Genomic DNA, 56,710 nt, shown 5'->3' with positions numbered 1-56,710 from the left:
ATCGAGTGACTTATACCGGACCGACCGGAACGAACGTCCACGAGGGCGCTTAGCTCAGTCTGGACAGAGTACTTGGCTTCGGACCAAGCTGTCGCGGGTTCAAATCCTGCAGCGCCCATAGTTTTCGAAGGGTTCACGTCTGATAGACGGAACGAGTTGCTCGTAGCGCCGACGGCGGCCGAACGGGTCGTAATAATCCGATAACCAGGTGGTTCCTCGAGTGCCGGTCCAGCCGGAGTGGTGTCGGGTCAGCTATCCGACCTCGAGTCGTACTCCGCGTTCGTGACGTGGTCCAGCCAGGTGACGACCTCCCCGTCCTGTTCTTCCTGGATGGCGATGTGGGTCATCGCGTTGTTCGACGTCGCACCATGCCAGTGTTTCTCGCCGGGTGGGAACCAGACCACATCACCTGCTCGAATCTGCTCGATCTCTCCCCCGTCGCGTTGCACGAGACCACAGCCGCTCGTCACGATCAGTCGTTGCCCGAGCGGGTGAGTGTGCCACGCAGTGCGAGCGCCCGGTTCGAACGTGACGCTTGCCGCCGCTGTGCGGGCCTCGTCCTGTGGATCGAATAGAGGGTCGATCCGGGCGTTTCCTGTGAAGTACTCCTCAGGACCCTCGTTGGCGGGTTGTGAACAGCCGCTAGTAATCTCCATGTGATTGTACCCGCACAACAGTGAGACGTATTTGCCCCTTGAGCTCGGTGCTATTTTGAAAGGGCATTTAAGTATCTCGGTCGTCGAAAGGAATTCGGCCAAGCCGCTGTTCTCGTCTTCCGTTCGTCCCCCAGCGGAAGAGAACGCCCCCGAGAACGGTACCGACACCCAGCGTAACGAGTGGAACAGCGTACCCTCCAGTCACGCGGTAAAGCATGCCGATGGCAAGCGGTACGACGAAGGCGAACCCGCCCATCGTGATATTGAGCAAACCGACGGTCGCCGTCGCGTTCTCGTGTCCGAAGCGAGTGAGGATGATTGGCGACCAGAGCGAGGCGAGTGGACCGAGAGCGACGCCGAAGCCGGCGAGGACGACGACGACGACGAGCAGGGATGACCGGGCAAACGGCAGTACGATGGCACAAACACTGGCGAGGCCCACACTCGTCAAGAACGTCTCACGCTGGCCGAGGCGATCGCCGACGAATCCACCGCCGATCCGGCTCACGACACTCACACCGCTGATAACACTGATCCCCACTGCAGCGACCTCCAGACCGATGCTGTTCGTAGTGAGGATATCAACGAGATGTGCAGAAAGGACGTGGAACCAGACAAAAACGAGCGGGAATCCAATCGCCGCACTCTGGAACCGCGGGTCGCCCACCCTCGCGCGGAGCCAGGTTCCGTCGACGGGACGCGCGTTTTTCGAGCGGTCAATCGGTCGACGATAGACGAGGCTCGACACGAGCACGACAAGGGTCGTCACGCCAACGACAACAGCGAAAGCGGTTCTGAAACCCGTTCCATCGAGAAGCCAGAGCCACGCGAACGGGAGAACCAGTGGACCAAAGCCGACCCCAGTCATCGTGATGCTCGTGGCGAGTCCCTGGTGGGTTTCGAACCACTGCGGTGCCAGCGAGACGATGACCGTAAAGGCCGTACCCCCCGCCGTGCCGAGAAGCGTGAACGTGGTGACGACGCCGAGGTATGAGTCGACGACCTGAAGGAGAACGACGGTCATAGCCAGACCGAAACCGATCAGTACGAGGACCGGCCGGAGCGAAAATCGGGCAGCGAATATCCCGAAGATCCCCCCGACGGTAAGGAAGACTGCAGCCGTAATCGAAAAGACAGATGAGACCTGGAGCGCGGTAAGGGCAAAGGCGGCGGCGAGCTGGTCGGCGTACACGGTGAACGTGAAGACGGTTCCCCAGATCATCGTGAGCATACAGACGCCGAGGGCGACGATCAGCCACCCCTGGGCAGAGTCGAGGGCCCCTTCGCGCGCCGTAGATTTCTTAGTTTCCGCCACTAAACATGTCCCTCCATCGAACGAAGGGGTGCCGTACAGTACGTTTCGCTGACTGTTCGCCATCGCTGTTCAAACATGCCGAGAAGCCTCCCTAACTGTCGGACCGAGTTATTCATGGTGTAATCCCATGCCGCGGCTCGCGCCCGTGACGAGCCACACCTGTCCGTCGGATCCGGGCCGGGCGGTCGGAACCATTGACCAGAGAATGGGTGCTTGGGGGCATAGAAGCGATCCTATCTGGAGAGGTGATTAAATACCCAGTGTGCTGGGCCGGGGGAGGCGCGACGTTCGCCGGTTTCTCGGGCGAACGGGTGGGTTGACTAGCGGCGAGGCTCCGGTGACGACCGAGCGACTCGTGCGTGGAGAGCAGAAATACGACGCTCCGTACGCAGGTTACTACCGTTTTACGGCTGGACCTGATCGATCGGCCGAACGAGGACTTCGTTGATGTCGACGCGCGGTGGTTGGGTGACGACGAACGTGATGGTCCGAGCGATGTCCTCGGGCGCGAGCGATTCCATCGACCCCACGGGCTCCCGTACGTCCGACTGAAGCTCGTCGTCGGGGATGTGATCGAGGAGTTCGGTGTCGACCGAGCCCGGCTCGATCGTGGCGACGTGGATTCCCTCTTCGGCGACGTCGAGCCGGAGCGAGTCGCCGAACGTCTTGACGCCCGCTTTCGTCGCGTTGTAGTGGGAGCTGTTCGGCTGGAGGAATCGCCCGACTACGGAGGAGACGTTGACGATGTATCCGCTCTCTTGGTCTATCATCGTCGGGACGACCGCGTGTGTGAGTTTGATGAGTCCGCTGAGATTCACGTCGATGGTCGTCTGAAGCGTCTCGCGGTCCCCTTCCGCGATATGTGCGAGCGGCATGAGGCCGGCGTTGTTCACGAGGATATCGATGCGGCCGTACTCGTCGAGTGTGGTCTCGACGACGTTGTCGATATCATCGTCGTTCGTCACGTCCGTCTCGACCACGAGCGCTTCTCCGCCGTCGTCCTCGATACGGGCTTCGAGCTCCTCGAGTTCGTCTTCACGCCGGGACGCGAGGACGACGCGTGCGCCCCGTGATGCGAGTGACGCAGCGGTCGCACTGCCGATTCCGGAGGACGCGCCGGTGACCAGTGCGACCTGTTCGTCGAGTTCCGAACCGAGGTCCATTGACATCGAGTGGAAAACGACCGGCGATACGTTTCGGAGTTGTGCTGTCTAAAAAGGGTTTTTAAATACGCGACCGCGGAACTGAACGAGGTGTCTACCGCAGGTGATCTTCGAAAGACGAGTGCCGGATCCGGTTTCGAACTCCGATCCTGCTACTATCCGCTGAGCCGAGGCCGAGAGGGAATACGGCTGAGATGCTATCTGGTAAGCGCGTCTACCCGTGGTTGTGAACCGAGCGCCGTAGTGAGGAGTTGACGTTCGCCGCGCCGGAGGAGACTCGACATGGACGGTTGCGAGATGTCCATCTCGTCGGCCAGTTCTTCGGTACTGGCTTGACGCGGGCTTTCGTAATAGTCCCGGCTGATCGCCAGTCGGAGCGCCTCGTGTTGCCGATCGGTCAGCCCGTACTGAGAGGACCCGTCGTCCTCGGGAGGGTTCTGAGAGATCGAAACCAAGTCGATCTCGATCCCGTACTCCTCACACCGTGTTCGCATTCCGCTGAACGCGTTGTAGTTCTGAAAGAGCTTCTTCTCGTACCAGCCCTCGGGCGTGACGACCGTCGGCTCCATCTGGGTTGCAGTAAACCGTTCGGGGGCGAAGGCCTCCGAGACGACATCCTCCAGTTCGGTCGTGAGTTGGTAGACGTCTCTGCCGCTTGCGCGTCCGAGCGGGGCCGTTTCTACGACCTCGGCGAGAGCCGAGAGGTCTTCTTCTGACACCTCGTCGGTCGGCTCGAGATAGACGACGAATACCCGCGAGTTCCCCTCGTGATAGAGACCATGTACGCACTCGACTCGCTTCGACGGGAGCGATTCCGCAAGGCGGACGAGCGGATAACGAACTCCGTAGTGAGGGTCATGGGAGGGCCGTAGACTCTACTCGATGTTAATCCTCTGGGTCCTCCGAGGTTATCGGCCACCTCACGCCCTGCAGGGGATCGCTCGCCGCTCGAACGGGAGCCTATGCCATCCGGTGTGGACCGGGTAGTGCTCATAGGCTCGGATGTATCCCGTTGCACCGTCGATCGCGACACGGAAGTCCGATCGGTCGATACCTCTTCCATCGCCCCTCTCAGCCGGAGCCGTCCTCGGCCATGGCTCGAGCCGAGGGAAACTCCGAGAGTTCGTCGTGTTCGACGAGGGTGGTCGCCGCCGAGCGGTACTCGGCGAAGACGGCGTCGGCCCACTCCCGTGCGGCCGGCGAGTCCGTGTCGACGTACGTTCGCAACAGCCCAGTTTCGTCGTCGTAGACCCCGACGCCGACCCGGTCGTCACAGATCGTGAGCCCGAAGGGAAGGTCGTCGTGGGCGAGCAGTACCAGGTTCCCGCTCTCGACGACCGTCCGTGCGCGTTCGGGGTTCGAGACGAGGAGTTCCTCGAGCACGGCGGACGGAAAGACCGCCTCGGTTACCATCCCGTCGGCGATCCGGTCGCAGAGTTCGTCTATGTGGAGGGGGTTGATCGAGGCGGGGTCGAGGCCACGCAGGGTGTCGGTGTCCTCCAGCAGCGACATGAACCGGGCCACCGGACGGTACGGGTTGCCCGGCGCGGCGGTCGTCACGGTCGCGTCGACGAACGTCTCGACGTCGAGGGCGATGTCGTGGTCGCGTGCCGCCCGCAGGATCGGGGCGATCTCCCAGGCGGTCCCGACGGTCCGCTCGAGGCCCGTGACCTCCCGGGCGCACACCTCCCCGAGCGGCGTGAGCGAGAACGCGCCGTCGGTGCGCTCGACTAGCCCGCTGTCCCGGAGCGATCCGGTCGACCGGTGGACGGTCGACCGCGAGACCCCGAGGCGTCGTTCGATCTCGCGGCGATCCATCGTCCCCTCCTCGAGGAGCGCCTCGAGCACCGGCCCCCGTCTGACGAGTTCGATGAGCCGTTCGGTGTCCATTCCCGTGGGGAGTATCGGGCAGGAATACATTAACTATGCCGGCCAATTCGGCGTTTCGTGACGGTCGATCGGAGCTGGAGCCCGACCGGGCGGCGGTCCAGCCGCGGCCCCGACCGTCCGCCGCGAGCGCTGATTCGCGGTCGGTTCCGTTGCTATCGGACCCATAAGTGCGCGACGAGTGCCCTACTGCGTGGGGTCTTCCGATCGTTTTCCCGCGACCGCGGGGCTCGGCTTAACATCCGTATTAACAAGTACCGCGAACCCAACGGCCGCGTATGGATAACGGACCGTCGCGACGGACCATGTTGACGGCGCTCGGGGCGTCGATCCCGCTGGCCGGCTGTACCGAGTCGCTCTCGGGGGACGAGGAAGAAAACGAGTCCGGTGAGGAAAACGACTCCACGGAGACGGCGACCGAGAACGGGACGAACGAGACGGACGAGGAAGAATCGGAGGAAACCGAGACCGAAACCACCGAGACGGAAAACGAGAGCGACGGCAACGAGACCGTCGACAACGAGAGCGACGGGGGCGGAAACGAGACGGAGACCAACGAAACCGACGGGAACGAGACCGATGGAAACGAGACCGATGGAAACGAGACCGATGGAAACGAAACCGACGAGGGAGCGTCCGACGCGGAACTGCCCCGCTGGCCGGCGATCGAGTACGGCGAGGTCGTCTCGGACTTCGAGAGCCTCGGCGACTGGGTGGTCCACACCGGGGTCCCCGAAGCCGCCTCCGAGGAGGCACGGACGGGATCACAGGCGATCGCGGTTGAGAGCGAGGACGACGCGGCCGTGATGGCAATGGGTTTCCCCGACGGGATCGACCTCGAGAACTGGACGCTCTCGATGGCGATCAAAGCCGAGTCGGCCCGGCGGGTCGTCATGGAGGTCATCGCCCCCGAGCGGGGGACCCACCTCACCGCAAACCGGATCGTCCCCGAGGGCCTCGACGACTGGTTCCGGGTGGACTTCGGCTACACGTCGAAACACGGCACCCCGGACCTCACGAACGTCACCGAGTTACGCCTGACCGTCTTCGGGCCCGAGGACGGACCGACCCGCTTTGTCGCCGACGACCTCCGGCGGACCCAGACTCCCGACAACGGGAAGGCGATCCTCGCGTTTTACGGCGGGATCGAGTCCCACCGGGAGGTCGCGATCCCCAACCTCGCCGAGCGCGAGTGGCCCGCGGCCCTGCCGATCGACCCGCGCGCGATCGGCAGCTCGGGCCGGATGGGCGTAGAGGAGCTAACCGAACTCCGCGACCGGGGCTGGGACGTCTGTTCTCACCCCGCAAACGCGGGCGCGCTGCCCGAGCGCCCGCCCGAACAGCAACGCGACATCATCGAGAACGGCCAGGAGTTCCTCGCCGATCAGGGGTTCGAGGACGGCGCACGACACTTCTTCGCGCCCGACGACCGAATGAGCCGGGAGACCGTAGAGATCGTCAGGGACGTCCACGAGTCGGGCTTCCTGTTCGGGTACAACCCGACCGCGGCTCCGCCGACGGGGATCCACACGGTTTCGACGTTCTGGGGGATGGCGCTCCACGACGGCGTCCGCCGCCAGATCAACCTCGCAGACCAGTACAACCAGCTCGTCGTGATCCGGGTCCCCCGGATCGTCGCCGACGACGCCGCCGAGGACGCCTCCGGGGAATTCATGCCCGTCTCGGACTTCGAGGAGCTCGTCAACCACATCGAACAACGGGGGCTCGACGTCGTCACGCCGTCGGCGCTGGTCGACGGGGGGATCGACGCCGGCGACGGCGACTCCGAGTCTTCCGAGACCCCCGAACGCGAGGAGGGGACGCTCTTGGAGGCCGGCCCCTCTCACGAGTTCGAGGGCTCCGGAAGCGGTTCGACGGGCGAGTTCGACCTCCAGGCGGGGATCGCGCTCGCGAGCTTCGAACACGGCGGCTCCGGCGAGTTCGTCGTCGAAGTCCAGGGCGAACTTCCGAACGAACTCGTCGTCTCGACGGCCGGGAGCGGCTCCGGGGAGTCGGCCTTTGCCGTCGGCGGCGGGAGCTACACCCTCGAGGTCGAGGCCGACGGCGACTGGACGATCGAGATCGAACAGCCGGAGGTCCACAGCGACGACTTGGCGGAGCTTCCGACGGAAGCGTCGGGAAGCGGCTCCTCGTACATCGGGCCGCTGTGGACGGAGGGCGGCGTCTCCCTCCAGGCGACCCACGACGGCTCCGGCGAGTTCATCGTCGACGGCTACGACACCGAGGGCAACTGGGAGCAGGTGATCTACGACGAGGGCGAGTTCGACAACAACCGCTCGTACAGCGCCGGCGGCGCGGTCTGGCTCAACGTTGAGGCCGACGGCGACTGGACCATCTCGATCGAGTAGTACGCCTTTTCCCCTCCCGGCTCCGTAGCCCCCGTATGGGCAAGGTGAGCATCGGGATGCTCGGATGGCGCTTCGACGAGGCGGCAATCCTCGACGACGACGGCGAGTTCCTCCCCTTCGAGGAGATGTCCCCCGAGGACCGGAAACGGATCGTCCGGCTGGGATCGATCTACAACGCACCGTGTAACGCCTGCTGGCTGATCCACGGCGACGCCGACCTGGAGGCGTGTAACACCGCCCAGTACGTCTACGGCGAGCCCCTGGACGAGGTGATCCTCTGTGAGGAGCACGAACCCGACTTCGTCTACTGGTTCCGCCGGGAGGGAGGCGACGAGCATCGGGGAACGGACGGGCTCGAGGACGCCTTCTTCGAGTGGTTCGCGGACGGCGGACGGGCCCCCGAGGGCTACGAGGGGATGGAGTACGTCGAGACCGACCCCGAGGACCTCCCCGAGCCGCCGACGGTCAGCCCGGACGACCACCCCGAACTCACCGAGGAGGCGATCGCCGACAGCGGCGTCGACCTCGATCCAGACTATCCCTCGTGAGCGGGGAGCGGCCCGCGAGCCCGCCGGCAGTCGTCGTCGTCGACGCCGACACCCCCGGCAACGTCGGCACGATCGCCCGCGCGATGAAGAACTTCGGCTTCGAGGAGCTGCTGCTGGTCGACCCTCCCGACCTCGACCGGGAGGGCGACGCCTACGGCTTCGCCGGCCAGGCCCGCGAGGACGTCCTCCCGAACGCGCGCGAAGTCACTCTCGAGAAGGTCGTCGAGAGCTACCACACCGTCGGCTTCACGGCAACGACCAACGAGGACGCCCGGAAACACGTCCGGTTCCCGTTCCGGACGCCCGCCGACCTCGCCGACGACCTCGCGGGGGTCGGTGCCGACACGGCGCTCCTGTTCGGGCGCGAGCGGATCGGGCTCACCAACGAGGAACTTGCCTCTCTCGACCAGGTGTGTGCGATCCCCGCGAGCGCGGAGTATCCCGTTCTCAACCTCGGCCAGGCCGCGACGATCGCGCTCTACGAGCTCCGCGGGCTGGCGATGGCCGACTCCCAGCTTCCCGACGTCTCCCACGAACGCGCTGACGAGGGCGAGATCGAACGCTTCTACGACCGGTTCGGGGAGACCCTCGCGTCCGTCGGCTACCCGGCGGAGAAACGCGCGAAGACGATGCGGCTGGTCCGGCGGCTGGTCGGGCGAGCCCATCCCACCGACCGGGAGATCACGACGCTTCACGGCGTGTTGCGGGCAATCGAGCGGGCGACCCGGAAGCGGTGAGCGGGTGCCGGACTCCGGGGGCGGACCCGCCCTGCGATCCGTGCGAGGAGCGGTCGGCGGCGAGACCGGTCCCACCGGAGGATATTCCTCTTCTCCCGTGCAAGTAGGTACCGATGAACGAACCGCCGACGGACGAACCCGTGCTGGTCGCGGTCGCGAACCCGGATCACGTCGAGCAGTTGGTCCGAACCGCGAGCGACCTCGCACGTGCGGCCGGCGTCGGCGTCCGGATCGTCTCGGTCGTCGCCAAACCCCACGGCTCGCCGTTTTCGATCTACTCCGACGAGACGATCGTCGAGCAGTACGCCCACGACACGCAGGCCGTCCTCGAGGCGGCGATCGCCATCGCCCCCGGGGACGTCCCCGTCGAGCGCGAGGTCGTCGTCGATCGCTCGGTCGCCGACGGCGTCCTCTCGGAGGTTCGCCGCGTCGAGCCCCGCGCGCTCGTGATCGGGTGGCACGAGCGAAGCTCGCGGACCGACGCGCTGCTCGGGACGAACCTCGATCGCCTCATCGAACGCGCACCCTGTGACCTCTACGTCGAGCGGATCGGCTACGAGGCCGATGGCGTCGACTCCGTTCTGGTTCCGGTCGCCGGCGGTCCCCACGTCCGGCCGGCGGCGGCCGCGGCGAAGGCGATCGCCGCGCGCAACGACGCGACCGTGTCCGTCCTCTCCGTCGCCGACCCGGGCGGCGAGGACGGAACCAACCACGAGGGCGCGGCCGACGAGGCGATCGAGGAGGCGGTCGAACACGTCGAGACTGCGCCCGGTCCCGACGTTCGGATCGAGACACGTCTCGAGCGCGGCGACGACGTTTCGGCGGTGCTCGTCGAGGCCGCGGCCGACCACGACGTCGTCGTCTTCGGCGTCACCCGCCGGAGCGGGATCCATCGACGGCTCGTCGGATCGATCCCGCAGGTGGTGTTGCCCCGCATCGACGAGACGGTTCTGCTCTCGCGTGCAGGAGACGCCGTGGGACGGCCGCGGCTGAGACGGCTCGCGCGCTTCTGGAGACGGCCGTGACGGCGTCGTTCTGGGCGCTGGTCGCCCTCGCGACGGTGACCGGCCTGTTCATGGCGTGGTCGCTGGGCGCCAACAGCAACTCGCCGCCCTTTGCGCCCGCGATCGGTGCCAACGCCGTCTCGACGATGCGGGCCGCGTTCCTCATCGGGATCCTTGCGGCGGCGGGCGCGCTCACCCAGGGGGGAAGCATCTCCGAGACCGTCGGCGCGGACCTGATCGTCGGCACCGCGTTCACGCCGCTTGCCGCGACGACCGGGCTGCTGGTCGCGGCGACGTTCATGACCTTCGGGGTCTACTCGGGGTATCCGGTGCCGGCGGCGTTCGCGACGACCGGGGCGATGGTCGGCGTCGGCCTCTCGCTGGGTGGCGACCCCGCCGTCGACACCTACCGCCGGATCGGGACGTTCTGGCTTCTGGTCCCGCCGACCTCGGGCGGGATCGCCTACCTCACGGCGAGTCTCCTCCGCCGGGAGGACATCCCCGAGACCGTCGGCGTCCCGGTGCTCGCGGCGGTCGTCGCGGGCGTCCTCGCCCACATCCGCCTCGGGATCATCCCCCACCCCGAGCGCGCACAGGGGTCGGTCGCGGACCTGGTCTCGTCCGCGCTCGGCTCCCCGAACGTCGCCGGCATCGACCCCGTGGCGATCGTCGTCACCGTCGTCTTTGCCGCCGTCGGCTACCGGTTCATCCGTCGGCAGGTGGCGGCATCGGTCGAGCAGGGGATCCGAACCTTCCTGCTCGTCCTCGGCGGGATCGTCGCCTTCAGCAGCGGCGGTAGCCAGGTCGGGCTCGCGACCGGGCCCCTGGAGGCGCTGTACGGGGCCGAGCTCGGGCTTCCCGGGATCGTCCTGCTCGCGATCGGTGCCACGGGCATCCTCGCGGGGGCGTGGATGGGGGCACCCCGACTGTTGCAGGCGACCTCCCGCGAGTACGCCCAGCTGGGAGTGCGCCGGTCGGTCGCGGCGCTCGTCCCGGGCTTTCTCATCGCACAGGCCGCAATCACGCTCGGGATTCCGATCTCGTTCAACAACATCATCATCTCGGGGGTCATCGGCGGCGGACTGGCCGCCGGAACCGCCGGCGTCTCCCGGCGGAAGATCGGCGTCACGATCGGCTTCTGGGTGCTCACGCTCGCGAGTTCGGTCGGGATCGGATTCGGCCTCTACCGGCTGTTCTCGGCGGTCCTGGGGATCCAGTAGTCGGAGTTACCTGACGACAGTCACCGGAACCGGCGCCTCGCCGACAACCGTGGTCGCCACCGTCCCGAGCAGCCTGGGGAGGACGCCGCTCTCGGATCCGCCGTGGCCGCCCATCACTACGTGATCGACGCCGGACGCCTCGACGTAGGCCAGGATCGCCTCGGCCGGGTCGCCGGACTCGACGGTCGTCTCGACCGTCCGGTCGACGGCCGCCGCCCGGTCGCGGGCGCGCTCGATCACCCGCTCGGCGCGGTCCTCCGCGGTCTCGAGCCGTTCCTCGTCGGGTTCCAGTACGCCACCCTCGCTCATCCCCGCGTCCAGGGGCGTCACGACGTTCACCACCGTGATCGGGCACTCGAAGACCTCGAGTGCGAACTCGAGGGCGTCGTCGGCCAGCGGCGAGCCGTCCAGCGCGACGAGGACGTGCGAGGGAGCCACGTCCCTCCTTCGACGCCGGTCGTCTTGTATCTCGCGGCGCCCTCGAGCACTCCGAGAGGAGGCGGCCACGGCCACCGGCCGCATCGTACCGTGTCACGGACCGTCGTCGCGCTGCTGGCGGGTTCGTAGGGCGGGTTCACTCGGTTCGAGTAGATATCTAATGGAAATTCTCTCTAGATATATCCAATAGTTTTAAGAACGTATGTTCGAGACTGGATGTCGTGCCTTCAGATACCACGGACGAAACGGAGAGTCAGGAGAAGCGATCGGTCGACGTCTCGCGGCGCACGATCCTGCAGGGTGCTGCGGGGATCGGGGCGGCGTCGGCGTTCGGCGGCGGTGCCATCGAGGAGGTGCGGGCGGCGGCCGCCGCCCGCTTTGACGACGCCGAGGGAACCCAGCAGGTCTACATCGTCTTCGACCAGTACGACGAGAGCCTGTCCGGCGACCGCGCCGAACGCATCCGTCTGCTCCGCGAGCACGCCGAGGCGAGCCAGGAGCCCGCCCGCACGACCCTCGCCGAGTTCGATACCGTCGACCTCGTCAGGAGCTACTGGATCACCAACGTCATCCGCGCCGAGGTCAATGCCGACGCGGTCACCGCCGACCAGCTCCAATCGGTCGAGGGCGTCCGCGCCGTCTACCTCGTCCCCGAGTATCGCGTCCCCGAACCCGAGTCGGCCGACACGGCTCCAGAGGCCGACGGCACCACGTATGGCCTCGAGCAGATCAACGCCCCCGACGTCTGGGACGATTTCGGCACCCAGGGCGAGGGCGTCAAGGTCGCCGTCCTCGATACGGGTTTCGACGTTTCTCATCCCGACCTCGAACTGTACTCGGACGATTCCGATGACCCGACCTACCCTGGTGGGTGGGTCGAGATCGGTCCCGATGGCGAGCCCATCGAGGGCTCGGAACCGTACGATTCCCACTACCATGGGACTCACGTCGGTGGCACCGTCGGCGCCAGTGCTCCCGACGGCGACACGCCCCAGTACGGCGTCGCCCCGAACGTCGACCTCCAGCACGGCCTCGTCCTTCCGGGCGGCTCGGGGGCGGATTCGGACCCGATCGCCGGCTTCGAGTACGTCCTCGAGGAGATGGGCGCCGACGTCATCAGCATGAGTTTCGGTGCCGGCTGCGGGTTGTTCGGCCCGGTCTACGAGGACGCCTGGATCCCCGTCATCCAGAACGCCCTCGCGATGGACGTCCTCGCCGTCACCTCCTCGGGCAACTCCGGCGAGGGCTGTGTGGGCTCACCTGCTAACATCTATGATTCCTTTGCGATCGGTGCGTCGGACGAGAACGGCGACATCACGGAGTTCTCGAGCGGCGATACGATCGCCGCCGACAACTGGGAGGAACCCGATCCCGACTGGCCCGACGAGTGGATCAAACCCGACGTCTCCGCCCCCGGCAACGAGGTGCTGAGCGCCGAACCCGGCGGCACCTACCAGAATCTCAGCGGGACCTCGATGGCCGCCCCCCACGTCGCGGGCGTCCTCGCCTTGATGCTCTCGGCCAACGAGGACTTGACGGCTGGGGACAGCCGGTCGGTGCTCGAGGGGACCGCCTGGAAACCCGACGACTGGTCGGAGCCGGGCGACGAACAGGACGTCCGGTATGGGTACGGCATCGTCGATGCGTATGCCGCGGTCGACGAGGTCGGCGCCGCCGTCTACGAGGACGATCTCGGCGACGTCAACCAGGACGACTCGGTCAACATCCAGGACGTCCAACTCACTCAACAGTACATCTACGGGATGAACCCCGAGGGGTTCAACGAGGATCTCGGAGACCTGAACCGCGACGGCGAGGTCGATACCACGGATCTGAACCTGTTGCAATACAAGGTCCAGGGCAATCTCGATCTGGGCGCGATCGACGTCTCGAACCTGGAGGGGCCCGACGAGGCCGACCAGGGCACCGAGATCGAACTCTCGGCCGATCTCGAGAACACGGGCGAGGAGGGCGCCGTCCAGGAACTCGCCGTCCACATGGCCGAGACCGAGGACGATCTCGGCTCGGGCGAGCCCGTCACGACCACGTTCGTCGATCTCGCCGCCCCCGGCGTCTCCGATCCCGTCGGTCATCCTGCCGAAACCACGGTTACCCTCGCGGTCGATACGAGCGAGTTCGATCCCGGCGAGTATTATTATGGACTCTACTCCGAGGACGACAGTGAGACGGGAGAACTCACGCTCGTCTCGTCGTACTTCGAGGTCTCGAACCTCGACGCACCCGGCGAAGTCGACCAGGGTGACGAAATCGAGGTGAGTGCCGACATCACCAACACAGGTAACGCCGACGACACTCAGACCGTCGAGTTCCGTTTCGACGACCTCGACGAGGCGTTGCTCACCGAGGAGGTTTCCCTCGAGCCCGGCGAGGGAACCGGCGTCTCATTTACCGTCGACACGAGCGACATCGAGGCGGGGACGTACGACCACGGGGTGTTCACCGACGACGACGGCGAGACCGCGACCATCACGATCCTCGCGGCCTTCTTCGACGTCGAGATCACCGACGCGCCCGGGGAGGTCGCGGTCGGCGACGGCTACGACGTGGACGCGACAGTCGAGAACACCGGCGACGCGCCCGACAGCCAGACCGTGACCTACAACGTGGTGCAAGGAGAGACCGACGTCGCGGTCGTCGACGGCGGCGTCGACGAGGAGGAACACCGCCGCGAGGTCGTTGAACGGGACGTCGAGGCCGAGATCGAGAACGCCGCGGACATCGTCGAAACCCTGCAGGGCGAACTCGACTCTGATCGCTACGGCGTGAGTGCGGTCGACGCCAGCGACCTCCTCTCCGTGGTCGGGGAGTACGACGTCTTCGTCGTCAACGACTTCGACGAGGCCGACGTCGGCGCCTTCCTCGACGAACTCGGCGACGATCAGGGCGTCGTCTACCTCGAGAACTGGGGCGGGAGCTCCGCCTCGATCACCGATCTCTCGGCTGCGACCGGCGATCCCTCGACCGTCGAGGACGGGTACAGCGGCTCGACGCCCATCAACCTCGAACTCACGGCCGATCACGCGCTGTTCACGGGCGTCGGCGAGGCCGGCGACACCGTCGAACTCCACGCCGCGAGCGCCGCCGACCGTGCCTGGTTCGACGGCTACAGCGGCGAGACGGTCGCCGACGTCGCCGCCACCGACGGGGAGCCGGACGGAAGCGCGGTCGGCGTCTCCGATGACGGCCGCGAGGTCCTGCTCGCGACGTTCGGACGCTCGTCGTTCGTCTCCGATGACGACTTCAGCGCCGACGCCGACGCGATCCTCGGGAACGCCGTCGTCTACGTCGACGACACCGGGGTCGTGGCCGGCATAGAGCAGACCAGCGAGGAGGTCTCCTTGGAACCCGGCGAGTCCGCGACCGTCGAGTTCGCGAACACGCTCGGCGACGTCGACCCCGACTTGGAGTGGTTCCACGCCGTCGAGAGCGAGGACGACCAGGACCTCGTGGCGTTTACGGCCGTCCCGGCCGGCGCGACCGTCGAGGGGACGGTGACCGACGCCGAAAGCGGCGACCCCATCGAGGGCGCCACGGTCACCCTCGACGCCGACGGGGGAACCTACACCGCCACGACCGACGCCGACGGCACCTACTCGCTGGCGGGCATCCCCGCGGGCGAACACGAGATCACGGTGACGGCGGAGGACTACGCCGAGGTGTCCGAGACGATCGAGGTGCCCGAGGACGGGGCCGTGACTTACGACGCGGCCTTAGAGCCCGCGCCGGGCTCGATCACGGGGCAGGTGACCGCAAGCGACGACGGCGAGCCGGTCGAGGGCGTCACGATCGTCGGCGAGAACGGCGACGGCGACACGTACGAGGCCACGACGGACGCCGAGGGCCAGTACGCTCTCGACGTTCCCGCGGGGACGTACGTCGTCACGGTCGCGGAAACTCCGCCGGGCTACCAGCCCGAGGAGATCGTCACCGTCACTGCGGGTGAAACCGTCGAGGGCGTCGATTTCCAGATCGACCGCAGCCCGGGCTCGATCGAGGGCCAGGTCACCAACGCCGCGGGCGTCCCCATCGAGGGCGCCGAGGTCGTCGACGCCGACCAGGAAGCGTTTAGCGCGACCACGGACGCCGACGGCAACTACACGATCGAGGGGGTCACGCCGGGAACGAAGGCGCTTCGGGCGCTCCACGAGAACTACCCCGACTCGGACATCACCTTCGTTGACGTGACTCCCGGCGAGACCACCAGCCAGAACCTCACCCTGGGGACCTACTTCGAGGTCTCGAACCTCGAGGCCCCCGGCTCCGCCGAACAGGGCGAGACGATCGAGGTCTCGGCGGACGTCACGAACGCGGGCGACCAGGAGGCCTCCCGCACCGTGTTCTACTTCCCGCCAGGCACGGACTTCGGCGCTGCAGTGCTCGATTACGAACCAGAGCAATCCGAGACGGTGACCCTGGATGGCGGCGAGACCACCACCGTCTCGTTCTCCTACGAGATCCCCGCCGACGAGGAAACCGGCGACCTCCAACACGGCGTGTCTGCCGACGAGGTCGCCACGGCCACCATCACCATCGAAGAGGGCGGCGAGCCCGATCCCGCCTACTTCGAGGTCAGCTCGATCGATGGCCCCGACACCGTCGGCGCGGGCGAGTCGTTCACCGCCGATGCCACCATCACCAACACGGGCGGCGAAGAAGCCACCCAGACGATCTTCCTCTTCTGGGACGGCGAAGTCAACGCTCGAGAGCGCTACTCCGAAGCGGAACTCCGCCGACTCGTCGACACCGACGCCATGCAGGAGATCACCCTCGCCGGCGGCGACTCCACGACCGTCTCACTCACCCACACCCTCGAGGACGACCTCGAACCCGCCACCTACGCCTACTCTATCTCGACGCTCCAGGAAATGGCCAGCGCCGAAATTACCGTCGAAGCCGTCGAGAGCGTTCGTCCGCCCGCTCACGCGGGGGTTCCGGACCACGCGAACGCGCCCGACCACGCCGGCATTCCGAGCTGGCTGCGCAGGTAACGAGACTCGTCTCCGATCGCTCGTTTTCGCTGCTTCGTTCGTTCGGGGTTCGATCCTGGTGTTCTACGGGGTGTTCGACGACGGACGGACCCCGAAAGCGGCCGCACCCGGGACGACGGCCGACCGGGTCAGGATCGCTTCTGGATTTCCTCGCGCAGCGCCGCGCTGACGGCCTCGCCGTCGGCCTGCCCGCCCAGCGCGCCCATCGCCTCGCCCATCAGGCCCGAGAAGGCGCCCATCCCCTCCTCGTGTACTTGCTCCTCGTTTCGCTCGACGACCTCGCGAACGGCCTCCCGAACCTCGTCCTCGGAGGCGCCGCCGAGATCCTCGCGCTCTACGGCCTCCCTGGCGGTAAGCTCCGGCGCGTCGGCCAGCGCCGAAAGCAGGTCGCCGACGTTGCCCGTCGGGAGGTCGTCGTCGCGGGCGAGCGCGAGCGCGCCGGCGAACTGCTCTTCGCTTACGTTCTCGATGGCGACGCCGTCCCGCCGGAGTTCGGTGACGGTCGATTCCAGCGTCGTCGCCGCGAGGGTCGGATCGACGCCCTCGCCCACCGCACGCTCGAAGACGGGCATCCGCCGGCCGTAGGCGACCTGTTCGGCCAGTCCACGATCGAGGTCGTACTCGCGCTCGTACCGTCCGACCTTCTCGGTCAGGAGCTCCGGAGTTTCGACCTCGCTCCGGTCGGGTTTGACCGGCGGGACGTCGGTCTCGGGGTACATCCGGGCTGCGCCGGGCAGCGGGCGGAGGTAGCGGGTGGTGCCGTCCTCGTTCGCTCCGCGGGTCTCCTCGGGGACGCCCGCGACGGCGGCTCGCGCGCGGTCGGCGACCGCTCCGATAGCGGTGCGCGCGGTCTCCCCGCTGTCGGCGACGATGGCGACGGCGTCTTCGGGCTCGGCATCGACGGCCTCCCGGAGGTCGGCGACTTCCCCTTCGGTGACGCCGTAGGCCGGCAGTTCGTCGGTGTGGAAGATCCCGCCGGCGCCGTGGCGTTTGGCGTGATCGGAGAGTTCGGTCCCCAGCCGGCGGTTGGGGGCGATCTCCCGGCCAACGAGGCCGTCGAACCCGCGCAGACGGACGCCCATCACGCTCCCCCCTGAGGAGAGTGCTCCCCCGATCACGCCGCTGTCGGTTCCCGCGAACACCTCGGTGACGTCCTCGGGCTGGTCTACTGCGGCGTTTCGGGCCGCGAGTTCGTCGCGGATCGCCACGAGCTCGAGCTGGCGGCCGACCTCCGTGCGGACGATGTCGTCGATGTCGTCGAGACTCTGGACGCCCTTGATCTCGACGCGGGCGCCCTCGGCGATCGAGACGTTGACGTCCTGGCGGATGGTGCCCAGGCCGCGTTTGACCTTGCCGGTCGAGCGAAGGAGCATCCCGATTCGTTCTGCGGCCTCCCGGGCCTGGGCGGGCGAGCGGATGTCGGGGCTGGTGCCGATCTCGACGAGGGGGATTCCCAGTCGGTCGAGGCTGTAGCGGACGCCTTCCTCGGTCTCCTCGACTCTCTTTGCGCTCTCCTCTTCGAGCAGGAGGTCCTCGATCCTGACCGATCCCTCCTCCGTCTCGATCTCGCCGTCGGTCGCGATCAGCGTCGAGCGCTGGAAGCCGGAGGTGTTCGAGCCGTCGACGACGAGCTTTCGCATGACGTTGGCCTGATCGACCGGCCGGGCGTCCAGAAGCTGGGCGATCTCGAGGGTCGTCTCCATGGCCTCCTCGTCCAGTCGGTGTGGGGGCTCCTCGTCCTCCTCGACGAGGCAGGTGGTGTCGTAGGCGAGATACTCGAACTCCCGGTCGACCCTGCTCTCCTCTAGGGCGGCGTCGTCGAGTTCGCCGAGTTCGCTCCGAGTGGGATGGAGATAGCGGGTGAACCGTCGGGAGGACTCTTCGGGTTCGCGCAGTTCGGTCGGGCAGTCACAGAACAGCTTCGTCGCCGTGTCGAGTTGCTGGTGGATCTCGAGGCCGGCGACGAGTCCGGCGTCCTCGTAGTCGTGGTCGCGCTCGCTCATTGTCGGCCAGTGGGGCGCCGAGGGGTAAAAAGTCCGATTATGCGACTCAGTCCTCGACCGCGGGGACGAACTCGCCGGTCTCCCGGTAGACGCCGGCGAGGAGGGTCGCCGCGGCGATCATCGGGAGGAGCGCACACGCGAGATAGACCGGAGTGAAGCCGACGGCGTCGATCGCCGGCAGGGTGACGACGGGTCCGAGCCCGCCCCCGACGTCCCCGAGGACGTTGTTCGTTCCGACGGCCCGCCCCATCGACTCCTCGGGGGTGAGGTCGGCCAGCAGCGCCATCAGCGGGCCGCTGGTCCCGCCCTGGCCGGCGCCGACGAACAGACAGGCGACAGTCAGCGTCGCGAGCGAGTCCGCCCGCGCGAGGAGGAGAAAGCCGACGAACGCGGTCGAAAGAAAGACCAGCAGCGTTGGGACCCGCGACTGGCGCCGGTCGCTGACGACGCCGCCGAGGAACATGAACACGCCCGCGGCGATCACGGTGATCGCCATGAAGATCCCCGAGGTGCCCTGGGCGTCGAAGCCGAACACCCCGAGGTCGTTCTCGCCGAGAAAGAGCACGAGCGAGGCGAACAGCGCGCCGATATACCCGAACAGTACGGCGAAGTTGACGAAGCCGACGACCAGCGCCGCGGGGCTCGTATCGACGTCCCAGGGCTTGATCGAGTCGCGGCTCCCGCCCTCGACGTGGGTCTCGGGGATCACCCGGTAGGCGATCCCGGTCGCGAGGGCGGCGAAGACGGCCGCGACGACGAACGCGGCCGCGGTGCTCTGGAGTTCGCTGACGACGCCGCCGATGACGACCCCGACGGGGAAGCCGAAGAGAACCCCGCCGCGGATGACTCCCATGTTCGTCCCCCGCGAGTCCCCGTCGCTGACGTCGGCGGCGATGGTGTAGGCCGTCGCGAAGACGAGCGCGCTGCCCAATCCCCACAGTACTCGCGCGAGCAGGAACCAGGCCTCGGGAAACGGTGCGGGGATCGCGACGACGTAGCCGACGGTCGCGACCGCCTGCACGGCCATCCCGACGACGAACGGCGTGCGGGTCCCGATCCGATCGACCAATACCCCTGCAGGGGCGTTGGCGACCAGCCGCGAGAAGCGGTTGGCGCTCAGGATGATCCCGACGAGAACCGGCGAGATCCCCAGGACAACCCCGAGGTTCGGCAGGATCGGAAAGACGACCCCGCCACCGAACCCGATAAAAAAGGTGCTGGCGATCACCGCGGCGACGACGACCCCTCGCCCGTCGCCGCCGAGCCGGTCGGCCACCCGGGCGCGGAGCCGGTCGATGCCCCCGGATCGGGGGTTCACCCTGTCCTCGCGGGTCCCGTCTCCTTGAGCGAACCGTCGTTCGATTCCATTAGCTGACCGGTTGGTCAATTCGGTTCAAAAGCGTTCGGATCCTCGCCGCTCGTAGCCGGCTGTACCTGTATGACGGCTCTCGGCCCCTCGTTCGACCGAGAGCCCCGAACGACGGACAGCCGGTAGTCTCAGGCGCCGGTCGCGTCCCCGGCTCTCCCCTCGCCACGTTCCCCGTCGGCCCCGGCGTCCGCTGGTGGTTCGCCCCCCGCGAGCCGGTGGCGCTTTCGCTCTCGGAGGCGCTCCTGGAGGCGGTCGTTGAGATCCTCGCGAAGTTCCGTGGCACGGCGAGCGTCGATGTCGTAGGCCGTCGCCGCCCGGCCGAAGAAGGCCGCCGAGCTCGCGGTGTCGGCGGTGACGCTGGCGAGCCGGCGCCTGCGCTGGAAGACGTTTCGCGTGTCGACGACCGACTGGATCCGGTAGTGGGGAACGACCTTCGTCGTCCGCTTCCAGAAGCCGGTCCGGGCGAAGAAGTAGCGCTCGCCGACCGCGAACCCGCGATTCGCCCACTTGAGGTGGGCCGCGACCGGGACCGCGAGGGCCAAGACCGCGAGGACGTACCAGTCCCCGAGGGCACCCGTAGCGGCGTCTACCGCGTAGCCCGCGGCCACGACGGCGGCGACGACGGCGCCGTACCGGACGACGTAGCGTTCGCGCGCTCGCTTCGGGGAGGACTCGAGCCCGGGGTCGCCGAAGGGTTCGATCGAGCGCGCCAGCGCCCGGACCCGCTCGCGTTCGGCGATCGGGACCGCCGACTCGGCGCCGCCCGAGCCCGACTGGCCGGGGGCGTAGCCCGCGGTCTCGACGGCCAGCGAGCCGTAGCCGATCCACCGGAACGGGATCGACTCCTCGACGGTCAGCGTCTGGACCTTGTCCAGCGGGATCGTCCCACTGTAGCGCTGTAGCAGCCCCCGCTCGTAGCGGAGTTCCTCGCCCGCACGCATGAGCCGGAAGCCGTAGTAGCGGCTGAACGTGAGCACGGCGCTGACGATCCAGGCGACGAGCACGAAGAGGAGAGCGGCCCAGGCGAGCGCGATCAGCCCGCTTCCCGGAAGGCCCCCCTCGAACGGTGCGAGCGGGACCAGTGCCGTCGGGTCGAACCCGCTGGCGAACGAAAGCGCGATGGTCGCCAGCAGGCTCGCCCCCGGGTCGATCGTGAACACGCTCAGGATCGCCAGCTCGTTGGGCTGGATCGCAAAGAGGAGTTCTTCCTCGTCCGGCTCCCGTCCGGGCTCCGTGCTCTCGACGCCGTCCTGTCCCGCGTCCTCGCGGGCGCCCGTCCGGAGCAGGCGCTGGAGGCGCTCGGCCTCGGCCTCGCCGACGTAGTGGAGGACGACCTCGGTCTCGCCGCCGCCGGCGGTCTCGACGTTGACCGCGGCGAGTCCCAGCGCGCGCTGGAGGACGTTCTGCTGGACGTCGACGTTCTGGACCCGCCGGAGAGGGACTTCCCGGTCGCGCCGAGAGACCACCCCCGAGGCGACGTCGAACGTGTCGCTCGTGAGTTCGTAGCGAAACCGCTGATAGTAGGCGATCTCGTAGGCGATCCCGAGGACGATTCCGACGACGACCATTGCGCCCAGGGTGAGGAGGTCCCCCCCGCCGCCCGGGGAGGTGAACACGCCGACGAAGAAGAACAGCGAGCCGGTCGAGAAACTCCGCGAGAGCGATCGGTAGGGAACGGAGTACGGATGAAGCTTCGTCGAGGGATCACCGCCACCCCCGCTTTCGGCGGCTCCCGGTCCGGAGCCCCCGCTTTCGCCGACCGCCGGACCGCCGGACCCGGAGTCCGACGGCCCCTCCTCGGCCGACTTGTCTACCGAGCCCCTCGCCGGCTCGCTTCCGTCGTCCCCGCCGCGCTCACCGCTCATACCGCGTCCTCGCCCTCGCTCTCGATCGCGAGCCGGCGAAGCTCCTCCCGGAGGTCCTCGGCACGGTCGGGCCGCAGGCCGGGGATCGCCACGTCGGCGCTTCGCGAGCCCGCCGTGTAGACGACGACCGTCGCCAGCCCGACCGCCCGCTCTACGGGACCGCGCTGGGAGTCGACGTGCTGGACTCTGACGAACGGAACGACGGTCTTCACGCGGGTCAGAACGCCGCGTTCGATGTAGAGGGCGTCCTCGCGGAGCTCGAACCGCCAGACCGAGTAGCGAAGCCACGCCAGCGCCAGCCGGACGACGGCGAGGACGACGGCGAGGGCGATGGCACCCTGGACGACGGTCGATTCCGCGAGCCCGACGGCATCGGCGAGATCCGTCGCCCGTGTCAGTCCGACGGCGCCGCCGACGAGAAGTCCCCCCGAGACGGCCGCCTGGACGATCGCCGCGGTGAGCCAGACGGGACGAATCCGGGGAGAGAGCCGTTCCATGCCCGGCGCGAGGGCTGGGCCCCGAATAAAGGATGGGATTCGACCCCCGTCTGGCCGTCTCAGCGGGTCGCCGTCCCGGCGTCGCCCGCGAGGAGGTCCTCGGTCAGCCCCTCGCCCGAACAGTCCTCGTTCGGGCAGGCGTAGTGCCAGCCGTCCTCGGTGGCCTCGGCCTCCCGGAACCGCTCGCCACAGAGCCCACAGAGCAACCGTCCCTCGGCGCACGTGTCCCGGTGGAGCTCGAGGGCGAGCTCGCTCCCGAACGACTGGTTGCAGGTTCGGCAGGTGTGCATAATACATCCGACGACGTTCTCCGTGAAAACTGCTTGGATTCCGTTCGCGGACCTGACTGTGGCGGGGTTCGACGGGTCAGTACCGCGGCTACTCCTCGCGGCCGAGCAGTCCGCGCTCGGTCATCTTCGCGGGGTCGAGAACCTCGTCGGCCTCCTCCTCGCTGATGTAGCCCTTCCCGACGGCGACCTCGCGGACCGTCTTGCCCTCCTTGAGGGCGGCCTTCGCGACCTCGCTCGCCTTGTCGTAGCCGATGTGGACGTTCAACGAGGTGGCGAGCGCCATCGACCCTTCGACCTGCTCGGCGCAGTGCTCGTCGTTGGCCTCGAGGGGTCGGACGAACCGCTCGGCGAACACCGCGCTCGCGTTCGAGATCAGTTCGGCGGACTCGAGGAAGTTGTGCGCCAGCACCGGCTTGTAGAGGTTGAGGTCGATCTGGCCCTCCGCGGCACCCGCCGACACCGCGGCGTCGTTGCCGACGACCTGTTTGTGAACTTGATTCACCGCTTCGGCGACGACCGGGTTCACCTTGCCGGGCATGATCGAGGAGCCGGGCTGGTTCTCGGGCTGTTCGATTTCGCCCAGTCCGTTCCGGGGACCCGACGCGAGCAGCCGGAGGTCGTTTGCGATCTTGTTCAGCGAGCCGGCGACCGTCCGGAGGGCGCCATGTGCCTCGTTCATGGCGTCGTGGGCGGCCTGGGCCTCGAAGTGGTTGTCGGCCTCCCGGAACTGGACGCCCGTCTCCTTGGTAATGTACTCGGCGGCCCGCCCGGGAAACTCCTCGTGGGTGTTCAAGCCGGTGCCGACCGCGGTCCCCCCGAGGGCGAGTTCGGCGAGATGTTCCCGGGCGTTGTCGACCCGGACGAGGCCCTTCTCGACCTGGCTCCGGTAGCCCGAGAACTCCTGGCCGAGCGTCACGGGGGTGGCGTCCTGGAGGTGCGTTCGCCCCGTCTTGACGACGTCGTCGAACTCCTCTTCCTTTGTCTCCAACGCTTCCCGAAGCGTCGAGAGCGCCGGGATCACGTCCTTCTCGGCCGCTTCGAGGCTCGCGACGTGCATCGCCGTGGGGATCACGTCGTTGCTCGACTGGCCGAAGTTGACGTGGTCGTTCGGATGCACAGTACGGGATCCGATCTCCGCGCCCGTGATCTCGGCGGCGCGGTTCGCGATCACCTCGTTGGCGTTCATGTTCGAGGAGGTGCCCGACCCGGTCTGGAAGACGTCGACGGGGAACTGGTCGTCGTGCTCGCCCGCGATGACCTCCTCGGCAGCCTCGACGATCGCGTCGGCGATCTCGTCGTCGAGCAGGTCCAGGTCGCGGTTGGCCTGGGCGGCGGCCTTCTTGACGACGCCCAGCGCGCGGACGAACCGCCGGCCGAAGGTGATCCCGCTGATCGGGAAGTTCTCGACCGCGCGCTGGGTCTGGGCGCCCCAGTAGGCGTCGGCGGGCACTTCCATCTCTCCCAGGCTGTCCTCCTCGATGCGAACGTCGTCGGTCATGGCCGAGAGGTCGCGGCGGGTCAGGTAAAAGCCACCGAAAGCGCACGCTCCTCGCGGGCCCTGGTCCGCCGGGCGTCCTCTAACCGTTCCCGGCAGTCGGCGTGGATCGACCGGGCCGTCGAAAGCGAGAGGTCGTGGATCGTCGGCGTCCCCCGGACGAACGTCCGCGAACTGGCGGTGTCGATCACGAGGCTGGCCAGTCCGAGTCGGCGCTGGAAGACCGACCGGCGGGTCGAAACCGTCTGGAGGCGGTAGTAGGGGACGACGTGGGTCCGCCGGCGCCAGAACCCCTCTCGGACCAGCAGGTGGTCTTCCCGGAGGTCGTAGCCGAGGTTCGTCCACCGGAGGTGGGCGCCGACCGGCGCCCCAAGGACGGCGAGGGCGCTCGCGTACCAGTAGGGAAGGCCCCAGACGATCCCGGCTGCGCCGGCCGCGGCGACGATCGCAGCAGCGATCACCGAGTAGCGGACGAGGTAGCGCCGGCGAGCCACCGTCGGCGGGCGGTCGAAGTCGCCAGATTCGATCCCGGTCGCCCGTGCAACGAACCGCTCGACGCGGCTCCGTTTGGCGAGCGGGATCGCCGACTGGTTCCCGCCGCCGTCGGGGCCGTAGCCCGCGGTCTCGATCCGGAGGCCGGCGTAGCCGATCGCGCGCTGGAGGGGGTTCTCGACGATCGAGAGCGTCTGGATCTTTTCGGTCGGGATCGACCCGCTGTAGCGCTGGAGGAGTCCGCGCTCGTAGACGAGGTCGTCGCCGGCCTCCCCGATCCGGAAACCGTAGTAGCCGACGAACGTGTAGACGACCCCGACGAGGTAGGTCGCGACCGCGCCGTAGAGCGCCGAGGAAAGCGCCAGGGCGGCGTACTCCAGCGGGGAGGCGCCCGCGAGTTGGGCGGGACCGCCGAACGGCCTGGCCAGCGAGAGCACCAGGCCGAGGGCGGCGTCGCCGCCGAACGCGGTCACGACGGCGACGACCATCGACGCCGAGAGCTTGGCGGTGGTGAGACTGAGGAGACCGAGTTCCACCTGGTCGAGTTCGAACAGGTGCGTCGGCCGGCGGTCCCCGCTCGTCCCGGCGGTCGCCGGTTCGGGGCGTTCGGTCGGATCGGGCTCGAGGCCTTCTTGCTCGTCGGCTTCGATTTCGTCGTTCTCGGCGGTCAGCCGACGGATCTCCCGCTGGAGCCAGTTGGCCTCGCCCTCGCCGACGTACCGCAGCGTCGCCTCGGTGTCGCCGCCGCCCGCGGTCTCGATCGAGACGACGGCCAGCCCGAGGAGCCGCTGGACGATCCCCCGGGAGACGTCGACGTTCTGGACGCGGCGAAACGGGATCTCCCGGTCACGCCGCGAGAACACGCCGGAGGCCAGATCGAACGTGTCCTCGCTGAGTTCGTACTCGAAGCGGTAGTACTCGACGAGTCCATAGGCGGCCCCGAGGAGGAAGCCGACCGGGGCGAGCGAGAACACCCAGTCGATCCGGACGACGTCGAAGGCCCCCGAGAGGATGCTGACGAGGAAAAACGGGACCGATGCCCACTGGACCGCGTAGCCGAGGGTTTTCGTCAGTGCCGTAACCGGATGGAGCCGGCTCATACCGCGTCCTCGCCCTCGCTCTCGACCGCGAGGTCCCGGAGGGTGTCCTGGAGCCGACGGGCCCGCTCGGGTCGCAAGCCAGGAATCGTGACGTCGGCGTTCCGGGAGCCGGCGGTGTAGACGACGACGCTCGAGAGCCCGAGCGCACGCTCTACGGGTCCGAACTCGGTGTCGACGTGCTGGACGCGGACGAAGGGGACCGACGTCTCGACGAACGTGACGACACCGCGCTCGAGATAGAGGGCGTCGTCCTGGAGCTCGAACCCCCACCTGCTGTAGAGGACGAGGGCGTGGCCGATGCCGACGCCCGCCGCGACGAGGCCGACGGCCACGAGGGCGGCCGCCGGGAGGGTGTCGACGAGCCACCGCTCGGCGGCCGCGACCGCGACGGCGAGGACGCACGCGACGACGACGGCCCGCACGATCCAGACGGCTCGCACCCTCGAATGCAGTGACTCCATGCGGGACCGTTCGACGGTAACCTGATAAACGAACTGATCTTTCTCCCGACCTGTCGGGAACTACTTCTGCTCTTCGTACTCCGCGGGCGTGTACGTCGAGAGTTCGACGGCGTGAATGTCCGTCGTCATCCGCTCGCCCAGGGCGTCGTACACCTGCTGGTGTTGGGCGACCAGCGCCTCGCCCTCGAAGGTGGGCGAGACGACCGTCGCCGCGAGGTGGTCGTCGTCGTGTTCGCCGCGCGCGCGCCGGACCGTCGCCTTCGCGCCCTCGAGTTCGCTCTCGATGACTCGCTCGACATCCTCGGGATTCATGGCCTCCTCTGGGTCGGGCCAGGGGAAAAACGCCGCGGTCCCCGCGGCGATCCGGTCGGCGCGTTTATGCCCCCGCCGGACGCCCTCGGAGATATGTCGCTTGCAGCCGAGACGAGGCGCGCGGCACGGGAGCACCCGTTTCTCGTGAGCGCGCTCCGGGCGGGCGTCGTCAACTACACCGCGGCGGCGCGCTTTCTCGACGTCGGCGATGCCGAGGCGGTCGCGACCGCGCTCCGGCGCTACGCCGAGGAGTTGCCCGACTACGAGCCCGGCCCCCGAAAGGCCCGGATCACGATGGAAAGCGGCGTCGGACCCGCCGACGAGGCGGAGCCGCTGCTTTCCGTCGGCGGAACCGCCCTCGCCGCCGGCGGCGGCGACCGGACCGCGGTCCTTGCGACCGGCGACGTCGATTCGGCTGCGCTCCGGACCGTCCTCGCGACCCTCGCCGTCGAGGACGTCGCGGTCCACGCTGCGGGCGTCGGCGGCGACGCACTCGCGGTCGTCGTCGACCGCCGCGCGGGGTCGAACGCGCTCCGAACCGTCGAGAGCGCCCTCGAGTCGGTCCCCTGACTCGCGGCGGCGTTCGCTCGATCGGTCTACGGTCCCGTATCCGACCTTTTAACGTCCGGCCAGCGGTATTCTCCGGCAATGACGCTCCACGTCGAGAACACGCTGACGGGCGAACGCGAGCCCTTCGAGCCGCGGGACCCCGAGGACGTCTTACTCTACTACTGTGGCCTGACGGTCTCGGATCCGCCCCACCTCGGTCACGCGCGGTCGTGGGTCCACGTCGACGTGATGCACCGATGGCTCGAGTACCTGGGCTACGGCGTCCGCCACGTCGAGAACTTCACGGACGTCAACGAGAAGATCGTCGCCCGGATCGGCGAGGCGGGGGGAGACGAAGAGGCGGTCGCCCGGAGCTACCTCGCCCGAACGATCGCAGACATGCGTTCGCTGAACCTCCTGCGTGCGGAGGTCTATCCCCGCGTCTCCGAACACGTCCCCGAGATCGTCGAACTGATCGAGACCCTCGTCGAGAAAGGGTACGCCTACGAGTCGGAGGGGTCGGTCTACTTCGACGTCACGAGCTTCGAGGAGTACGGCGAACTCTCGAACCAGGACATCGACGAAATGGAATCCCAGGGCGATCCCGACGAGCGATCCGAGAAGCGCCATCCCGCGGACTTCGCGCTCTGGAAGGCGGGCGGCGTCGATCCCGCCGCGATCGAGGAACACCGCCACGACGGGGCCGCGCCCGCCGAGGAGGCCGCCGCGGGCGCGTCGACCTGGGACTCCCCCTGGGGCGAGGGCCGTCCGGGCTGGCACGTCGAGTGCTCGGCGATGAGCATGACCCATCTCGCGGATCACATCGACATCCACGTCGGCGGCCGCGATCTGGTCTTTCCCCACCACGAAAACGAGATCGCCCAGAGCGAGGCCGCAAGCGGCGAGCGCTTCGCGGACTACTGGCTCCACTGCGAACTGTTCGAGATCGGCGACGAGAAGATGTCCTCGAGTCTGGGCAACTTCGTCACCGTCGAGGAGGCGGTCTCCGAGTGGGGAACCAACGTGTTGCGAACCTTCCTCACGGCGGGCTCGTACAACAGCGAACAGCTCTACAGCGAGAAAACGATCGCCGAGGCCGGGGAACGCTGGGAGCGCATGGAGCGCGCCCACGAGCGTGCCGTCAACGCCATCGACTCGCCGGACGCGGGCAGCAAGGCCGAGGACGGCGATCTCCGGGAGGCCGTCACGGATGCCCGCGTGGCCTTCGAGCGGGCGATGAATAACGACTTCAACACCCGGGAGGCCCAGTCCGAACTCCTCGAGATCGCGGGCGCGATCAATCACCATCTCGATCGAACCGCTCCGGGCGCCGGCGGAAGCTACGACTACCGCGGCCTTCGGGAGGCGGTCGAAACCCTGGAGGAACTCGGCGCCGTCCTGGGCCTCTCCTTTACGGGCGACACCGACGGCCGGGCCGACCTCGCGGGAGAGGTCGTCGACCTCCTGTTGTCGGTCCGGGAGCGCGAACGCGAGGCGGGCAACTACGATCGGGCCGATGAGCTCCGGGAGGATTTGGAGGACCTCGGGGTCGAGGTTCAAGACACCGACTCGGGGCCGTCCTACCGGCTTCAATAGCCACGATCTCAATCACAATCTTCACTCGGCCGTGGACGAAACCGGGGACAATGCGTCCATACGCGAACGAGGGCTATCGACGGCTGTTCGACGACGGGTTCTCGGTCGGCCTGTTCTTCCCGATCACGACGGCGTCGGATCCGATTCCGTCGTTCGAGGACTTAGAGCGACAAGTCGAACTGGCGAGTGAGGCAAGCGACCTGGGCTTTGACGCGCTCTGGTTTCGCGACGTCCCGCTGTACTCGCCGCGGTTCAACGACGCCGGACAGGTGTACGACCCGTGGGTCTTCCTCACACACGTCGCCGCCAACACGGACGACGTCGCGCTCGTCACGGGGTCGATCATCCTCCCGCTGAGGCATCCGTTACACGTCGCGAAGGCGGCCGCATCGGTCGACCGACTGTCGGGCGGACGCCTGGTCCTCGGCGTCGCGACCGGCGACCGGCCATCGGAGTTCCCGGCGTTCGATATCGACGAGGACGCTCGGGGTGAACTGTTCCGAGAACACGTCGGCGTGCTCCGGACTCTCTGGTCCGAGGACTACCCCGAACTCGATTCCTCGTTCGGGACGCTCGACGGCTCGCTCGACCTCGTGCCGAAACCGACGACCGAGACCCTCCCGCTTCTCGTCACCGGCCGCGCCCGCCAGTCCCTCGAGTGGATCGCCGAACACGGCGACGGCTGGGTCTACTACCAGCACACGCTCGAGGACCTCGAGGACCAACTAGGGACGTGGCGGGAGCTGGTTCGCGAGACGACCGGTGAGGAATCCAAGCCGTACGTTCAGGTGTTGCACGTGGATCTGAAGGAGGACCCGTCGGCGGAGCCGGAGCCGATCCACCAGGGGTACGCCGCCGGCAGCGAGTGGTTCCGCGAGCACGTTCGGGGGCTCCGCGACGCCGGGGTCGATCACGTGATGATCAACATCCGGCAGACGGACGACGATCGGGACCCGCGGGGGGTTCTCGAGGAGTTTTCCGACGAGGTCCTGGCCGAACTGTGAGCGGCCGAGGTCGGTCGTCGGAGCGGGGACTCTCGATCGCGTCGCGGTCGGATCAGCCGGGTGGATGCACAGGCCGTAGACGGGCCTCAGCCATGCTCGTGGTACGGGCAGTCTCGCCGGCGTTGAGAGAGGAAAACCCCTATGCGGCTCGGCGACCTACCGACTCCCGATGAGTCCTCCCCCTTCGCGGCGCCGGCTGCTCGCCGGGGTCGCAACCGCCTCCGTGGCCGGGCTCGCGGGCTGTCTCGGCGGCGCGATCGACGACGCCACCACCCACGAGGCCGCGCCGGCGACCGTCGCGGAGTCGTCGATCGAGGAGGCCGGCTACGGCTTGGAGGAGAGCCACGAGGTCGTCGAGGAGGAGACGGTCGCGGGCCAGTCCGTCGAGTTCCGCAACCAGTATGTCGAGTACGCCCGGTCGGGGGACCTCCCTGGAATCGGCGAGGTCACGGCCGGCGTGTTCACGACGGTGACGAGTCCCCGAGCGTCGGTGCTGGGTCGGGAGCTGAACCCGATCGCCGAGATGGGACCCGAAGAGATCGCCGCCTACGCCGACGAGCAGTACCCGGAGCTGTCGGTCAGGGGCGAGCCCGTGGGAGAGCGGAGCGTGGAGTCCCTCGAGGCGACGACGGTCACGACCTTTTCGGGGACGGTCACGATCGAGGGATACGAGGTCGATGCTCTGATCGACGTCACCCGACTCGCACATGAGGGGGACCACGTCGTCGCCGTCGGGGTCTATCCTGAGGCGCTGCCCGGGTCTGCGGGCCGGATCGAGACGATGTTCGAGGGGCTCGACCACTAGAGCCCGAGCGCCGCCGAAAGCGAGAGGCCGCTGGCGAGCGCACCCAGCAGATAGCCGGCGATGGCGCCGCCGTTGAGCAGCGGGAGGCCCGCGTGGGGTCGGCCACGGAACACCAACACGAGCAGGACGAGGAGTCCGGCGAGGGTACCGACGATCCCGCCGAGCGCGGCGAGGTTGACGGTGATCCCCGGCACCGCGAGCGTCCCGCTATCGACGAAGACGGCGGCGCTCGCGACCAGGATCGTCGGGATCACGGCGTCGCCGAGGCCGACGAACAGGGCGTCCCGTTCGGGGTCGGCGGGTTCCGGGTCGTCCTCTCCGGTCTCCGGTTGTGTTCGGTCCTCGGAACCCGAATCGCTCTCCTCGTCGAACGCTCCCTCCGCGCTTTCCCCGTCGAGGTAGGTATACGAAAGACTCGTCGGGACGACGAGGACGACGGGGATCTTCAGATCCATCACGCCCTCGGCCAGCGAGAGCATGTGGCGGGTCCGGTAGACGCTGATCGCGTCGTAGATCGCGAGCACCACCAGGAGAACGAGCGCGGGCAAGAGCCCGAAGCTGACGCCGAACAGGCCGGCGGCGCCGGCGCCCATCAGGACGCCCGCGGCGTCGATCACGTACCACTCGGGGTAGGCAAGCAGGGCGATCCCGACGGCGATTCCGGCGGGGAGCGAGACGACCGAGATCGCGGGCGGGAGGAGTTCGGCGAGGACGACCCACGCGAGGAAGGCGCTGAGGACGAGGACGAGCCCGCGGATGAGCCACTCGAAGCCGTAGCGAAAGGCCGCGAGCATGACGCCGGTTCCGACGAGGATCGCGCCGAAGTAGAGCAGGCTGTTCGTCGGGTTCTCCGGATCATCGACTGCCTGCTGGCCGGACTCGGAGAAGGGTTCGAGCAGCGCGAGAGCGCCCAGCTGGACGGCGAGGAAGAGCCCGACCGTAAGAGAGACCGCGACGAGGACCCGCGTCCGGTCGTTCATGGCACGGGATTCGGACCGGGGCGGTATTGGTGTTGTGCCCTCGGTCCGGCCGCCGCAGCCATCCCGCCTGCCCCGATCCTCCCGCGCGTACAGCGTAGACCCCTTACCGCGCGTACAGCGTAGGACCCCTTACCGCGCGTACAGCGTAGACCCGACCAGCGCGGGCGCGTGGACGCCCGCTTCGGGAGTGACCGCGAGATAGGGGCGCTCGACGGGCCCGAAGACGTCGACGACTCGACCGACGTCCTCGAGCGATTCGGAGAGCACCGTCGTTCCGATCTCCTCGTCGTAATTCCCGTTTCCACCCTCCGTGCGGAGGACGAGCAGCCCCTGGGCGGTGTCGCGGACGGTTCCGACCCGGCGGACCGCCATCTCACTCGCGGATCGCGGCGACGTAGGCCGCGACCGCCTGGACGAGGTCGTTCTTCGTCGAGTCCTCGGCGCCCCGGACGACGACCCGGCCTCGCGCTTCCCAGGACTCCCGCGAGTAGGACTTCTCGCGTTCGATCGTGGCGTCGTAGCCGACCTGCTGGACCGCCTGTGCGATCTCGTCGACCGTCGGCTCGGGGACGGCAAGCCCCTCGGGAACCCGCCTCCCCTCCTTCCGGGAAAGCTCCGCGTCGAGATAGGCGGGCCAGATGACGTTTTCGACCATGCCGGACCTGTGAGCCGATGGGGGTAAACGCCTTTCGAACGCCGGCTACAGCCGGCGGAATCCGACGACCGCCGCGGCGATCACCGCGATCGCGGCGACGACCGCGGCGACGATTCCGACCGGGATCGAGTCGCCGTCGTCGCTCTCGGCGCTCTCCTCGGGATCCGTCGCGTTCTCGGCGCCGTCGGTGTCGTTGGTAGCGTTTTCACCCGTCGCGTTGGCTTCCGTTCCGTTCCCGTCGGTCGCGTTCTCCGTCTCGTCGTCCGCGTCGGTCTCGTCGGTGGCGTTCTCGCCGGTTTCGTTGGTGGTGTTCTCGCCGACGCCCGTCGATTCGTTTGCCGTTTCGTTCGAGTCGGCGGTTTCGTTCGGTTCCTCGCCGACCGAGCCGTTGGTCGCGTTGGCTACCGTTCCGTTGGCGTCGGTCGCGTTCTCGCTGGCTCCTTCGGTCCCGTTGCCCTCCTCGAGGATCGCTTGAGCCTCCTCGTAGGCCTCGGGGTGGACGGCTTCGACGATCGTCTCGATCGCGGTAACGACGTGGGGTGCGGGTTGGCTGACGGCGTTCGAGTCCACCGCGACGAGGTTGCCCTCCTCGTAGGCGGTCGTTTCCATCGCGCCCTCGCTGAGCGCGGGTTCCATCTCGGGGTCCGCACTCCCGTAGACGATCCACTCGGGGTTCTCCTCGATCACGACCTCATTGCTGATCTCCTGCCAGCCGGCGATGCCGGCCTCCGCAGCGAGGTTCTCGACGCCTGCAGTCTCCAGGATCGCGTTCTGGAAGGTGCCGTTGCCCGCGGTGTAGCCGCCACCCATCGACCAGTAGGCAAGCGGGCGCTCGACGCCCTCGAGAGCGGTCTCGAGGGCACCCAGGCGCTCGTCCATCCAGTCGATGCGCTCTTGGGCGCCCTCGCAGGCGCCGGTCAGCTCGCCGGTGCGCTGGACGTTCTCACGGACGTCCGTTAGGTCCTCGGCGGTCTCGAAGTGGTAGACCGTGACCCCGGCCTCCCGGAGCTGTTCGACGTCCTCGGGGGCCGTGACGTTCGCCGCGAGCACGACGTCGGGCTCGAGATCGACGACGGTCTCGACGTCGACGTTTTGTTGCCCCTCGACGGCGACGTTCGTTCGGTTGCCGGCGTCATGGTGGGACGTGAAGTCGTTTATCGGCATCCCGACCAGGCTCTCCTCGGCGCCGATCTCGAAGACGGTCTGGGCGTCGCTCGCCTGCAGGGCGACGACCCGTTCGGGCGGTTCGTCCAGCGTCACGTCCTCGCCGGTCGCGTCGGTCAACTCGACCGGGTACTCGCAGGTCGCCTCGGCCTGGGCCGCACTTGCCCCGGTCGCGCCCGAGGCGCCCGCCGCGCCCGCGGCGACGGGCGGGGCGGCCACGCTCGCGATCAGGAAGGCGGCCAGCAGGATCGTCAGTAGCTTTCGCATGTCTCGTCTCCCCGTGCGGGCGACTCCAATAAATATTTGGCTAAAGCAACCGCAGTTGTTGTAGATGGAGCGAACGGGCCGGATCGTCTCCTGGTCGGCGGGCCTGACGGCGATCCTCGCGGTCGTCGTCGTCGCCAGCGCCGGCCTCGGCCCGGCCCGGATCGGCCCGACGACGGTCGCCCTCGCCGTTCTGAACGCCGTCGCCGTCCCCACGGGAGCCGGTCTCGGCGAGCGGGCGCTGCCCCTTCTCGGGTGGTCGCTTCCCGCACCGTCGCTCGAGTTCGTCCGCCCGTTCGCGTTCGACGTCCGTTCGAGCCACCAGACGATCGTCGCCGACATCCGGCTTCCCCGGATCGCGCTCGCGGCGACCGTCGGCTTCGGCCTCGCGGCCGCGGGCACCGTGATGCAGGGCTTTTTCAGGAACCCGCTGGCCGACCCCTCGATCATCGGCGTCTCCACGGGGGCCGCCGCGGGCGCCGTCGCCGTCATCGCTTTTCCGGCACTCCTCCCGGTGGGGCTCCAGCCCGCCGCCTTCGCCGGCGCGCTCGCGACCGCCTTTCTCGTCTACGCCATCGCGACCGAGGGCGGGCGGACGCCGGTCGCGACTCTCCTGCTCGCCGGGGTCGCCGTCCAGGCCTTTCTCGGTGCCCTCATCTCCTACATGCTCGTCCACAGCGGCGACAGCTTGCGGGAGGCGATGATCTGGCTGATGGGCCGGCTCTCGAACGCCACCTGGAGCGACGTCTCGGTCTCGCTGCCGGTCGTCCTCATCGGGGTGGCCGTCCTCGCGGCCTTCACCCGCGAGATGAACGTCCTCCTGCTCGGCGAGGAGGACGCTCATCACCTCGGCATCGACGTCGAGCGCACCAAACTACTCTTGCTCGCGCTCGCGAGCGTCGTGACAGCGGCGGGGGTCGCCGTCGCGGGCGTCATCGGCTTCGTCGGCCTCGTCGTCCCCCACGTCATGCGCCTGCTCGTCGGCCCCGATCACCGGATCCTGTTGCCGACGAGCGCGCTCGCCGGGGCGTCCTTCCTCGTCGCGACCGACACCCTCGCCCGCGCGGGTCCCGCCGAGGTCCCCGTCGGCATCGTCACCGCCGCCTTCGGCGCGCCCTTCTTTCTCTACTTGCTCACCAAGCGGGAGGTGCACGCGCTGTGATCGACGCCGACTCCCTCTCCGTCTCCTTCGGCGACGTGGCCGTCCTCTCGGAGGCATCGCTGTCGGTCGCGGAGGGCGAGTTCGTCGGCCTCGTCGGCCCCAACGGTGCCGGCAAGACGACCCTCCTACGGGCGATCAGCGCGGCGATTTCCCCCGACGCCGGCTCCGTCAGAGTCGCCGGGAGGGAGGTTCAGAATCTCTCCTCGCGAGAGTCGAGCCGGCTGGTCTCGGTGGTTCCCCAGGTCACCCACCTCTCCTTTGCGTTCGACGTCCGCGAGGTCGTCGAGATGGGTCGAACGCCCTACCGGTCGCGGTTTTCGTCGCCGACCCCCGAGGACCGCGAGCGCGTCGACCGGGCGATGGAGCGGACCGCGGTCGCAGAGTTCGAAGACCGGTCGATCGAGGCGGTCAGCGGCGGCGAGCGCCAGCGGGTGATCCTCGCACGGACGCTCGCCCAGGACACGCCCGTCGTCCTGCTCGACGAGCCGACGGCGAGCCTCGACGTTGCCCACCAGATCGAGACCCTCGAACTCGTCGCCAAACTCGTCGAGGAAGGGAAGACGGCGCTGGCGGCGATCCACGACCTCGAGCTCGCGGCCCGCTACTGCGACCGGCTCGCGGTCCTTGCGGGGGGAGGAATCGTCGAGACGGGGTCTCCGGAGGAGGTGCTGTCGGCCGACCGGCTCGCCGAGGCGTTCGACGCCACCACCGCGGTCGCGACGAACCCGGTCACGGGGTCGCCGACGGTCACCGCCCTCCCTGGCGGGGTGCCCTCGGAGCTCCCCGAACGGGTCCACGTGCTCGGACGGGGGGCGGCCGCCGCGGGCGTCCTCGCACGCCTGGAGGGAACCGGCGTCGAAGTGACTGCGGGCCCGCTCGTCGCGGGCGGGCCGGCGGCGGCGGCCGCGACCCGCCAGGGGATCGACCCGCTCGTCGCCGAACCGTACGCCCCGCTCGACCGGGAGCTGCTCGCGGCCGCCAAAGAACGGATCCGGACGGCCGACGCGGTCGTCGTCTGTGACCTCCACCTCGGGAGCGGCAACCAGCTTCTCCTCTCGGCGCTCGATGCCCCCCCGGCGGTCGTCTGTGAGACGACGCCACTCACCAAGCGAAACTATGCGGGCGAGGAGGCCGCGGCCGCCTACCGGGCGATCCGGGCGGCCGCGGAGTCCACGGAGCCGTCGTCGGTCCTTTCCGCGCTCGCGGCGGTCGAATCGGCATCTCGCGGACGCGGTCGCACAAACGTCTCGGATATCGATGGAGTCGGATCGCACAGCGAGGCTGACGGAGCCGGGCCCGACGCCGAATAGCGCCAGGAACCCATCCGATTTCCCGACAGTCAGGCCGAAGCACTCATCATGCTCGCCGACGAGTGGCCGGTATGCACCAGGGGATCGTGGCTCCGGCGTCCGGCGCGGCGGCCACCGATCCGGACTCCCTCCGCGTGCTCCACGTGGACGACGACGCCTCCCACCGGAAGCTGACGCGGTCGTTCTTGGAGCGGGAGGGCGAGGGGATCGTCGTTGAGACGGCTCCCGACGCCGGGGCGGGAAGCGAGCGCCTCGAGGAGGGCGGGATCGACTGTATCGTCAGCGACTACGAGATGCCTGGCACCGACGGCCTGGAGTTCCTCGAGTGCGTCCGCGAGGACCATCCCGAAATTCCCTTCGTCCTCTTTACGGGGCGGGGAAGCGAGGAGATCGCGAGCGAGGCGATCTCGGCGGGGGTCACCGACTACCTCCAGAAGGGCGGCCCCGAACAGTACCGCGTGCTCGCGAACCGCGTCACGAACGCCGTCGAACGCCATCGCGCCCACGTCGCGCTGGCCGAGAGCCGCCGCCAGTTCGCGACCTTTCTGGACAACTTCTCGGGGATGGTCTACCGCTGCTCGCCGGAGCCGCCCTGGAACATGTCGTTCGTCGGCGGCCGGGTCGAGGAACTCACGGGCTACCCGCCCGAGGCCCTCGAGCGCGGCGAGGTCGCCTTCGGGGACGACCTCATCGCCGAGGCGGACGCAGGGGACTTAGCCGAGCGGGTCCGGTCGGCGGTCGACACCGGCGAGTCCTTCGAGGCAACCTACCGGATCCGGACCGCCGACGGCGAGCGCCGCCACGTCTGGGAGAAAGGAACCCCGATCGTCGCCGAGGGCGAGGTCGTCGCCATCGAGGGCTGTCTGATCGACGTCACCGAGAGACAGGAACGCGAGGCGAAGATCCGAGGGCTCCAGACGTGGATGGACGACCTCATCCGGGCCGAAAGCCGGCGGGGGGTCGCCGAGGTCGCCGTCCGGGCCGCCGAGGAGACGCTTGATCTCCCCCTGAGCGGGGTGCATCTCCGCGAGGGCGAGGTCCTCGAGCCGGTCGCCGTCACCGAGGGCGTCCGGGAGCGACTCGGAACCGACTCGGCCTACCGGCGGACGGACCCGGATCGGACGACCGATCGGGTCGTTTGGGACGTCTTCGAGCGCGGGGAGTCCCTCGTCATCGACGACGTCGAGTCCGGGGAAGTAATGGACGCCGCCGAGACTCCCGCGGCCAGCGGGATCATCCACCCGCTGGGCGACCACGGCGTCTTCATCACCTCTTCGCCCGACCCAGAGGCGTTCGACGACACCGACGAGGCGCTGGTCGAGATCCTGGCGACCACGGTCCGGGCGGCCCTCGATCGGACCGACCGGGGGGACTTCCACCGGGGGAGCACCCCGGCGATCGGGACGGACGGCGATCGCCTCGAGGCGTTCGCGGGCGCGCTCGGCCACGACCTGCGAAACCCCCTCGGCGTCGCGGCGGGCCATCTCGAGCTCGCCGGCGAACAGGGGGGCGAGCACGTCGCCGACGCCGCGCGGGCCGTCGAGCGGAGCCGGGAGATCGTCGCGGACGCCCTCGCGCTCGCCCGCGGGGGACGGGTCGTCGAGGACTTCGAGCGGGTCCGGATCGCGGACCTCGCGGCCCGGTGCTGGGACTCCGTCGAGACGGCGGGGATCACCCTCCGGGTCGAAAGCGAGGCGGTCGTGCTGGCCGACCGGAGCCGGCTCTCGCGGGTCGTAGAGAACCTCTTTCGCAACGCCGTGGAGCACGGCTCCACGGGCAATCGTTCGCAGGCTCCCGATGACGCCGCCGAACACGGCGCCAGCGAGGTCCGCGTCGGCGACCTCGCTGGCGGCTTCTACGTCGAAGACGACGGGCCCGGGGTCGCGCCCGCCGACCGCGAGCGCGTCTTCGAGGTCGGCTACTCGACCGCCGCGGAGGGAACCGGGTTCGGGCTGGGGATCGTCCGCGAGATCGTAGAGGCCCACGGCTGGTCGGTCCGGATCGGGGAGAGCGAGGCGGGCGGCGCTCGCTTTTCGATCACCGACGTCCCGCTGCGGTGACCGCCTACACTTTTGGGGCCGCCCGGCATCCATCCGGTATGTTCGACGGGATCGGAGCCATTGACCGGGTGTACGGGATCGAGAGTCCGAACGAGGTCCGCTACGGAATGGGTGCGGCGAGCGAACTCGCCGGCTTCGCCGAGGGGTTCGAGTCGGCGCTCGTCGTCACCGACGGCGACGTCGTGGAGGCCGGCGCCGCCGACACCGTCTTCGAGGCGCTCTCGGAGCTGGAACTCTCGACGTTCGAGGACGTTCATCCCGAGCCGAAGCTTCGGCTGGCCGAGGACGCCGCCGAGGCCGTCCGGGAGGCCGAGGCCGATCTCGTGGTCGGTGTCGGCGGCGGAAGCTGCATGGACACGGCCAAACTGGCGGCCGTCCTCGCCGACCACGACGTTCCGGTTCGCGAGATGCTGGGAATGGGGAACGTCCCCGGCGAGGGCCGACCGACCGCGCTCGTGCCGACGACCGCGGGGACCGGAAGCGAGGTGACACACATCGGGGTGTTCGCCGACAGCGAGGACGGGGACAACAAGAAGGTCGTCTACTCCGAACACCTCTTCGCCGACCTCGCGGTCGTCGATCCCGACCTCACCCGGTCGCTTCCGCCGGGAGTCGCCGCCGCGACGGGGATGGACGCCCTGAGTCACGCGATAGAGGCCTACGTCTCGACGCTCCGAACGCCCTTCACGGACGGGCTGGCCCGCGAGGCGATCGGGCTGATCGGCGATAGCCTGCGGGAGGCGGTCCACCAGGGCGCCCACAACGACCGCGCGCGCTACCGGATGAGCCTCGCGGCGACCATCGCTGGCCAGGCGTTCGTCAACTCCGGGCTCGGGGCCGTCCACGCGCTGACCTATCCCCTGGGGATCGAGTACGGGATCGGCCACGGACGAGCGAACGCCGTGCTCCTCCCCCACGTCATGCGGTACAACGCGCCTGCCGAACCCGCCCGACTTGCGGAGGTCGCCGACCTGCTCGGCGTCGAACGCCGGGCAGGGGAGTCCGACCTCGAGCTCGCCCGGCGGGGGGCCGACGCGGTCGCCGCGCTGAACGACGACATCGGGATCCCGAACCGAATCTCCGAACTGGGCGACATCGACACCGACGAGTTCGAGGGCTTCGCCGAGGTCGCCTTCGAGCATTCGAAACACAACATCGACCGCAACCCTCGGAGAATGGACCGCGGGGACGTGATCGAACTGTTCGAGGCGGCGTACTGACTCTCAGGCGACCTGGTTCTCGAGGTCGTCGTACTCCCCGGTCTCCTCGACGTGCTCGAGATTTCTGACGAGGATCTCCGCGACGCGCTCCCAGTAATGGGGCGTGTGCCCGGAGTTGTGCGGCGTGATGTAGACGTTCGAGAGCCCCCAGAGCTCGTGGTCCTCGGGGAGCGGTTCGGGATCGGTGACATCGAGGGCCTCCGCGTGGAGCTTGTTGTTTCGCAGGGCCGAGACGAGCGCCTCGGTCTCGACGATCGGGCCGCGGCCGACGTTGACTAACACGGCGTCCGGGGGCAGGGTCGCGAGTTCCTCGGCGCCGATCAGTCCCCGGGTCTCGTCGGTGAGCGGACAGGCGATTGCGAGGTAATCGACCCCGACCAGTGCCTCCTCGATCTCGTCGAACCCGTACACCTCGTCGGTCGGTCCGCCCTTCTCGGGGGAGTAGCGGACGCCGACGGTCTCGACACCGAAGCCCGCCAGGCGCTCGACGATCGCCTGTCCGATCGCGCCGAGGCCGACGACACAGACCCGCGAGCCCTGGAACTCCCCGAACGCCTGAAAGTGGCTCCACTCCCGTCGATCCTGACGGGCGAGTCCCTCGTCGAGCCGGCGGGTGATCATCAGCATCCACCCCAGCACGTGCTCGGCGATGTTCGGCCCGTGGACGCCCGAGGCGTTCGTCACCGCGATCCCCCGCTCTCCAAGCGCGTCCAAGTCGAGGTGGCCGACCCCGGCCGACGAGCAGGCGAACAGCTCGAGTTCGCCGGCAGCGTCTATGACCTCCTCGCGCATTTTCCCGCCGACGGCGACCTCGGCATCCCGGATCAGTTCGACCTCCTCGGCCGGCGACTCGGCGAGTTCGACCTCGCGATCGAGGCGCTCGCGGAGGGCGTCGGCACACTCGCTGGAGGGGATTCCGTGTGCGCTACCGTTGAGGACGACGATCTCTGCCATACTGGCGGCTCGTCGGACCGACGCTTAAAACTCCCGGGCTACGAGTACCGGATCTCGCTCCCGATCCCGCGTACGAGACCGACGATTCCGAGGAGAGCGAGGCCGATTCCGGCGAGCCGGGGGATCGAACCCCCCAGCGCCACGAGCCAGAGGCCGGCGACCAGCGCGGGCCCGCCGGCGACGATCGACTGGACGAACCGTTCCATATATCGAGTGTGGGTTTATCCGGTCTATATCCGTCGTTATCGAAGCCGGATCCGGCGACTGCTACCGAGTTCCTCGCGCGTACTCGCGGGAACGTAGGTGCCGACGCGCTCGCGGGACCACCACCGGCCGGTCTCGGTGCGTTCCTCGCGGGTGGTAAAGCGGTAGCGATACCTGAGCACCCGGATCCGTTCGGGCGACTCCTCGAACGGCGTCGCCGCGAGCAGCGATTCGGTCTCCCGGTCGCCCTCCAGTAGCTTCGCCAGCAGGGCGAGCAGCCACCGCTGGCGGGGGCCCGGACGGGACCGCATGGCGGCGAACCAGAGCTGCCAGTCCAGCCGGAGGTGGTAGGGCGCCCACTGGGGCGGGCGTTCGGCGGGATCGACGGGCTGGCCTTTCAGATCGTAGGCCTCCCAGTCGTCTTCCCCCGGGTTCGGCTCGCGAGTCCCTTCGATCACGAGCTGGTAGCGTTCCCTGGTGACCGAGCCGAAGGCGCCGTAGCTTTTGACGAGGTGGATCGGGTCGAAGGAGGTGTTCATCACCTGGCCCGGCGAGAGCATGTTCCGGGTCGGTGGGACCGAGAGCACGAGGATGACCGCGGCGACGAGGAGGGCGAGGGCCTCGAGGTAGAGCGGCGTCGGTGCCGCCGCTGGCGCGGAGACTCCCGGCAGAACCGAGAGGGTGCCGTCGCCGAACGTCGCCGTCGCCTGGACGATGGTCAAGGCGTTCAGCCATGCGAAGTTGCCGGTCGTCATCAGCCAGAGCTGGAAGCCGATCGTCGCGACGCCGCCGACGGTCGCGTACGGCTGGGGCGCGAAGTACAGAAAGGGGATCGCGAGTTCGACGACGTGGTTGCCCAGCACCTCGACCCGGTGAAACCGATCGGGGAGCCGGTGGGCGAACCACGAGAGGGGGTTGGGGATCGGTTGGGTCTCGTAGTGGTAGTCCATACACCTCAACTCCCGCCAGCAGTCGTCGCCACGGATCTTGATCAGGCCCGCGCCGAACATGTTCCGAAAGAGCACCCAGGAGATCAGGAGGAGGACGACGGTCGGCGGTGCGGTTTCGCCTGCACCGAGAAAGATCGCGAGGAAGCCGGTTTCCAGGAGCATCGACTCCCAGCCGTAGCCGTAGAAGACCCGCCCGGCGTTGACAAAGGAGAGGTAGAGCGCCCACATCGCACCCCACAGGGCCATCGAGGCGACGACGGGGTAGGGTTCGGGGAGCCAGTAGGGCACTCCGACCAGCGCGAGACTCGAGAGGACGACTCCGGTCCAGGCGGCCGCGCCGATGAATCGGTCATCGGGAAGGAGCTGAAAGAGGCTCGGCCGCTCCCCGAACTCGACGCCTTCCGCGTATTCGTCGATCGGGAGGAGACCGTCCTCGCCCGCCAGGGGACGAAACTGCTTGAGCGCAACGATGAACGCAAACAGGTAGATCACCGCCAGCCCCCGCTCGAAGAGAAGGCGGACGAGCCAGTACCCCTCCGAGCCGAGCGGCACCATACCGGTCTATGGCGACTGGACCGACAAATGCGTGATGCGAGCAGTGTCCGGACTCGAAACACCAGATACGCAACATAAACCACGTTTCAGCCCGCTCTGAATTGTGTATAGCGTTATATGATACATGCGGCCGAGCCACTACACCTCATAGGCCATATTAAAACACGTTCTTAATCGAAGGTTTGGCCAGACATCACGATCACAGCAGCGAGTAGACGTTCCGTTCGTAGACTCGCCGGACCTGATCGCCCCAGTTGTGGGTGTAGGTGTCGATGACGTCGCTTGCGACGTCCCCGCGGAGGTACTTCACGACGCCGCGGTCGCCCGTCCGGTCCCGCAAGTGAGTCGTGAAGAAGTGCCGGAAGTAGTGGGGTGTGACGTTCTCGGCCGCGCCGCCTCCGGTCTGGTACCAGCCGTACTCGCGGGCGTGGCTCTCGACCATGTAGCGGATGTCCGAGGGCTCGAGACGCTGGCCCCACGAGCCGCCGGTGTCGAGAAAGAGCGGCCCCGCGGGCGAGGCGGCGTCGGGACGGATCGCGAGCCATTCTTCGAGCACTCGGCGGAGCTCGTCGTCTACCGGTATCACGGTCGCCCGTTTACGCTTGTTCGAGGCCGTCCGCTCCTCGCCGTTTACCGTTTTCCCCCGAACCGGCTCGGAATCGACGTACAGCGAGTTCGGGCGTCCATCGAGTTGCACCCGGGGCTCGAGCGTCATCTCGCAGCTCTCGACCGGCATCGAGAGATCTCGGAGGTCGAGGTTGCAAAGTTCACCCACCCGAACGCCGGTTTTCAGTAACGTGAGGACGACTGCTCGCTCGAGCGGGTGAGGGATGCCCGCGACGAACTCCCGCATGTCCGGGACAGAGATCTCGCGTCTGGCGGGGTTCGTGTCGATCGATTCGTCCATCTCCCGGACCACGAGGGCCATCGGGTTCGACTCGAAGGCGCCGACCTGGGTCATGTAGTCGTAGAACCGGTGGACGTAGGAGGCGTAGGTCGCGATCGTACCCGGTTCGAGGTCGCCGCGCAACGAGTGGACCCAGGCCATACACTCCCGACGACCGGCCTCGGCGGGCGATTCTACGGGTCCCCCGGGCGTCTCCTCACTCTCGACGAACGCCTCGAACGCCCGGAGTACGCGCTCGTGTTCGGCAATCGTCCGCTCGCTCCGGCCGTGATAGCGCTGGTCCTCGAGGAAGTACGCGATCGGATCCTCGATGGCTTCGCGTTCGGTCTCCACCTCACTCGCCATCGCTCTCGCCCCCAATGACCGTGTACCCCCCGTGGCGCCCGCTGTAGCGAACGCGGCCTCGGCTCTGGAGGTCCTCGAGGGTCTCATCGAGGCGCTCCTCGATCTCGCCGCTTGCGGCCTCGAGGAGTTCCTCCCACGAGCGGGGCCCCTCGGAGAGCAACTCGAGGACCCGGGTTTCCAGGCCGTTACCCCGGGGGTCTGGACTCCCAGAACGGGGTTCCTCGTGGTCGGGCTCGAACCCCTTTCGTCCGGCCTGGACCATCGTCCGGACGAACTCGCTCTGGCTCATGTCGAGTTCCTCGGCGTGCTCCACCCATTGCTGTTTTTGGTAGGCGGGAACCCGAGTCTTTACGGCCACCCTGGATTCCTCGGCCGAGTCGCTCATGGATTACCTCTCACAGTCGATGACCTTCAATGTGTCCCACTAGTCTAGATTAAGGCCCTAATCTGAATTGATGGTCCATCAAGGCACCGAAATATGGGGCCGTGTATCGAGATGTCCTTCACCTATGGCCCACATTTTGGGATTAGTGGTAGCCCTTCTTTATTGAATATTGATACGTTCGGGCGGGTCTCTCGCGGGACAGAACATGTCGGTCCGGGACGAACTCTCGCCTACTGTGGCTGGTCCTCCCTGCCGGGGGTGAGCGAGACACGAGGGATTTCCGATTTCGAGGATGTGCTTTCCGTATGGGTTCCGAACCGTCCGTCGAATTATTCGTCGGGAGCGCTCGCCCGAGGTCGAAGCGTCTCTCGAATCCGATCCGAAACCGTGGCGATACCCAGCCCCGCCAGAAACGAGAGGAGTGAGGGAACGAGGACCCACCAGAGGTCGGGATGTTCGCTGCCGGTGTGAAGTAGCTCTAGCATCGACTCACCCTTCGCGGGCCGTGGCCCTCAATATATCGGCTTCAACAACACCTGCCTTCGCTCTCCTTGCCCACGGTAGTCGTTCTCGGTACGGGCCGCTGTTCGTCGTTCTCGCGAAGTTCACGGTCGTGACGGCCGAACCCGTCCAGCCGATCGGGACGACTCGCAGATCCCGTTGTCGGGCCCTTCATCCTCGTCATCGAACCGCACCGATGGGGCTTCGGATCGCCTCTGGACTCCCTCGAGCGCCTCGTAACAATTCTCCGGTTCTCTTCGCCGCGTGAATCGAAACGTGCGCAGTGGGTTCACGGCGGGTTTTCGGGCCCGTGATTGCGGGAGAAATAGCTGATAGGGTCGGTGTAGTCCGTCACCGGCGGTCGCCGGGCCCGTTCTGCCGATCGGCTGTATATCGCAACAACCGGCCCTATGATACGACCGGTCCTGGGAGACGAACCGAAGAGGATGCAGCGATAGCTGATCGGACGTCTACACGATAGCGGGTATCAATTGGGTGCGTTTCCGGGTTCGCGTTCTCCTCCCCATATCTCCGGAGACGATATACGGAATCGTTCGCCGGTCCGTGAAACCGACCGAGACGGACTCGTCAGCCGACGGTCTATGGTGGCGTCTCGACACGGTCTGGAATCGAGTCCCGTCTCTGATCGGGAGACACCTTCGGCCGGTGGTCCTCGAACGGCGGTCGAGCGAGCCCTCGCGAGGCGGCTGATGGCCACTATTGCTCACTCGATATACACATTATGTCACTGGTGCGATCCAGTGACCGGGAGGCGACTCATAAATCACATATTGATATACTCAACTCGATCTCCCCTGGAGGCCTGAGCGGGTATGGACGACCCAATCGGGGGAAACCGGAGGATAACAATGATCGCTGGCGGCGGACCTCGTGCATGAACATACCCGAGGGCTCCGAGGTCGTCTACGTCGGCTGCACCGCGCCTGCCCGTGACGTCCTCGAGACGCTGCTCGATCGCGGCGTCCCGATCGTCGAGATCGTGACGATCGATCCGGAAACCGCACGCCGGAACGACGTCTCTGGCTACGCGTCGTTCGCCGAGGTCGGCGATCGTTACGATATCCCGGTCTACTACCCCGAGACGTACTCGATGACCGACGCAGACTGCGAACACGTCCGAGGGGTCGATCCCGACCTCCTGATCGTCAACGGCTGGCAGCGCCTGATTCCTGAAGAAGCGCTCGAGGCGGCGACCCACGGCGCGATCGGCAACCACGGAAGCGCGTTCGGGTTGCCGAAGGGGCGGGGTCGGTCGCCGCTGAACTGGTCGCTGATCGAGGATCGGGATCGGTTCCTGCTGTCGGTGATCGGACTCGACCCGGAGGCCGACGCGGGCGGGGTCCTCGCGACCCGGAAGTTCGATATCACCGACTACGACACGATCGAGACGCTCTACTACAAGGTCACGATCTGCATGAAGGAGATGCTCGCGGAGGTCCTCGGCCCGCTCCTCCGGGGAGAGTCGGTCGGGGAGTCCCAGACCGGCGAGGCGACGTACTACCCCAAGCGCAATCCCGCGGACGGCGAGATCCACTGGGGTGAGGGAACCAGGGAGGTCTACAATCTCGTCCGGGCCGTCGCCGACCCCTACCCGGGTGCGTTCACCTTCGCCGACGGCGATCGGGTGATGATCTGGGACGCTCGGCCGTTCTCGACGGATCTCGCCTCCGAGGCCCGGGCAGGAACGATCGTCGAGGTCTTCTGGACCGGCGACTTCGTCGTCGCGACGGCCGACGGCACGCTACTCGTGACCGACTACGAACCCGTCGAGGGCGAGTGGGAGCCGGCGGTCGACGAGCGCCTCGAGTCCCGGGGCGATCACGACCGGGTTGACGGCCCCGAGCACCGACACAACCTCACCAGTAGCACCGACGACACGGAAGCCGCCGAGTCGGGGATCGATGCCTGAACTCGCCGGCGGCCAGCGCCTCTCCTATACCCTAAGGGAGTACGAGGAACTGCTCGAGTCGCTGCTCGCCGAGGGCTACTCGTTTACCGACTTCTCGCCGCTTGCCGACGGCGAGATCACCCTCCGCCACGACGTCGATCTCTCGCCCGAAACCGCCCTCGAGATGGCCCGAATCGAGTCCCGACTGGATATCGAATCGACGTACTGTGTCCTGTTGACGACGCCGGTCTACAACCTCCTCGCGGTCGCGGAACACGAGGCCCTTCGGGAGATCGAGGCGCTCGGCCACGACGTCGCGCTCCACTTCAACACCCACCACTACTGGGACGAACGGCCGCCATCCGCGGAGTTCGAGCGGCGGGTCCGCGCCGAACGGGAGGTCCTCGACCGCCTGATCGAGGAGAGCGGGGTCGTCTCCTTTCACCGGCCGCCCGAGTGGGTGTTAGGCGAGCCCTTCGCGGGGTTCGAGAACGCCTACGATCCCCGTTACTTCACCGAGGTCGGCTACTGCTCGGACTCGAGCCAGAAGTGGCGCCGGGAGCCGCCGTTTCCCGACGGCCGTCCCGATCGCTTCCAGTTGCTCGTCCATCCCGGACTCTGGGGCGCTACGGAACGAACGTTCGGGGAGATCGTTGGGGGCGTCGAGGCCGAGCGGGCCGAACGCGTCGGCCGGTATCTCGCGGCGCTCGATCCCTGACCCGTTCAGACGACGAGTTCGGTCTCGGCCGGCGCGGGCGCGATCAGGTTCCTGACGGCCTCGACCGCGGGCGAACTTCGGCGCTCGGCGGCGTTTTCGAGCAGGACGGTCTCGCTGGGAAAGAGCTCCTCGCCGAGGACGAGCCCGTGGTCGCGGGCGGTCGAGCCGGTCACCGTCAGGTAGACGCCGGCGCCGTGGGCCGCGATGGCGGCCTCCTCCTCGCGACCGTGTTCCGGATACCGAAACGAGATCCCATCCAGGACCCGCTTGCCGAGAACCGCCCGGACCAGTCGCTCGTAGCGGGGGACGATACAGAGCGGTCCCTCGTAGCTCGCGAGGAACGCCCGATCGATCGGTGCCGCTTCGGGAGCAGTTTCGGGGGTCACCATCAGCGTGTGGTAGACGGTGTCGCCGAGGCCGCCGGCGACCCTGACGTCGGTCTCCGTGGGGTCGATCCGGGCGTTCAGATCCGCGATCCGCTCGACGGGTCCGGCGCCGAGTTCGACGACCTCCTCCAAGACGAGGTCGGCACTGTCGAACCCCAGCGCGAACTCGTGGGTCCGAAGCGCCCGGAACGGTTCCTCGCGGCCAATCAGTCGGATCCGCCGCTCCCCTTCGAGGGGGATCTCGGCGCTGTCGAAGACGATCCGCCGGGGGAACCCCTCTCGGTCGTCCCGGAGCAGAGTGTAGTCGGGACCCTCAGATGAAGAACTGTAGTCGGCGAGACGACGGTAGACGTCCGTTTCGGGTTCCAGATCACCCTTCGTGATCGCCTTCTCGTGGCGCAGCGTCGAGATCACGCCGTCGGCTAACTCCTCGGCTCCGGCCAGCCCGGCCAGCCGGTCCAAGACTGCCTCGAGGGGCCGGCCCTTCCTCGGTACCGCGATCGGGATCGTCTCACCCATCGTCTCCGTGTGGGCTCGCGGAGGCTAAACGCGTTGCGTTTACAGGTCGACTCGGTCGCCGATCTCGCTTATCTCGAGCCGTCGGGGGTAGTCGAAGCTTCGCGCGTGGTGGTGGAGCACCTTCGGGTCGGCGGTCAGGCCTTTCCACATGTCCCAGTGACTCGGCAGGAGCCGGTCGATTCGGAGGTCGTTCGCGGCCTCGATGACCTCGTTTTCGTCGCTGTACCACCGCGTCCGGCTCGCCTCGTCGCCCTCGCCGACCATGCCGACGGTTCCGAAGGCGAGGATGCCGAGGTCGATGTCGTACTCCCGGCCGATGTCGGCGAACTCCTCGGAGGGTTTCGAGTCGCCGGCGTGGAAGACGGTTCCCGCATCGTGTTCGATCACGTAGCTAACGGGGTGGGTCGCGTCGGGATCGTTCGAGTGCTCGACGTGGATCGTGAACTCGCCGACTTCGAACTCCTCGCCCTCCTCGACTTCCTCGAGCTGGCTCTCCTCTATCGCCCACTCGTCGGTCCATCCTTCGTCTTCGACGACTCCGAGGCTGTCGTCGGGCGCGTACATCGTCGCCCCGGTCCCGGCGAGGATCGGCGCCTGGGAGGGGCCGTCGATGTGGTCGGTGTGTTCGTGGGTGCCCAGGATCGCGTCGGCCTCGGCGATCTCCTCGGGATCGAACGGCACGGGAATCATCCGGATCGTCCGCGGGGGGTTCCCGCTTTCCAGGTAGGGATCGATGAAGAGGGTCGTCCCCCCGCTTCCCTTCAGTACGAACCCGTTACAGCCCAGATACCAGATCGCGACCCCGTCGGGATCGGCGTCCTCGATCGCACGCGGGAGCCAGTCGCCCCAGTCGCTTTCGACCATGCACCACCCTCCGGGTGACTGGTGGGTAAGTGTTGCCGTTCGAGCGGTGGCCGGCCCCGTTACACGTCCGATCGTTCGACCGACAGCCGCCACATAAACTCGTGATCGCTATACAGAATCGGGGTCGAGCCGCGTCGCTCGGAAAAGAGCAAAAACGGCGCCTCGACGGCGCAATCTGCCAGTTCGGGCCGGTCGGGGCCGGTTCCGACACTGATCGATTGACGATCTCATCTAATCACGGATCAAAAACCGAGACGTTCCCGCTACCAGGTGCCGTGGAACGTGTCGAACTCCAGGGAGTCGAGGGGTTCGTTCCCGACGGCGATCTCGTACTCGCCGGGGGTGAGCATCGGCTTGTGGAACCGGGGACCGTCGTCGGTCGTGATCCGGGGACAGCCGGTGTTGACGAAGGCGTCCATGTCGAAGTTCTGCAATCGGTCGGGCGTCACTTCGTCCATCGTGATCAGGTAGGCGTCGTCGTTGTCCGCGATGATCTCCTGGGCGGTCTCCCAGCGGCCCTGGCCGATCTTCGTACAGAAGATGACGCCCCACTTTTCGGCGTCCATCGCGCGGTGGACTGCGCCGTAGCGTTGCTTCATGAATTTCTCGGTATCCGCGACCGTCACGACGTTGTTGACGGGGTCGGCGATCACGACCGTCTTCTCGGGGTGTTCCATCGCCAGTCCGAGGGGATGGAACTTGCCGCCGCCGACGTAGAGGATCTGGTCGGCCTCGACGTCCGCGCTCGCGTAGTTACAGCCAAGCACCTGGCCCTCGTGGGTCAGCCGATCGTCGCCCCGGCGGGTGTGGACCTCGTAACCCTCGCCCTCGAGGAACTCCCGCATCTCGTCGAATCGGTTCATGTGCTGGGCGGTGGTGACGAGACCGACTCCTGGAGTTTCCTCGGGCGGTGCGAGCGTATCGAGGGACTCCTCCATGATCGGCCGGATCTCGACGTTCGAGAACAGCGGGACGTAGATCACCTTGTCCGTGTTCTTCATCGGCGAGTGCCCGAAGTGGACGAAGACGTCCGTCCGCTTCATCAGGTAGGTGTCCAGGTCACAGGCGCCGTAACACGGCTGGCCCGAGAGCATAATCGTGGTCCCCTCGTCCGTCAGCTCCCGGAGGTCGTCGGCGACCTTCGGCCCGCGGCGTTTCAGCCCCTCGGGGAACTGGAGGCCGACCGTCTCGGCGTCGCGTTCCTCGATCGCGTCGACGATCCGCTCGAGTTCGTAGTCCCACTCCCGGTCGTGTTTGAGGGCCATCCCCGTGTTCCTGAGGTCTCCCTCGCTGTACGCCGACTCGTTGCTCATTAGCTACCGTTGAACCCTGGAACGTAAAACGGCGGCGCTTCTCGGGCACTGTGGCGGCGAGTCTCAGTCGGCGCGCTCGCAGGCCCCGCCGAAGCCGCCGGTCTCGAAGGCCGCCCGGAAGTCCTCGCCGTCGAACGTCCGGGTCACATCGTCGAGGTCGGCCTCGACGTCGGCCAGGCGCCGCCGGAGCCCCCGGTACTCCCGGTCGGCGGCGAGGTCCGTCTCCTCGCCGACGGTCTCCATCTCCCCGCGCCGGGCGGCGAGCCGGGCGTACTCCGCGAGCAGACCGTCGTACCGGGCCCGCCTGTCGAGGCGGTCGATCGTCTCGAGAAGCTCCCCCCGCTCGATGGGCGGGCTGAGCCGGGTCGACCGGGCGACGTCGGCCGTCCCGTCGGTCGGATCGACCGACGCGACGACCGCCCCTCCGTCGGGTTCGAGGCCGAACTCGGTTCCGCGATCGGGGCCGACCACGGCGACGTCGCTGTAGGCGCCGTCGCCGACCCAGCGCTCAACCCCGTCGGCGTCGGTGACGACCAGGATCGCCCGTTCGGACGCGGGCTCTCGGCGCGCGTCGTCGGTCGGGACGGGCTCGATCGAATCACCGGTACAGTCGTCGACGGCCATACCCGCGGGTCGGGGCCCGTTGGACTTATACCTTTGGCTACAAGCGATGGAAATCGATCCGACCGTCAGGTTGAAACCCGACTCGTCCCAAGCGAGGGTATGAGCATCCAGACGAGCCGGGTCGACGACCTCGCGACGGACCTCGGCGAGGCGATCACGGAGCTTCCCGAGTACGAGACCTTCGAGGCCGCGAGGGCGGAGGTCGAGGAATCCCCGGAGGCCCAGGCGAAGATCGACGAGTTCGAGCGGACCCGCGAGGAGTTCATGCTCGCCCGCCAGAGCGGCAGCGCAAGCCAGGAGGACCTTCAAGAACTGCAGGCGACCCAGGAGGAACTCCACTCGATGCCCGTCATGGCCGAGTATCTCGAGGCCAAGGCCGCCCTCGGCGAGCGCCTCGAAGGCGTAAACGAGGCGATCTCGGCTCCCCTCGCGCTGGACTTCGGCGAGGAGGCCGGCGGCTGCTGCCAGGACTGATCGGTAGCGTTTTCGGCTCCCACGACGACGACCAGCCCGTGACTCACAGCAACGACGTCAGCGTCCAGAGCGTCGTCTTCGCAGAGCGGAGCCTCGAGGAGGTCCTCGCGGCCGTCGAGCGCGTCGGCGTCGATTCCCTCGAGCTCTGGGGGCGACACCTCTCGCCCGACGATACCGAAGCGCGGATCGCGGACGGGCTCGCGGCGATCGAGGACGCCGACGCGACCGTTCGGGGCCACGGCGTCGTCGACCTCTCCGAGCCCGCGGACGTCGAGGAACACGTCGCGTTCGCAGACCGGCTCGGCGCCGACTACCTCACCGTCAACTATCCGCCCGACCAGGACGAACTCACCGAGGAGCTGATCGCCCGCGGCGAGGAGTACGGGATCGACGTCGCGATCCACAACTACTCGACGGTCCACCACGACGACCTCTCTGCGGTGTTCGTCTCGATCGGGGACGTCCGGGCGGTCCTCTCCCGGTACGACCACCCGCGGCTGGGCGTCTGCATCGACACCGGCCACTTCCTTGTGATGGACGAAACCCCAGGGGAGGCGATCCCGGAGTTCGGCGACCGGATCGTCGCGACCCACCTCAAGGACGTCTCCGAGGCCGAACTCGAGGACGTCCCCGGCGCGGGGGAGCTCGACCTCCCCTCGATACTCGGCCTGCTCGCCGACCACGCGCCCGACGCGCCACTCGTGATCGAGTACGAACTGCCCGACGACCGGGCCGAGGAGGCCCTCGCGGAGGCCGTCGAGAACCTCCGGGCGGCGAGGAGCGGCGAGTAGGGGTCGTTAGTTCGTCGTGACGACCTCGAGGACGTCGCGGGACTCGACGGCGTAGGCCTTGCCGAGCTGGCGGTTCGAGCGGCAGTCGATCGCGTGGAGGAAGCCCTCGCCGATGTCGGAGTGGAGGCCGTAGGCGAACTCTTCTGCGGTCGACTCCGGCGGGAGCAGATAACAGTCGGGGAGGACCTCGCCGCGTTCGTTACCCAGGCCGTTGGCGCCGCCGGGGAAGACGGGGACGACCCCGAGGACGTCTAACAGCGCGCGTTCGATGGCGTCTTGGACGCCCGTCGAGCCGTACGCCTCGATGAAGTCCCGGATCCGCTCGAGCCCCGCCTCCTGATCGGGTGCGAGGTCACCGGTGATCTCGAACTCTCCGTCGCCGGGGCGGTAGTCGATCGCGCCCCCCTCGGCGGCCGACTTCAGCGCGCGCTCGGCGTGGGCGCTACAGGGGACGATCGAGAGGTGGTCGTAGTCGGAGTCAGCGGTGATCTCCTCGTAGTTCGCCTGGGCCTCGGGGGTGTCCATCTTGTTCGCCGCGATCACCATCGGCTTCGTCTCCGTCCTGATCTCGCGGGCCAGCGCGAGTCGGTCCGCGTCGTCCCACTCGTCGGGATCGAAGCCGATCCCCAGCCGGCGAACGAGGCGCTTGATCCCGTCCTCGGTGATCCCGAACGCGCTCATCTGCTCGGCCAGGTCCTCCTCGATGTCGTCGTCTTCCGTGACGTACCCCGTCTCGTAGCGGGTGATCCCCTTCTCGAGCACGCCGAGATACCACTGGTCGAGCTCCGCCTCCAGGAAGTCGATGTCATCGCGGGGGTCGTGGCCCTCGGTGGGCTCGCCTTCTATGTCGGTTTCACCCGAGAAGTCGACGACGTGGACGAGGACGTCGGTCTCGTTCAGGTCCGAGAGAAACTGGTTGCCCAGGCCCTTGCCCTCGTGGGCGCCGGGGATCAGCCCCGCGACGTCGACCAGCTTGGTCGGGACGAATCTGGTCCCGCCCTCGCAGTAGCCGACGGAGGGTGTACACTCCTCGTCGAACTCCGGGGCGGCACAGTCGACGCGGACGTAGGCCTCGCCAACGGTCGGGTCGATCGTCGTAAAGGGGTAGGCTCCCTCCGGCACGTCGTTCATCGTCGCCGCGTTGAAAAAGGAGGACTTGCCGACCGAGGGTTTGCCGACGAGCCCGATCCGGTAACTCCGATCCGCGTTCATTACCCCGACTGGGTCTCTCGGGAATAAACGGGTTTCCTTCGCCAGCGGCGGTGGTACGTCCACACACGCCAGTCTCGCCGAGGGGAGCCACGGCGGATTCGAACTAGCCGACGCGACGCAACCACAAGATCCGTATATCCGTATCACGAGGAGTCGCCCATGGCACAGCGAAACTACGTGGGCGGCGAGTGGACGGAGGCAGGAACGGGCGAGACCTTCGAGACGGTCAACCCCGCGGACCCCTCCGAGACGGTTGCAGAGTACCAGCAATCAGACGAAGATGACGCCGCGGAGGCAGTGGAGGCCGCGGCGGCGGCCGAAGACGAGTGGGCGAACACGCCCGCGCCCCAGCGGGGTGCGATCCTGCGCGAGGCCGCGGGGATCCTCGCCGACCGGAAACAGGAACTCACTGAGGAGCTGACCCGCGAGGAGGGGAAGACCCACGCCGAAGCAGGCGGGGAGGTCCAGCGGACGATCGACATCTTCTACTACTACGCCGAGAAGACCCGCGACCTCGGCGGCAAGGTCAAATCGGCGAGCGCGCCCCAGACGAACCTCTACACAGTAGCGGAGCCGGTCGGCGTCGCGGGTCTGATCACGCCGTGGAACTACCCCATCGCGATCCCGGCCTGGAAGATCGCACCCGCGCTCGCGGCGGGCAACACGCTCGTCATCAAGCCCGCGTCGCTGGCACCCGCGCCCGTGGTCTCGATCTTCGAGGCACTCGACGAGGCCGGCCTTCCCGAGGGTGTCGCGAACCTCGTGACGGGACCGGGCAGCAGCGTCGGGGACACGATCTCGACCCACGACGAGGTCGACGCGGTCTCCTTTACGGGCTCCGGTGAAGTGGGCCAGATGGTGTATGACGCGGCGACCCAGGCGGGCAAGCGCGCCCAGACCGAGATGGGCGGCAAAAACCCCACGGTGGTCTCCTCGAGTGCGGACGTCGAAGAAGCAGCGGAGATCGTCGCCAACGGCCGCTTCGGCGTCACCGGCCAGGCGTGTACCGCCTGCTCCAGAGCGATCGTCCACACCGATATCTACGAGGAGTTCGTCGAGGCCATCGTCGAGGAGGCCGAATCCATCGAGGTCGGCCCCGGCGACGAGTACGACATGGGCCCGCAGGTCGGCGAGGGCGAACTCGAGGGCACGCTCGAGTACATCGACGTCGCCGAAAAGGAGGGCGCCCGGCTGGTTGCAGGAGGAGAGCGTCTCGAAGGCGACCGCTTCGGCGAGGGCTACTACGTCGAGCCCACCGTCTTCGCCGACGTCGAGAACGACTACCGGATCGCCCAGGAAGAAGTGTTCGGGCCCGTCCTCAGCGTAATCGAGGTCGATGACTTCGAGGAAGGTCTCGAGGTCGCGAACGACATTCCGTACGGGCTCTCGGCCTCCATCGTGACGGAGGACCATACCGAAGCCGAGCGGTTCGTCGACGAGATCGAGGCCGGGGTCGCGAAGGTCAACGCGAAGACGACCGGACTGGAGCTCCACGTGCCCTTCGGCGGGTTCAAGGAGTCCTCTTCGGAGACCTGGCGCGAGCAGGGCGACGCGGGGCTGGAGTTCTACACGATCGACAAGACCGTCTACGACAACTTCTGAGACCGGTCAGTTCCCCACTCCTCACGCGGGCGGCTCGTCCCACTCCTCGCCGTTGTCCCGGGGTGTGTAGCCCAGCGTCGATCGGGCGTGTTCGAGCGAGAACCAGCGCCGGTCGTTGTCGCTGACGCCGCTGAAGATCCCGAACTCGACGCTTTCGTCCTCGAGACAGCACTCGATCTCGTGGGCGAAATCGCGCCGGGACTGCCACGTTGCCTTCATCCGGGCAACCGTTCGTCGGTATTCCTCGCTTCCGCGCTCGAACTTGCCGTCTTCGACCCCCTGCTCGGCGTCGCCGTAGGGGTGGTCGTAGTCGGCGCCGTTGACGGTACAGATCCGGAGCGCGTAGAACCGTTGAGGGTACTCGAAGTTCTCGACGTACTGGCGCCCGAGGTCCTCGCCGAAGGCCTTCGTCGAGCCGTAGTACGAGTCGGGGCGGACAGCATCGGTGTGGTCGAGGACGAGGCCGTAGCCGGGGTCGTAGAGGTCGGGGGCGTGTTCCTCTTCGTAGCCCCCCATCACGTGGTTGGTCGAGCCGAAGACGAACCTCTCGACGTCGGCCTCGCGGGCGGCCTCCAGGGCGTTGTACATGCCGTCTACGTTCGGCTCCCGAACGTCGCCCCACTCGCCGTCGGTGTGGGGGTAGGCCGCGAGGTGGATCACCGCGTCCTTGCCCTCGAAGGCGGGCCGCATCGCCTCGTAGTCGGTGACGTTCGCGACGACGGTATCGTAGCCGCCGTAGGGGTGGTCGTCGTCGCGGTCCGAGCGGTTCAGATAGGTGAAATCGTACTCCTCGCGGTCGTCGAGATGGTCGATGATCGCGGTCCCACAGCGGCCGTAGCTGCCGGTGACGAGGACGTCCATACGGGAGCAATCCGAGCCCGCCGCTTAAACGCTTGGAAGGGGGTGACGCTCGCCGATCGGGGTCCGGGTATGCCGGACAATCGTTAAGTACTCCCGGTTCCATCGTTCCTCAAACCATGGCAACCGAACTCGAGACCGACCACCCGGTGAAGGCGGCCGCGACGAGTTTCCGGATCATCGAGTCGCTCCGGGAGCTCGACGGCGCGGGCGTCGCCGAACTCGCCGACTACCTCGGGATGCCAAAGAGCACGGTCCACGACCACCTCCGGACGCTGACCGACATCGAGTACCTCGTTCAGCGCGACGGCGAGTACCACGTCGGCGTCCGATTCCTCGAACTCGGGGGCTACGTCAGAAACGGGATGAAGCTCCATCGCGTCGCCGCGCCGGAGGTCAAGAAGCTGGCCGAGGAGACCGGCGAGCACGCGAACCTGGTCGTCGAGGAACACGGGATGGGGATCTTCCTCCACAAGGTCAAGGGCAAAGACGCGGTCCAGCTCGATACCCACGTCGGGATGCGCGTCCCCCTCCACACGACGGCGACGGGGAAGGCGATCCTCGCCCACCTCCCCGAGGAACGCGTCGAGGAGATCATCGCTTCCCACGGCCTCCCCGGGGTCACCGAGCGCACGATCACCGACCGAGAGACCCTCTTCGAGGACCTCGCGGAGATCCGCGAGCGCGGGTACGCGATCGACGACCAGGAGCGCGTCGAGGGGATGCGATGCGTCGCGGCACCGCTTCGCGGACCGAACGGCGACCCGCTGGGCGCGCTGTCGGTCTCGGGCCCGATGAGCCGGTTCGACGACGACGTCTTCGTCGAGGAAATCCCCAAAACCGTGCTCTCGTCGGCGAACGTCGTCGAGGTCAACATGACTTACGCCTGATACGGTCGGCGAGACCGGACCCGATCCGGGAAAATCCCGTTCTGGCGAACGGTCGTCCGGTCAGTCCAGATCGAGGACGCCGGCCATCGCCTCGTCGGGATCGCCCGTCGGCGAGAACTCACAGCCGACGTAGCCGTCGTAGCCGGCGTCGTCGATCGCGTCGAAGACGTTCGCGTAGTTCAGTTCCCCGGTACCGGGTTCGTGGCGCCCGGGGACGTCCGCGACGTGGACGTGGCCGATCGAATCGGCGTTCTCCGTGATCGTCTCGATGATGTTCCCCTCCGTGACCTGCTGGTGATAGACGTCGTACAGCAGTTTCACGGCGTCGCTTCCGACCTCCTCGACGATCTCGAAGCCCTCCTCGGAGCTCACGAGAAAGTAGCCGGGGTGATCGACGGCGGTGTTCAGCGGTTCGACGACGAGCGTCACGCCCGCCTCCTCGGCGTCGCCCGCGACCCGCGAGAGCACTTCCATGATGGTGTCGTGTTGGGTCTCGCGATCGAGACCCTCCTGGTCCTGTCCCGTCGTCACGATCAGCGAGGGGATCCCGCACTCCTCGGCAGTCCCGATCGACTCTCGGATCGTCTCGACCGCCTCGTCGGCCTCGTCGGGATCGGTCAGGGAGCCACCGGCGGTACAGCCGACGATGGGGAGGCCCGCCTCCTCCGCTGCTTTCTGGATCGCTTCGAGGTCCTTCTCGCGCCAGTCCCAGAACTCGACGGCGTCGGCGCCGGCCTCGGCGGCCCGACC

The 56,710-nt window shown here is 67.6% G+C and carries 51 protein-coding genes, 1 tRNA gene and 1 pseudogene (1 of these 53 only partly in view); 21 read left to right on the top strand and 32 right to left on the bottom strand.

Annotation, left to right across the window (positions count from 1 at the left end):
- Positions 1-43: 43 nt before the first annotated feature.
- Positions 44-118, top strand: a tRNA-Arg gene (locus LCF40_RS07960).
- Positions 119-248: 130 nt separating this feature from the next.
- Here LCF40_RS07960 and LCF40_RS07955 read toward each other — a convergent pair.
- From LCF40_RS07955 to LCF40_RS07935, 5 genes and pseudogenes are all read right to left on the bottom strand, one after another.
- Entirely contained in the window at positions 249-656 is a 408-nt protein-coding gene (locus LCF40_RS07955; RefSeq protein WP_224828053.1) for a (R)-mandelonitrile lyase, read from the bottom strand.
- A gap of 67 nt (positions 657-723) precedes the next feature.
- Entirely contained in the window at positions 724-1,887 is a 1,164-nt protein-coding gene (locus LCF40_RS07950; protein WP_224828052.1) for an MFS transporter, read from the bottom strand.
- A 488-nt stretch (positions 1,888-2,375) separates the two neighbouring features.
- Positions 2,376-3,140: an SDR family oxidoreductase gene (locus LCF40_RS07945; RefSeq protein ID WP_318247894.1), complete on the bottom strand. Its 765-nt coding sequence runs from the start codon at positions 3,138-3,140 to the stop codon at positions 2,376-2,378.
- Positions 3,141-3,331: 191 nt separating this feature from the next.
- Positions 3,332-3,967: pseudogene (locus LCF40_RS23400) on the bottom strand (helix-turn-helix domain-containing protein); the annotation flags it as partial.
- 238 nt (positions 3,968-4,205) lie between these two features.
- Positions 4,206-5,024: a helix-turn-helix transcriptional regulator gene (locus tag LCF40_RS07935; RefSeq protein WP_224828049.1), complete on the bottom strand. Its 819-nt coding sequence runs from the start codon at positions 5,022-5,024 to the stop codon at positions 4,206-4,208.
- Positions 5,025-5,326: 302 nt separating this feature from the next.
- On the opposite strand from LCF40_RS07935, the gene LCF40_RS07925 reads away from it, so the two are divergent.
- The 5 genes from LCF40_RS07925 (at position 5,327) to LCF40_RS07905 (ending at position 10,899) form a co-directional block, all read left to right on the top strand.
- Positions 5,327-7,390 carry a polysaccharide deacetylase family protein gene (locus LCF40_RS07925; RefSeq protein WP_263623622.1) on the top strand — a complete coding sequence of 688 codons (2,064 nt, stop codon included), beginning with the start codon at positions 5,327-5,329 and terminating at the stop codon, positions 7,388-7,390.
- A 35-nt stretch (positions 7,391-7,425) separates the two neighbouring features.
- Positions 7,426-7,938 carry a DUF8114 family protein gene (locus tag LCF40_RS07920; RefSeq protein WP_114578635.1) on the top strand — a complete coding sequence of 171 codons (513 nt, stop codon included), beginning with the start codon at positions 7,426-7,428 and terminating at the stop codon, positions 7,936-7,938.
- Complete coding sequence (locus tag LCF40_RS07915) at positions 7,935-8,675, top strand: RNA methyltransferase (protein WP_224828046.1); 741 nt, start codon at positions 7,935-7,937, stop codon at positions 8,673-8,675. Before LCF40_RS07920 ends, LCF40_RS07915 begins: the two co-directional genes overlap by 4 nt.
- Before the next feature lie 113 nt (positions 8,676-8,788).
- A complete protein-coding gene (locus tag LCF40_RS07910) occupies positions 8,789-9,700 on the top strand; it encodes a universal stress protein (RefSeq protein WP_224828045.1) in 912 nt (303 codons plus the stop codon).
- A gap of 50 nt (positions 9,701-9,750) precedes the next feature.
- Positions 9,751-10,899: an inorganic phosphate transporter gene (locus tag LCF40_RS07905; RefSeq protein WP_224828089.1), complete on the top strand. Its 1,149-nt coding sequence runs from the start codon at positions 9,751-9,753 to the stop codon at positions 10,897-10,899.
- A gap of 6 nt (positions 10,900-10,905) precedes the next feature.
- Here the strand turns inward: LCF40_RS07905 and LCF40_RS07900 are convergent, their stop codons facing one another.
- A complete protein-coding gene (locus tag LCF40_RS07900; protein ID WP_224828044.1) occupies positions 10,906-11,337 on the bottom strand; it encodes a universal stress protein in 432 nt (143 codons plus the stop codon).
- A gap of 221 nt (positions 11,338-11,558) precedes the next feature.
- On the opposite strand from LCF40_RS07900, the gene LCF40_RS07895 reads away from it, so the two are divergent.
- Positions 11,559-16,346, top strand: a complete 4,788-nt coding sequence (locus LCF40_RS07895) for a S8 family serine peptidase (protein WP_224828043.1) — start codon at positions 11,559-11,561, stop codon at positions 16,344-16,346.
- 128 nt (positions 16,347-16,474) lie between these two features.
- On the opposite strand, the gene gatE is transcribed toward LCF40_RS07895, so the two are convergent.
- The 9 genes from gatE to LCF40_RS07850 all read right to left on the bottom strand — a co-directional run bounded on the left by gatE (position 16,475) and on the right by LCF40_RS07850 (position 26,230).
- The gene (gene gatE, locus LCF40_RS07890; RefSeq protein WP_224828042.1) at positions 16,475-18,349 is read right to left on the bottom strand and encodes a Glu-tRNA(Gln) amidotransferase subunit GatE; all 1,875 of its coding nucleotides are present in this window, start codon (positions 18,347-18,349) and stop codon (positions 16,475-16,477) included.
- 46 nt (positions 18,350-18,395) lie between these two features.
- Positions 18,396-19,625, bottom strand: coding sequence for an MFS transporter (locus tag LCF40_RS07885; RefSeq protein WP_380682465.1), 1,230 nt, complete (start codon positions 19,623-19,625; stop codon positions 18,396-18,398).
- A 221-nt stretch (positions 19,626-19,846) separates the two neighbouring features.
- Positions 19,847-21,583 (bottom strand): PH domain-containing protein, encoded by a 1,737-nt coding sequence (locus tag LCF40_RS07880; RefSeq protein ID WP_224828041.1) that lies wholly within the window; start codon positions 21,581-21,583, stop codon positions 19,847-19,849.
- Positions 21,580-22,080, bottom strand: a complete 501-nt coding sequence (locus LCF40_RS07875) for a PH domain-containing protein (RefSeq protein WP_114576345.1) — start codon at positions 22,078-22,080, stop codon at positions 21,580-21,582. Before LCF40_RS07875 ends, LCF40_RS07880 begins: the two co-directional genes overlap by 4 nt.
- 59 nt (positions 22,081-22,139) lie before the next feature.
- Positions 22,140-22,370: a transcriptional regulator gene (locus LCF40_RS07870; protein ID WP_224828040.1), complete on the bottom strand. Its 231-nt coding sequence runs from the start codon at positions 22,368-22,370 to the stop codon at positions 22,140-22,142.
- Between the two features lie 88 nt (positions 22,371-22,458).
- Entirely contained in the window at positions 22,459-23,868 is a 1,410-nt protein-coding gene (locus LCF40_RS07865; RefSeq protein ID WP_224828039.1) for a class II fumarate hydratase, read from the bottom strand.
- 20 nt (positions 23,869-23,888) lie between these two features.
- Positions 23,889-25,457 (bottom strand): PH domain-containing protein, encoded by a 1,569-nt coding sequence (locus LCF40_RS07860; protein ID WP_224828038.1) that lies wholly within the window; start codon positions 25,455-25,457, stop codon positions 23,889-23,891.
- Positions 25,454-25,918 (bottom strand): PH domain-containing protein, encoded by a 465-nt coding sequence (locus LCF40_RS07855; protein ID WP_224828037.1) that lies wholly within the window; start codon positions 25,916-25,918, stop codon positions 25,454-25,456. The genes LCF40_RS07860 and LCF40_RS07855 overlap by 4 nt, the downstream gene beginning before the upstream one ends.
- Before the next feature lie 60 nt (positions 25,919-25,978).
- A complete protein-coding gene (locus tag LCF40_RS07850) occupies positions 25,979-26,230 on the bottom strand; it encodes a BolA family protein (RefSeq protein WP_114576350.1) in 252 nt (83 codons plus the stop codon).
- Positions 26,231-26,323: 93 nt separating this feature from the next.
- Between LCF40_RS07850 and LCF40_RS07845 the strand changes: the two genes are divergently transcribed.
- From LCF40_RS07845 to LCF40_RS07830, 4 genes are all read left to right on the top strand, one after another.
- Positions 26,324-26,800: a DUF7523 family protein gene (locus LCF40_RS07845; protein ID WP_224828036.1), complete on the top strand. Its 477-nt coding sequence runs from the start codon at positions 26,324-26,326 to the stop codon at positions 26,798-26,800.
- 78 nt (positions 26,801-26,878) lie between these two features.
- The gene (gene cysS, locus LCF40_RS07840; protein WP_224828035.1) at positions 26,879-28,375 is read left to right on the top strand and encodes a cysteine--tRNA ligase; all 1,497 of its coding nucleotides are present in this window, start codon (positions 26,879-26,881) and stop codon (positions 28,373-28,375) included.
- Between the two features lie 50 nt (positions 28,376-28,425).
- A complete protein-coding gene (locus tag LCF40_RS07835; protein WP_224828034.1) occupies positions 28,426-29,379 on the top strand; it encodes an LLM class oxidoreductase in 954 nt (317 codons plus the stop codon).
- 169 nt (positions 29,380-29,548) lie between these two features.
- Positions 29,549-30,184, top strand: coding sequence for a DUF6517 family protein (locus tag LCF40_RS07830; protein WP_224828033.1), 636 nt, complete (start codon positions 29,549-29,551; stop codon positions 30,182-30,184).
- Here the strand turns inward: LCF40_RS07830 and LCF40_RS07825 are convergent.
- The 4 genes from LCF40_RS07825 to LCF40_RS07810 form a co-directional block, all read right to left on the bottom strand.
- Positions 30,181-31,164 (bottom strand): presenilin family intramembrane aspartyl protease PSH, encoded by a 984-nt coding sequence (locus tag LCF40_RS07825; RefSeq protein WP_224828032.1) that lies wholly within the window; start codon positions 31,162-31,164, stop codon positions 30,181-30,183. The genes LCF40_RS07830 and LCF40_RS07825 overlap by 4 nt on opposite strands.
- 129 nt (positions 31,165-31,293) lie before the next feature.
- Positions 31,294-31,536 (bottom strand): H/ACA ribonucleoprotein complex subunit GAR1, encoded by a 243-nt coding sequence (locus LCF40_RS07820; protein ID WP_224828031.1) that lies wholly within the window; start codon positions 31,534-31,536, stop codon positions 31,294-31,296.
- Position 31,537: 1 nt separating this feature from the next.
- The gene (gene srp19 / locus LCF40_RS07815) at positions 31,538-31,819 is read right to left on the bottom strand and encodes a signal recognition particle subunit SRP19 (RefSeq protein WP_224828030.1); all 282 of its coding nucleotides are present in this window, start codon (positions 31,817-31,819) and stop codon (positions 31,538-31,540) included.
- 45 nt (positions 31,820-31,864) lie between these two features.
- On the bottom strand, positions 31,865-33,250 hold the full coding sequence (locus LCF40_RS07810) for a PGF-CTERM-anchored ABC transporter substrate-binding protein (protein WP_224828029.1): 1,386 nt from the start codon (positions 33,248-33,250) through the stop codon (positions 31,865-31,867).
- Between the two features lie 64 nt (positions 33,251-33,314).
- Here LCF40_RS07810 and btuC point away from each other — a divergent pair, with 64 nt between their 5' ends.
- The 4 genes from btuC (at position 33,315) to LCF40_RS07790 (ending at position 38,999) form a co-directional block, all read left to right on the top strand.
- Positions 33,315-34,409: a vitamin B12 ABC transporter permease BtuC gene (gene btuC, locus LCF40_RS07805; protein ID WP_224828028.1), complete on the top strand. Its 1,095-nt coding sequence runs from the start codon at positions 33,315-33,317 to the stop codon at positions 34,407-34,409.
- Positions 34,406-35,719 carry an ATP-binding cassette domain-containing protein gene (locus tag LCF40_RS07800; RefSeq protein WP_224828027.1) on the top strand — a complete coding sequence of 438 codons (1,314 nt, stop codon included), beginning with the start codon at positions 34,406-34,408 and terminating at the stop codon, positions 35,717-35,719. Before btuC ends, LCF40_RS07800 begins: the two co-directional genes overlap by 4 nt.
- Before the next feature lie 71 nt (positions 35,720-35,790).
- The gene (locus LCF40_RS07795; RefSeq protein ID WP_224828026.1) at positions 35,791-37,779 is read left to right on the top strand and encodes a response regulator; all 1,989 of its coding nucleotides are present in this window, start codon (positions 35,791-35,793) and stop codon (positions 37,777-37,779) included.
- A gap of 38 nt (positions 37,780-37,817) precedes the next feature.
- Positions 37,818-38,999, top strand: a complete 1,182-nt coding sequence (locus tag LCF40_RS07790) for an iron-containing alcohol dehydrogenase (protein ID WP_224828025.1) — start codon at positions 37,818-37,820, stop codon at positions 38,997-38,999.
- 3 nt (positions 39,000-39,002) lie between these two features.
- On the opposite strand, the gene LCF40_RS07785 is transcribed toward LCF40_RS07790, so the two are convergent.
- The 6 genes from LCF40_RS07785 to LCF40_RS07760 all read right to left on the bottom strand — a co-directional run bounded on the left by LCF40_RS07785 (position 39,003) and on the right by LCF40_RS07760 (position 43,784).
- Entirely contained in the window at positions 39,003-39,953 is a 951-nt protein-coding gene (locus LCF40_RS07785) for a D-2-hydroxyacid dehydrogenase (RefSeq protein WP_224828024.1), read from the bottom strand.
- A 38-nt stretch (positions 39,954-39,991) separates the two neighbouring features.
- Positions 39,992-40,159: a hypothetical protein gene (locus LCF40_RS07780; protein WP_224828023.1), complete on the bottom strand. Its 168-nt coding sequence runs from the start codon at positions 40,157-40,159 to the stop codon at positions 39,992-39,994.
- Positions 40,160-40,195: 36 nt separating this feature from the next.
- Positions 40,196-41,662, bottom strand: a complete 1,467-nt coding sequence (locus LCF40_RS07775; protein ID WP_224828022.1) for a lipase maturation factor family protein — start codon at positions 41,660-41,662, stop codon at positions 40,196-40,198.
- 199 nt (positions 41,663-41,861) lie between these two features.
- Positions 41,862-42,914 carry a tyrosine-type recombinase/integrase gene (locus tag LCF40_RS07770; RefSeq protein ID WP_224828021.1) on the bottom strand — a complete coding sequence of 351 codons (1,053 nt, stop codon included), beginning with the start codon at positions 42,912-42,914 and terminating at the stop codon, positions 41,862-41,864.
- Positions 42,904-43,299 carry a DUF5805 domain-containing protein gene (locus LCF40_RS07765; protein ID WP_114576366.1) on the bottom strand — a complete coding sequence of 132 codons (396 nt, stop codon included), beginning with the start codon at positions 43,297-43,299 and terminating at the stop codon, positions 42,904-42,906. The genes LCF40_RS07770 and LCF40_RS07765 overlap by 11 nt, the downstream gene beginning before the upstream one ends.
- A gap of 329 nt (positions 43,300-43,628) precedes the next feature.
- Positions 43,629-43,784, bottom strand: a complete 156-nt coding sequence (locus LCF40_RS07760; protein ID WP_198667850.1) for a hypothetical protein — start codon at positions 43,782-43,784, stop codon at positions 43,629-43,631.
- 911 nt (positions 43,785-44,695) lie between these two features.
- On the opposite strand from LCF40_RS07760, the gene LCF40_RS07755 reads away from it, so the two are divergent.
- On the top strand, positions 44,696-45,730 hold the full coding sequence (locus LCF40_RS07755; RefSeq protein ID WP_224828020.1) for a methionyl-tRNA formyltransferase: 1,035 nt from the start codon (positions 44,696-44,698) through the stop codon (positions 45,728-45,730).
- On the top strand, positions 45,723-46,427 hold the full coding sequence (locus LCF40_RS07750) for a polysaccharide deacetylase family protein (RefSeq protein WP_224828019.1): 705 nt from the start codon (positions 45,723-45,725) through the stop codon (positions 46,425-46,427). The genes LCF40_RS07755 and LCF40_RS07750 overlap by 8 nt, the downstream gene beginning before the upstream one ends.
- A gap of 5 nt (positions 46,428-46,432) precedes the next feature.
- Here the strand turns inward: LCF40_RS07750 and LCF40_RS07745 are convergent, their stop codons facing one another.
- From LCF40_RS07745 to LCF40_RS07730, 4 genes are all read right to left on the bottom strand, one after another.
- Positions 46,433-47,332: a phosphoribosyltransferase HisG-related protein gene (locus tag LCF40_RS07745; protein WP_224828018.1), complete on the bottom strand. Its 900-nt coding sequence runs from the start codon at positions 47,330-47,332 to the stop codon at positions 46,433-46,435.
- A gap of 39 nt (positions 47,333-47,371) precedes the next feature.
- Complete coding sequence (locus LCF40_RS07740; RefSeq protein WP_114576370.1) at positions 47,372-48,196, bottom strand: MBL fold metallo-hydrolase; 825 nt, start codon at positions 48,194-48,196, stop codon at positions 47,372-47,374.
- A 263-nt stretch (positions 48,197-48,459) separates the two neighbouring features.
- Complete coding sequence (gene dph2 / locus LCF40_RS07735; protein ID WP_224828017.1) at positions 48,460-49,509, bottom strand: diphthamide biosynthesis enzyme Dph2; 1,050 nt, start codon at positions 49,507-49,509, stop codon at positions 48,460-48,462.
- A gap of 63 nt (positions 49,510-49,572) precedes the next feature.
- On the bottom strand, positions 49,573-50,133 hold the full coding sequence (locus tag LCF40_RS07730; RefSeq protein WP_224828016.1) for a HalX domain-containing protein: 561 nt from the start codon (positions 50,131-50,133) through the stop codon (positions 49,573-49,575).
- Positions 50,134-50,232: 99 nt separating this feature from the next.
- Here LCF40_RS07730 and LCF40_RS07725 point away from each other — a divergent pair, with 99 nt between their 5' ends.
- The gene (locus tag LCF40_RS07725) at positions 50,233-50,607 is read left to right on the top strand and encodes a YlbF/YmcA family competence regulator (protein ID WP_224828015.1); all 375 of its coding nucleotides are present in this window, start codon (positions 50,233-50,235) and stop codon (positions 50,605-50,607) included.
- Positions 50,608-50,645: 38 nt separating this feature from the next.
- A complete protein-coding gene (locus LCF40_RS07720; protein ID WP_224828014.1) occupies positions 50,646-51,398 on the top strand; it encodes a sugar phosphate isomerase/epimerase family protein in 753 nt (250 codons plus the stop codon).
- Positions 51,399-51,404: 6 nt separating this feature from the next.
- Here LCF40_RS07720 and LCF40_RS07715 read toward each other — a convergent pair whose 3' ends face one another.
- Positions 51,405-52,610, bottom strand: coding sequence for a redox-regulated ATPase YchF (locus LCF40_RS07715; protein WP_224828013.1), 1,206 nt, complete (start codon positions 52,608-52,610; stop codon positions 51,405-51,407).
- Positions 52,611-52,769: 159 nt separating this feature from the next.
- Between LCF40_RS07715 and xacF the strand changes: the two genes are divergently transcribed.
- Positions 52,770-54,212: a 2,5-dioxovalerate dehydrogenase gene (gene xacF / locus LCF40_RS07710; protein ID WP_224828012.1), complete on the top strand. Its 1,443-nt coding sequence runs from the start codon at positions 52,770-52,772 to the stop codon at positions 54,210-54,212.
- 21 nt (positions 54,213-54,233) lie between these two features.
- On the opposite strand, the gene LCF40_RS07705 is transcribed toward xacF, so the two are convergent.
- Positions 54,234-55,073, bottom strand: coding sequence for an NAD-dependent epimerase/dehydratase family protein (locus LCF40_RS07705; RefSeq protein WP_114576377.1), 840 nt, complete (start codon positions 55,071-55,073; stop codon positions 54,234-54,236).
- Between the two features lie 116 nt (positions 55,074-55,189).
- Between LCF40_RS07705 and LCF40_RS07700 the strand changes: the two genes are divergently transcribed.
- Complete coding sequence (locus LCF40_RS07700; protein ID WP_224828011.1) at positions 55,190-55,960, top strand: IclR family transcriptional regulator; 771 nt, start codon at positions 55,190-55,192, stop codon at positions 55,958-55,960.
- A 60-nt stretch (positions 55,961-56,020) separates the two neighbouring features.
- Here LCF40_RS07700 and LCF40_RS07695 read toward each other — a convergent pair whose 3' ends face one another.
- Positions 56,021-56,710, bottom strand: partial view of a hydroxypyruvate isomerase family protein gene (locus LCF40_RS07695; protein ID WP_224828010.1) — the 3' portion only. 63 nt of this gene lie beyond the right edge of the window; only the last 690 of its 753 coding nucleotides appear in the window; its start codon lies off the right edge, out of view; its stop codon occupies positions 56,021-56,023.

Origin of the sequence: Saliphagus infecundisoli (assembly GCF_020177375.1) — an archaeon.
Lineage (GTDB): Archaea > Halobacteriota > Halobacteria > Halobacteriales > Natrialbaceae > Saliphagus > Saliphagus infecundisoli.
Note: the sequence above shows the minus strand (reverse complement) of the source record. Positions and strands in the feature narration are given on the sequence as shown.

Excerpts from the sequence above, each read along its gene's own strand:
- LCF40_RS07955 (WP_224828053.1), bottom strand. The coding sequence starts at position 656 with ATGGAGATTACTAGCGGCTGTTCACAACCCGCCAACGAGGGTCCTGAG.
- LCF40_RS07950 (WP_224828052.1), bottom strand. The coding sequence starts at position 1,887 with ATGCTCACGATGATCTGGGGAACCGTCTTCACGTTCACCGTGTACGCC.
- LCF40_RS07945 (WP_318247894.1), bottom strand. The coding sequence starts at position 3,140 with ATGTCAATGGACCTCGGTTCGGAACTCGACGAACAGGTCGCACTGGTC.
- LCF40_RS07935 (WP_224828049.1), bottom strand. The coding sequence starts at position 5,024 with ATGGACACCGAACGGCTCATCGAACTCGTCAGACGGGGGCCGGTGCTC.
- LCF40_RS07925 (WP_263623622.1), top strand. The coding sequence starts at position 5,327 with ATGTTGACGGCGCTCGGGGCGTCGATCCCGCTGGCCGGCTGTACCGAG.
- LCF40_RS07920 (WP_114578635.1), top strand. The coding sequence starts at position 7,426 with ATGGGCAAGGTGAGCATCGGGATGCTCGGATGGCGCTTCGACGAGGCG.
- LCF40_RS07910 (WP_224828045.1), top strand. The coding sequence starts at position 8,789 with ATGAACGAACCGCCGACGGACGAACCCGTGCTGGTCGCGGTCGCGAAC.
- LCF40_RS07905 (WP_224828089.1), top strand. The coding sequence starts at position 9,751 with ATGGCGTGGTCGCTGGGCGCCAACAGCAACTCGCCGCCCTTTGCGCCC.
- gatE (WP_224828042.1), bottom strand. The coding sequence starts at position 18,349 with ATGAGCGAGCGCGACCACGACTACGAGGACGCCGGACTCGTCGCCGGC.
- LCF40_RS07880 (WP_224828041.1), bottom strand. The coding sequence starts at position 21,583 with ATGAGCGGTGAGCGCGGCGGGGACGACGGAAGCGAGCCGGCGAGGGGC.
- LCF40_RS07875 (WP_114576345.1), bottom strand. The coding sequence starts at position 22,080 with ATGGAACGGCTCTCTCCCCGGATTCGTCCCGTCTGGCTCACCGCGGCG.
- LCF40_RS07870 (WP_224828040.1), bottom strand. The coding sequence starts at position 22,370 with ATGCACACCTGCCGAACCTGCAACCAGTCGTTCGGGAGCGAGCTCGCC.
- LCF40_RS07865 (WP_224828039.1), bottom strand. The coding sequence starts at position 23,868 with ATGACCGACGACGTTCGCATCGAGGAGGACAGCCTGGGAGAGATGGAA.
- LCF40_RS07860 (WP_224828038.1), bottom strand. The coding sequence starts at position 25,457 with ATGAGCCGGCTCCATCCGGTTACGGCACTGACGAAAACCCTCGGCTAC.
- LCF40_RS07855 (WP_224828037.1), bottom strand. The coding sequence starts at position 25,918 with ATGGAGTCACTGCATTCGAGGGTGCGAGCCGTCTGGATCGTGCGGGCC.
- LCF40_RS07850 (WP_114576350.1), bottom strand. The coding sequence starts at position 26,230 with ATGAATCCCGAGGATGTCGAGCGAGTCATCGAGAGCGAACTCGAGGGC.
- LCF40_RS07845 (WP_224828036.1), top strand. The coding sequence starts at position 26,324 with ATGTCGCTTGCAGCCGAGACGAGGCGCGCGGCACGGGAGCACCCGTTT.
- cysS (WP_224828035.1), top strand. The coding sequence starts at position 26,879 with ATGACGCTCCACGTCGAGAACACGCTGACGGGCGAACGCGAGCCCTTC.
- LCF40_RS07835 (WP_224828034.1), top strand. The coding sequence starts at position 28,426 with ATGCGTCCATACGCGAACGAGGGCTATCGACGGCTGTTCGACGACGGG.
- LCF40_RS07830 (WP_224828033.1), top strand. The coding sequence starts at position 29,549 with ATGAGTCCTCCCCCTTCGCGGCGCCGGCTGCTCGCCGGGGTCGCAACC.
- LCF40_RS07825 (WP_224828032.1), bottom strand. The coding sequence starts at position 31,164 with ATGAACGACCGGACGCGGGTCCTCGTCGCGGTCTCTCTTACGGTCGGG.
- LCF40_RS07820 (WP_224828031.1), bottom strand. The coding sequence starts at position 31,536 with ATGGCGGTCCGCCGGGTCGGAACCGTCCGCGACACCGCCCAGGGGCTG.
- srp19 (WP_224828030.1), bottom strand. The coding sequence starts at position 31,819 with ATGGTCGAAAACGTCATCTGGCCCGCCTATCTCGACGCGGAGCTTTCC.
- LCF40_RS07810 (WP_224828029.1), bottom strand. The coding sequence starts at position 33,250 with ATGCGAAAGCTACTGACGATCCTGCTGGCCGCCTTCCTGATCGCGAGC.
- btuC (WP_224828028.1), top strand. The coding sequence starts at position 33,315 with ATGGAGCGAACGGGCCGGATCGTCTCCTGGTCGGCGGGCCTGACGGCG.
- LCF40_RS07795 (WP_224828026.1), top strand. The coding sequence starts at position 35,791 with ATGCACCAGGGGATCGTGGCTCCGGCGTCCGGCGCGGCGGCCACCGAT.
- LCF40_RS07790 (WP_224828025.1), top strand. The coding sequence starts at position 37,818 with ATGTTCGACGGGATCGGAGCCATTGACCGGGTGTACGGGATCGAGAGT.
- LCF40_RS07785 (WP_224828024.1), bottom strand. The coding sequence starts at position 39,953 with ATGGCAGAGATCGTCGTCCTCAACGGTAGCGCACACGGAATCCCCTCC.
- LCF40_RS07780 (WP_224828023.1), bottom strand. The coding sequence starts at position 40,159 with ATGGAACGGTTCGTCCAGTCGATCGTCGCCGGCGGGCCCGCGCTGGTC.
- LCF40_RS07775 (WP_224828022.1), bottom strand. The coding sequence starts at position 41,662 with ATGGTGCCGCTCGGCTCGGAGGGGTACTGGCTCGTCCGCCTTCTCTTC.
- LCF40_RS07770 (WP_224828021.1), bottom strand. The coding sequence starts at position 42,914 with ATGGCGAGTGAGGTGGAGACCGAACGCGAAGCCATCGAGGATCCGATC.
- LCF40_RS07765 (WP_114576366.1), bottom strand. The coding sequence starts at position 43,299 with ATGAGCGACTCGGCCGAGGAATCCAGGGTGGCCGTAAAGACTCGGGTT.
- LCF40_RS07760 (WP_198667850.1), bottom strand. The coding sequence starts at position 43,784 with ATGCTAGAGCTACTTCACACCGGCAGCGAACATCCCGACCTCTGGTGG.
- LCF40_RS07755 (WP_224828020.1), top strand. The coding sequence starts at position 44,696 with ATGAACATACCCGAGGGCTCCGAGGTCGTCTACGTCGGCTGCACCGCG.
- LCF40_RS07750 (WP_224828019.1), top strand. The coding sequence starts at position 45,723 with ATGCCTGAACTCGCCGGCGGCCAGCGCCTCTCCTATACCCTAAGGGAG.
- LCF40_RS07745 (WP_224828018.1), bottom strand. The coding sequence starts at position 47,332 with ATGGGTGAGACGATCCCGATCGCGGTACCGAGGAAGGGCCGGCCCCTC.
- LCF40_RS07740 (WP_114576370.1), bottom strand. The coding sequence starts at position 48,196 with ATGGTCGAAAGCGACTGGGGCGACTGGCTCCCGCGTGCGATCGAGGAC.
- dph2 (WP_224828017.1), bottom strand. The coding sequence starts at position 49,509 with ATGAGCAACGAGTCGGCGTACAGCGAGGGAGACCTCAGGAACACGGGG.
- LCF40_RS07730 (WP_224828016.1), bottom strand. The coding sequence starts at position 50,133 with ATGGCCGTCGACGACTGTACCGGTGATTCGATCGAGCCCGTCCCGACC.
- LCF40_RS07725 (WP_224828015.1), top strand. The coding sequence starts at position 50,233 with ATGAGCATCCAGACGAGCCGGGTCGACGACCTCGCGACGGACCTCGGC.
- LCF40_RS07715 (WP_224828013.1), bottom strand. The coding sequence starts at position 52,610 with ATGAACGCGGATCGGAGTTACCGGATCGGGCTCGTCGGCAAACCCTCG.
- xacF (WP_224828012.1), top strand. The coding sequence starts at position 52,770 with ATGGCACAGCGAAACTACGTGGGCGGCGAGTGGACGGAGGCAGGAACG.
- LCF40_RS07705 (WP_114576377.1), bottom strand. The coding sequence starts at position 55,073 with ATGGACGTCCTCGTCACCGGCAGCTACGGCCGCTGTGGGACCGCGATC.
- LCF40_RS07700 (WP_224828011.1), top strand. The coding sequence starts at position 55,190 with ATGGCAACCGAACTCGAGACCGACCACCCGGTGAAGGCGGCCGCGACG.